General features: G+C 68.9%; 69 protein-coding genes (1 of these 69 running past the window's edge). 14 read left to right on the top strand and 55 right to left on the bottom strand.

Annotation, left to right across the window (positions count from 1 at the left end):
* Positions 1 to 535, bottom strand: partial view of a phosphoenolpyruvate carboxykinase (GTP) gene (locus ACSQ1L_RS00345; protein WP_435990832.1) — the start only. Its footprint begins 1,313 nt before the window's first position; only the first 535 of its 1,848 coding nucleotides appear in the window; it begins with the start codon at positions 533 to 535; its stop codon lies beyond the left edge, outside the window.
* A gap of 205 nt (positions 536 to 740) precedes the next feature.
* Here ACSQ1L_RS00345 and ACSQ1L_RS00340 point away from each other — a divergent pair, with 205 nt between their 5' ends.
* Both ACSQ1L_RS00340 and ACSQ1L_RS00335 read left to right on the top strand, forming a co-directional pair.
* Positions 741 to 1,376 carry a DUF938 domain-containing protein gene (locus tag ACSQ1L_RS00340; RefSeq protein ID WP_435990830.1) on the top strand — a complete coding sequence of 212 codons (636 nt, stop codon included), beginning with the start codon at positions 741 to 743 and terminating at the stop codon, positions 1,374 to 1,376.
* Positions 1,373 to 2,128 carry a pseudouridine synthase gene (locus tag ACSQ1L_RS00335; protein WP_435990828.1) on the top strand — a complete coding sequence of 252 codons (756 nt, stop codon included), beginning with the start codon at positions 1,373 to 1,375 and terminating at the stop codon, positions 2,126 to 2,128. The genes ACSQ1L_RS00340 and ACSQ1L_RS00335 overlap by 4 nt, the downstream gene beginning before the upstream one ends.
* A 305-nt stretch (positions 2,129 to 2,433) precedes the next feature.
* Here ACSQ1L_RS00335 and ACSQ1L_RS00330 read toward each other — a convergent pair whose 3' ends face one another.
* Together ACSQ1L_RS00330 and ACSQ1L_RS00325 are read right to left on the bottom strand one after the other, a co-directional pair.
* Positions 2,434 to 2,958: a dihydrofolate reductase family protein gene (locus ACSQ1L_RS00330; protein WP_435990826.1), complete on the bottom strand. Its 525-nt coding sequence runs from the start codon at positions 2,956 to 2,958 to the stop codon at positions 2,434 to 2,436.
* Between the two features lie 37 nt (positions 2,959 to 2,995).
* Positions 2,996 to 3,667: a glutathione S-transferase family protein gene (locus tag ACSQ1L_RS00325; protein WP_435990824.1), complete on the bottom strand. Its 672-nt coding sequence runs from the start codon at positions 3,665 to 3,667 to the stop codon at positions 2,996 to 2,998.
* 85 nt (positions 3,668 to 3,752) lie between these two features.
* Between ACSQ1L_RS00325 and ACSQ1L_RS00320 the strand changes: the two genes are divergently transcribed.
* Complete coding sequence (locus tag ACSQ1L_RS00320; protein WP_435990822.1) at positions 3,753 to 4,193, top strand: MarR family winged helix-turn-helix transcriptional regulator; 441 nt, start codon at positions 3,753 to 3,755, stop codon at positions 4,191 to 4,193.
* A gap of 33 nt (positions 4,194 to 4,226) precedes the next feature.
* On the opposite strand, the gene ACSQ1L_RS00315 is transcribed toward ACSQ1L_RS00320, so the two are convergent.
* Positions 4,227 to 4,685, bottom strand: coding sequence for a hypothetical protein (locus tag ACSQ1L_RS00315; protein ID WP_435990820.1), 459 nt, complete (start codon positions 4,683 to 4,685; stop codon positions 4,227 to 4,229).
* 91 nt (positions 4,686 to 4,776) lie between these two features.
* Positions 4,777 to 5,538: a MauE/DoxX family redox-associated membrane protein gene (locus ACSQ1L_RS00310; RefSeq protein ID WP_435990818.1), complete on the bottom strand. Its 762-nt coding sequence runs from the start codon at positions 5,536 to 5,538 to the stop codon at positions 4,777 to 4,779.
* A 73-nt stretch (positions 5,539 to 5,611) separates the two neighbouring features.
* On the opposite strand from ACSQ1L_RS00310, the gene ACSQ1L_RS00305 reads away from it, so the two are divergent.
* Positions 5,612 to 6,028, top strand: a complete 417-nt coding sequence (locus ACSQ1L_RS00305; protein WP_435990816.1) for a MerR family DNA-binding protein — start codon at positions 5,612 to 5,614, stop codon at positions 6,026 to 6,028.
* 4 nt (positions 6,029 to 6,032) lie between these two features.
* On the opposite strand, the gene ACSQ1L_RS00300 is transcribed toward ACSQ1L_RS00305, so the two are convergent.
* From ACSQ1L_RS00300 to crcB, 9 genes are all read right to left on the bottom strand, one after another.
* The gene (locus ACSQ1L_RS00300) at positions 6,033 to 6,689 is read right to left on the bottom strand and encodes a glutathione S-transferase family protein (protein WP_435990814.1); all 657 of its coding nucleotides are present in this window, start codon (positions 6,687 to 6,689) and stop codon (positions 6,033 to 6,035) included.
* Between the two features lie 104 nt (positions 6,690 to 6,793).
* Entirely contained in the window at positions 6,794 to 6,997 is a 204-nt protein-coding gene (locus ACSQ1L_RS00295; RefSeq protein ID WP_435990812.1) for a hypothetical protein, read from the bottom strand.
* 174 nt (positions 6,998 to 7,171) lie between these two features.
* Positions 7,172 to 8,704, bottom strand: coding sequence for an acyl-CoA carboxylase subunit beta (locus tag ACSQ1L_RS00290; RefSeq protein ID WP_435990810.1), 1,533 nt, complete (start codon positions 8,702 to 8,704; stop codon positions 7,172 to 7,174).
* Between the two features lie 91 nt (positions 8,705 to 8,795).
* The gene (locus ACSQ1L_RS00285) at positions 8,796 to 9,122 is read right to left on the bottom strand and encodes a transcriptional regulator (protein WP_435990808.1); all 327 of its coding nucleotides are present in this window, start codon (positions 9,120 to 9,122) and stop codon (positions 8,796 to 8,798) included.
* Positions 9,119 to 9,580, bottom strand: coding sequence for a hypothetical protein (locus ACSQ1L_RS00280; protein ID WP_435990806.1), 462 nt, complete (start codon positions 9,578 to 9,580; stop codon positions 9,119 to 9,121). Before ACSQ1L_RS00280 ends, ACSQ1L_RS00285 begins: the two co-directional genes overlap by 4 nt.
* A gap of 80 nt (positions 9,581 to 9,660) precedes the next feature.
* Positions 9,661 to 10,425, bottom strand: a complete 765-nt coding sequence (locus ACSQ1L_RS00275; protein ID WP_435990804.1) for an ATP12 family chaperone protein — start codon at positions 10,423 to 10,425, stop codon at positions 9,661 to 9,663.
* Between the two features lie 8 nt (positions 10,426 to 10,433).
* On the bottom strand, positions 10,434 to 11,108 hold the full coding sequence (locus tag ACSQ1L_RS00270; RefSeq protein WP_435990802.1) for an HAD-IA family hydrolase: 675 nt from the start codon (positions 11,106 to 11,108) through the stop codon (positions 10,434 to 10,436).
* Complete coding sequence (locus ACSQ1L_RS00265) at positions 11,105 to 12,136, bottom strand: RluA family pseudouridine synthase (protein WP_435990800.1); 1,032 nt, start codon at positions 12,134 to 12,136, stop codon at positions 11,105 to 11,107. The genes ACSQ1L_RS00270 and ACSQ1L_RS00265 overlap by 4 nt, the downstream gene beginning before the upstream one ends.
* Positions 12,133 to 12,528 (bottom strand): fluoride efflux transporter CrcB, encoded by a 396-nt coding sequence (crcB, locus tag ACSQ1L_RS00260; RefSeq protein ID WP_435990798.1) that lies wholly within the window; start codon positions 12,526 to 12,528, stop codon positions 12,133 to 12,135. The genes ACSQ1L_RS00265 and crcB overlap by 4 nt, the downstream gene beginning before the upstream one ends.
* Before the next feature lie 47 nt (positions 12,529 to 12,575).
* Between crcB and ACSQ1L_RS00255 the strand changes: the two genes are divergently transcribed.
* Entirely contained in the window at positions 12,576 to 13,016 is a 441-nt protein-coding gene (locus ACSQ1L_RS00255; protein WP_435990796.1) for a DUF2214 family protein, read from the top strand.
* A 142-nt stretch (positions 13,017 to 13,158) separates the two neighbouring features.
* Positions 13,159 to 14,385 carry a hypothetical protein gene (locus ACSQ1L_RS00250; RefSeq protein WP_435990794.1) on the top strand — a complete coding sequence of 409 codons (1,227 nt, stop codon included), beginning with the start codon at positions 13,159 to 13,161 and terminating at the stop codon, positions 14,383 to 14,385.
* Between the two features lie 3 nt (positions 14,386 to 14,388).
* On the opposite strand, the gene ACSQ1L_RS00245 is transcribed toward ACSQ1L_RS00250, so the two are convergent.
* From ACSQ1L_RS00245 to ACSQ1L_RS00225, 5 genes are all read right to left on the bottom strand, one after another.
* Positions 14,389 to 14,658: a DUF4242 domain-containing protein gene (locus ACSQ1L_RS00245; protein ID WP_435990792.1), complete on the bottom strand. Its 270-nt coding sequence runs from the start codon at positions 14,656 to 14,658 to the stop codon at positions 14,389 to 14,391.
* Between the two features lie 82 nt (positions 14,659 to 14,740).
* Positions 14,741 to 15,247: a CC0125/CC1285 family lipoprotein gene (locus ACSQ1L_RS00240; protein ID WP_435990790.1), complete on the bottom strand. Its 507-nt coding sequence runs from the start codon at positions 15,245 to 15,247 to the stop codon at positions 14,741 to 14,743.
* A gap of 63 nt (positions 15,248 to 15,310) precedes the next feature.
* Positions 15,311 to 16,036, bottom strand: a complete 726-nt coding sequence (locus ACSQ1L_RS00235; protein WP_435990788.1) for an RluA family pseudouridine synthase — start codon at positions 16,034 to 16,036, stop codon at positions 15,311 to 15,313.
* 39 nt (positions 16,037 to 16,075) lie between these two features.
* The gene (locus ACSQ1L_RS00230) at positions 16,076 to 16,534 is read right to left on the bottom strand and encodes a hypothetical protein (protein ID WP_435990786.1); all 459 of its coding nucleotides are present in this window, start codon (positions 16,532 to 16,534) and stop codon (positions 16,076 to 16,078) included.
* A 71-nt stretch (positions 16,535 to 16,605) separates the two neighbouring features.
* The gene (locus ACSQ1L_RS00225) at positions 16,606 to 17,922 is read right to left on the bottom strand and encodes a replication-associated recombination protein A (protein ID WP_435990784.1); all 1,317 of its coding nucleotides are present in this window, start codon (positions 17,920 to 17,922) and stop codon (positions 16,606 to 16,608) included.
* Between the two features lie 72 nt (positions 17,923 to 17,994).
* Here ACSQ1L_RS00225 and ACSQ1L_RS00220 point away from each other — a divergent pair, with 72 nt between their 5' ends.
* Positions 17,995 to 18,417: a VOC family protein gene (locus ACSQ1L_RS00220; RefSeq protein WP_435990782.1), complete on the top strand. Its 423-nt coding sequence runs from the start codon at positions 17,995 to 17,997 to the stop codon at positions 18,415 to 18,417.
* 1 nt (position 18,418) lies between these two features.
* The gene (locus tag ACSQ1L_RS00215; protein ID WP_435990780.1) at positions 18,419 to 18,841 is read left to right on the top strand and encodes a VOC family protein; all 423 of its coding nucleotides are present in this window, start codon (positions 18,419 to 18,421) and stop codon (positions 18,839 to 18,841) included.
* On the opposite strand, the gene ACSQ1L_RS00210 is transcribed toward ACSQ1L_RS00215, so the two are convergent.
* The 3 genes from ACSQ1L_RS00210 to ACSQ1L_RS00200 form a co-directional block, all read right to left on the bottom strand.
* Entirely contained in the window at positions 18,838 to 20,223 is a 1,386-nt protein-coding gene (locus ACSQ1L_RS00210) for a Do family serine endopeptidase (RefSeq protein WP_435992471.1), read from the bottom strand. The genes ACSQ1L_RS00215 and ACSQ1L_RS00210 overlap by 4 nt on opposite strands.
* A gap of 76 nt (positions 20,224 to 20,299) precedes the next feature.
* On the bottom strand, positions 20,300 to 21,544 hold the full coding sequence (locus ACSQ1L_RS00205) for a TCR/Tet family MFS transporter (protein WP_435990778.1): 1,245 nt from the start codon (positions 21,542 to 21,544) through the stop codon (positions 20,300 to 20,302).
* A 58-nt stretch (positions 21,545 to 21,602) separates the two neighbouring features.
* On the bottom strand, positions 21,603 to 22,826 hold the full coding sequence (locus ACSQ1L_RS00200; protein ID WP_435990776.1) for an ectonucleotide pyrophosphatase/phosphodiesterase: 1,224 nt from the start codon (positions 22,824 to 22,826) through the stop codon (positions 21,603 to 21,605).
* Between the two features lie 99 nt (positions 22,827 to 22,925).
* Between ACSQ1L_RS00200 and ACSQ1L_RS00195 the strand changes: the two genes are divergently transcribed.
* Positions 22,926 to 23,837, top strand: coding sequence for an ABC transporter ATP-binding protein (locus tag ACSQ1L_RS00195; RefSeq protein WP_435990774.1), 912 nt, complete (start codon positions 22,926 to 22,928; stop codon positions 23,835 to 23,837).
* Entirely contained in the window at positions 23,827 to 24,699 is an 873-nt protein-coding gene (locus ACSQ1L_RS00190) for an ABC transporter permease subunit (RefSeq protein WP_435990772.1), read from the top strand. The genes ACSQ1L_RS00195 and ACSQ1L_RS00190 overlap by 11 nt, the downstream gene beginning before the upstream one ends.
* Before the next feature lie 209 nt (positions 24,700 to 24,908).
* Here ACSQ1L_RS00190 and ACSQ1L_RS00185 read toward each other — a convergent pair whose 3' ends face one another.
* From ACSQ1L_RS00185 to rpsJ, 30 genes are all read right to left on the bottom strand, one after another.
* Positions 24,909 to 25,379 carry a GNAT family N-acetyltransferase gene (locus tag ACSQ1L_RS00185; protein ID WP_435990770.1) on the bottom strand — a complete coding sequence of 157 codons (471 nt, stop codon included), beginning with the start codon at positions 25,377 to 25,379 and terminating at the stop codon, positions 24,909 to 24,911.
* A gap of 182 nt (positions 25,380 to 25,561) precedes the next feature.
* Positions 25,562 to 27,955 carry a TonB-dependent receptor gene (locus ACSQ1L_RS00180; RefSeq protein WP_435990768.1) on the bottom strand — a complete coding sequence of 798 codons (2,394 nt, stop codon included), beginning with the start codon at positions 27,953 to 27,955 and terminating at the stop codon, positions 25,562 to 25,564.
* 194 nt (positions 27,956 to 28,149) lie between these two features.
* Positions 28,150 to 28,569, bottom strand: a complete 420-nt coding sequence (gene rplQ / locus ACSQ1L_RS00175; protein WP_435990766.1) for a 50S ribosomal protein L17 — start codon at positions 28,567 to 28,569, stop codon at positions 28,150 to 28,152.
* Positions 28,570 to 28,671: 102 nt separating this feature from the next.
* The gene (locus ACSQ1L_RS00170) at positions 28,672 to 29,691 is read right to left on the bottom strand and encodes a DNA-directed RNA polymerase subunit alpha (protein ID WP_435990764.1); all 1,020 of its coding nucleotides are present in this window, start codon (positions 29,689 to 29,691) and stop codon (positions 28,672 to 28,674) included.
* Positions 29,692 to 29,777: 86 nt separating this feature from the next.
* A complete protein-coding gene (rpsK, locus tag ACSQ1L_RS00165) occupies positions 29,778 to 30,167 on the bottom strand; it encodes a 30S ribosomal protein S11 (protein WP_122468702.1) in 390 nt (129 codons plus the stop codon).
* 9 nt (positions 30,168 to 30,176) lie between these two features.
* Positions 30,177 to 30,545: a 30S ribosomal protein S13 gene (gene rpsM / locus ACSQ1L_RS00160; protein ID WP_292096020.1), complete on the bottom strand. Its 369-nt coding sequence runs from the start codon at positions 30,543 to 30,545 to the stop codon at positions 30,177 to 30,179.
* A gap of 137 nt (positions 30,546 to 30,682) precedes the next feature.
* Positions 30,683 to 31,414, bottom strand: coding sequence for an energy transducer TonB (locus ACSQ1L_RS00155; protein ID WP_435990762.1), 732 nt, complete (start codon positions 31,412 to 31,414; stop codon positions 30,683 to 30,685).
* Positions 31,415 to 31,483: 69 nt separating this feature from the next.
* Positions 31,484 to 32,047, bottom strand: a complete 564-nt coding sequence (locus tag ACSQ1L_RS00150; RefSeq protein ID WP_435990760.1) for an adenylate kinase — start codon at positions 32,045 to 32,047, stop codon at positions 31,484 to 31,486.
* 21 nt (positions 32,048 to 32,068) lie between these two features.
* Entirely contained in the window at positions 32,069 to 33,457 is a 1,389-nt protein-coding gene (gene secY, locus ACSQ1L_RS00145; protein WP_435990758.1) for a preprotein translocase subunit SecY, read from the bottom strand.
* A 105-nt stretch (positions 33,458 to 33,562) separates the two neighbouring features.
* Positions 33,563 to 34,165, bottom strand: a complete 603-nt coding sequence (gene rplO / locus ACSQ1L_RS00140) for a 50S ribosomal protein L15 (protein ID WP_435990756.1) — start codon at positions 34,163 to 34,165, stop codon at positions 33,563 to 33,565.
* 141 nt (positions 34,166 to 34,306) lie between these two features.
* Positions 34,307 to 34,504, bottom strand: coding sequence for a 50S ribosomal protein L30 (gene rpmD / locus ACSQ1L_RS00135; RefSeq protein ID WP_168049138.1), 198 nt, complete (start codon positions 34,502 to 34,504; stop codon positions 34,307 to 34,309).
* Positions 34,505 to 34,507: 3 nt separating this feature from the next.
* Entirely contained in the window at positions 34,508 to 35,116 is a 609-nt protein-coding gene (rpsE, locus tag ACSQ1L_RS00130; protein ID WP_259552091.1) for a 30S ribosomal protein S5, read from the bottom strand.
* A gap of 12 nt (positions 35,117 to 35,128) precedes the next feature.
* Complete coding sequence (gene rplR, locus ACSQ1L_RS00125) at positions 35,129 to 35,491, bottom strand: 50S ribosomal protein L18 (RefSeq protein ID WP_435990754.1); 363 nt, start codon at positions 35,489 to 35,491, stop codon at positions 35,129 to 35,131.
* 3 nt (positions 35,492 to 35,494) lie between these two features.
* Complete coding sequence (rplF, locus tag ACSQ1L_RS00120) at positions 35,495 to 36,028, bottom strand: 50S ribosomal protein L6 (protein WP_435990752.1); 534 nt, start codon at positions 36,026 to 36,028, stop codon at positions 35,495 to 35,497.
* Position 36,029: 1 nt separating this feature from the next.
* On the bottom strand, positions 36,030 to 36,428 hold the full coding sequence (rpsH, locus tag ACSQ1L_RS00115; protein ID WP_168049145.1) for a 30S ribosomal protein S8: 399 nt from the start codon (positions 36,426 to 36,428) through the stop codon (positions 36,030 to 36,032).
* A 14-nt stretch (positions 36,429 to 36,442) separates the two neighbouring features.
* Positions 36,443 to 36,748, bottom strand: a complete 306-nt coding sequence (gene rpsN / locus ACSQ1L_RS00110) for a 30S ribosomal protein S14 (RefSeq protein WP_168049147.1) — start codon at positions 36,746 to 36,748, stop codon at positions 36,443 to 36,445.
* Between the two features lie 20 nt (positions 36,749 to 36,768).
* Positions 36,769 to 37,326: a 50S ribosomal protein L5 gene (gene rplE, locus ACSQ1L_RS00105; RefSeq protein WP_435990750.1), complete on the bottom strand. Its 558-nt coding sequence runs from the start codon at positions 37,324 to 37,326 to the stop codon at positions 36,769 to 36,771.
* On the bottom strand, positions 37,326 to 37,634 hold the full coding sequence (gene rplX, locus ACSQ1L_RS00100; protein WP_435990748.1) for a 50S ribosomal protein L24: 309 nt from the start codon (positions 37,632 to 37,634) through the stop codon (positions 37,326 to 37,328). The genes rplE and rplX overlap by 1 nt, the downstream gene beginning before the upstream one ends.
* 2 nt (positions 37,635 to 37,636) lie before the next feature.
* Positions 37,637 to 38,005: a 50S ribosomal protein L14 gene (rplN, locus tag ACSQ1L_RS00095; protein ID WP_055832151.1), complete on the bottom strand. Its 369-nt coding sequence runs from the start codon at positions 38,003 to 38,005 to the stop codon at positions 37,637 to 37,639.
* An 18-nt stretch (positions 38,006 to 38,023) separates the two neighbouring features.
* Complete coding sequence (rpsQ, locus tag ACSQ1L_RS00090) at positions 38,024 to 38,266, bottom strand: 30S ribosomal protein S17 (RefSeq protein WP_168049152.1); 243 nt, start codon at positions 38,264 to 38,266, stop codon at positions 38,024 to 38,026.
* Between the two features lie 10 nt (positions 38,267 to 38,276).
* Complete coding sequence (gene rpmC, locus ACSQ1L_RS00085) at positions 38,277 to 38,474, bottom strand: 50S ribosomal protein L29 (RefSeq protein WP_055832148.1); 198 nt, start codon at positions 38,472 to 38,474, stop codon at positions 38,277 to 38,279.
* Positions 38,471 to 38,914 carry a 50S ribosomal protein L16 gene (gene rplP, locus ACSQ1L_RS00080; protein WP_324811736.1) on the bottom strand — a complete coding sequence of 148 codons (444 nt, stop codon included), beginning with the start codon at positions 38,912 to 38,914 and terminating at the stop codon, positions 38,471 to 38,473. The genes rpmC and rplP overlap by 4 nt, the downstream gene beginning before the upstream one ends.
* Positions 38,915 to 38,917: 3 nt before the next feature.
* The gene (rpsC, locus tag ACSQ1L_RS00075; protein ID WP_435990746.1) at positions 38,918 to 39,670 is read right to left on the bottom strand and encodes a 30S ribosomal protein S3; all 753 of its coding nucleotides are present in this window, start codon (positions 39,668 to 39,670) and stop codon (positions 38,918 to 38,920) included.
* The gene (gene rplV, locus ACSQ1L_RS00070) at positions 39,670 to 40,050 is read right to left on the bottom strand and encodes a 50S ribosomal protein L22 (RefSeq protein WP_056450358.1); all 381 of its coding nucleotides are present in this window, start codon (positions 40,048 to 40,050) and stop codon (positions 39,670 to 39,672) included. The genes rpsC and rplV overlap by 1 nt, the downstream gene beginning before the upstream one ends.
* 3 nt (positions 40,051 to 40,053) lie before the next feature.
* Entirely contained in the window at positions 40,054 to 40,332 is a 279-nt protein-coding gene (gene rpsS, locus ACSQ1L_RS00065) for a 30S ribosomal protein S19 (protein WP_168049156.1), read from the bottom strand.
* Between the two features lie 2 nt (positions 40,333 to 40,334).
* Positions 40,335 to 41,168 carry a 50S ribosomal protein L2 gene (gene rplB / locus ACSQ1L_RS00060; protein ID WP_435990744.1) on the bottom strand — a complete coding sequence of 278 codons (834 nt, stop codon included), beginning with the start codon at positions 41,166 to 41,168 and terminating at the stop codon, positions 40,335 to 40,337.
* A gap of 4 nt (positions 41,169 to 41,172) precedes the next feature.
* Positions 41,173 to 41,478: a 50S ribosomal protein L23 gene (locus ACSQ1L_RS00055; RefSeq protein WP_435990742.1), complete on the bottom strand. Its 306-nt coding sequence runs from the start codon at positions 41,476 to 41,478 to the stop codon at positions 41,173 to 41,175.
* Positions 41,478 to 42,116, bottom strand: coding sequence for a 50S ribosomal protein L4 (gene rplD, locus ACSQ1L_RS00050; protein ID WP_332773309.1), 639 nt, complete (start codon positions 42,114 to 42,116; stop codon positions 41,478 to 41,480). Before rplD ends, ACSQ1L_RS00055 begins: the two co-directional genes overlap by 1 nt.
* Positions 42,116 to 42,874, bottom strand: a complete 759-nt coding sequence (gene rplC / locus ACSQ1L_RS00045; RefSeq protein ID WP_435990740.1) for a 50S ribosomal protein L3 — start codon at positions 42,872 to 42,874, stop codon at positions 42,116 to 42,118. The genes rplD and rplC overlap by 1 nt, the downstream gene beginning before the upstream one ends.
* 20 nt (positions 42,875 to 42,894) lie before the next feature.
* A complete protein-coding gene (gene rpsJ / locus ACSQ1L_RS00040; RefSeq protein WP_003164367.1) occupies positions 42,895 to 43,200 on the bottom strand; it encodes a 30S ribosomal protein S10 in 306 nt (101 codons plus the stop codon).
* A 553-nt stretch (positions 43,201 to 43,753) separates the two neighbouring features.
* On the opposite strand from rpsJ, the gene ACSQ1L_RS00035 reads away from it, so the two are divergent.
* On the top strand, positions 43,754 to 44,521 hold the full coding sequence (locus ACSQ1L_RS00035) for a porin (protein ID WP_435990738.1): 768 nt from the start codon (positions 43,754 to 43,756) through the stop codon (positions 44,519 to 44,521).
* A gap of 150 nt (positions 44,522 to 44,671) precedes the next feature.
* Here the strand turns inward: ACSQ1L_RS00035 and ACSQ1L_RS00030 are convergent, their stop codons facing one another.
* The 3 genes from ACSQ1L_RS00030 to ACSQ1L_RS00020 form a co-directional block, all read right to left on the bottom strand.
* Positions 44,672 to 45,562, bottom strand: coding sequence for a GIN domain-containing protein (locus tag ACSQ1L_RS00030; protein WP_435990736.1), 891 nt, complete (start codon positions 45,560 to 45,562; stop codon positions 44,672 to 44,674).
* Positions 45,563 to 45,661: 99 nt separating this feature from the next.
* Positions 45,662 to 46,603 (bottom strand): transcriptional regulator, encoded by a 942-nt coding sequence (locus ACSQ1L_RS00025; RefSeq protein WP_435990734.1) that lies wholly within the window; start codon positions 46,601 to 46,603, stop codon positions 45,662 to 45,664.
* The gene (locus ACSQ1L_RS00020) at positions 46,600 to 47,733 is read right to left on the bottom strand and encodes a GNAT family N-acetyltransferase (RefSeq protein ID WP_435990732.1); all 1,134 of its coding nucleotides are present in this window, start codon (positions 47,731 to 47,733) and stop codon (positions 46,600 to 46,602) included. Before ACSQ1L_RS00020 ends, ACSQ1L_RS00025 begins: the two co-directional genes overlap by 4 nt.
* Before the next feature lie 151 nt (positions 47,734 to 47,884).
* On the opposite strand from ACSQ1L_RS00020, the gene ACSQ1L_RS00015 reads away from it, so the two are divergent.
* The 3 genes from ACSQ1L_RS00015 (at position 47,885) to ACSQ1L_RS00005 (ending at position 49,936) form a co-directional block, all read left to right on the top strand.
* On the top strand, positions 47,885 to 48,064 hold the full coding sequence (locus tag ACSQ1L_RS00015) for a hypothetical protein (protein WP_435990730.1): 180 nt from the start codon (positions 47,885 to 47,887) through the stop codon (positions 48,062 to 48,064).
* Positions 48,061 to 48,828 carry an SGNH/GDSL hydrolase family protein gene (locus tag ACSQ1L_RS00010; RefSeq protein WP_435990728.1) on the top strand — a complete coding sequence of 256 codons (768 nt, stop codon included), beginning with the start codon at positions 48,061 to 48,063 and terminating at the stop codon, positions 48,826 to 48,828. The genes ACSQ1L_RS00015 and ACSQ1L_RS00010 overlap by 4 nt, the downstream gene beginning before the upstream one ends.
* A 61-nt stretch (positions 48,829 to 48,889) precedes the next feature.
* Entirely contained in the window at positions 48,890 to 49,936 is a 1,047-nt protein-coding gene (locus ACSQ1L_RS00005; protein ID WP_435990727.1) for a L,D-transpeptidase family protein, read from the top strand.
* Positions 49,937 to 50,093 lie beyond the last annotated feature (157 nt).

The following is a 50,093-nucleotide window of genomic DNA, read 5'->3' as shown; positions in this document are numbered from 1 at the left end:
CGGGGACGAAGACGCCGTCGTCGCCGAGCACGTCCAGCGCCGGTTTGCCCATGCGGGTCATGATGCCCATCGACACGGCGACGTAGCCGCTGTCGGTGATCTCGACGCCGAGGGCGCTGATCTTCGAGCCGAGCGGCCCCATCGAGAACGGCACGACATACATGGTGCGGCCGGCCATGCAGCCGTCGAACAGGCCGTTCAGGCGGGCGCGCATCTCGGCCGGATCGGCCCAGTTGTTGGTGGGGCCTGCGTCGATCTCCTTCTCGGGGCAGATGAAGGTGCGGCTCTCAACGCGGGCGACGTCCTTGGGATCGGAAGCGGCGTAGTAGCAGCCGGGGCGCTTCGTCTGATCCAGTTCCTTCAGCGTGCCCCGGGCGATAAGGTCGGCGGCGATGGCCTTCTTTTCGGCCTCGGAGCCGTCGCACCAGTGGACGCGGGCGGGCTTCGTCAGGGCGGCGATCTGCTCGACCCAGGCGACGAGGCCGGCGTGGCTGGTCGGGGCCGGGTGAAGGCCGGGGATGGCGGATGCGGTCACGCGAACTCTCCTGAACGTCTGCCCGGCGATCTGACGCCGCCGTGGCGCTCCCTTGCGTGAGATCACGCAATGTTTCAGCCGGAATGGCATTGAAGCGGACGCGAGGTCAACCGCTGCAAGTTTCAACCTCCCGCGAGCGACGGGCGTCGTCTCGCCTGCATAATTCCGGTCGCCGCGGGCGGCGTCGCGGGGTATCGGGACCGCCATGCAGACCATGGATCCGATCGGGGCGACCCCGGGAAGCGCCCTCGCCTCGCCCGCCGCGGCGCGAAACCGGGAGCCGATCCTGCAGGTGCTGAAGGCGCACCTGCCGGCGCGGGGGCGGGTGCTGGAGATCGCCGCCGGATCGGGCGAGCACGCCGTGGCCTTCGCCGGGGCCTTGCCGGGGCTGGAGTGGACGCCGAGCGATCCGTCCGCGGAAGCGCGGGCCAGTATCGCCGCCTGGGCCGGGGCCGCCGGCCTGGCCAATCTGCGCGACCCGCTGGCGCTGGACATGCTGGACGAGGCGACGTGGGCTCAAGGGCCGTTCGGGGCGGTGGTGTGCATCAACATGATCCACATCAGCCCATGGGCCGCGACGGAGGGGCTGATGCGGCTGGCGGGCCGGCTGCTGCCGGTCGGCGGACTGCTAGCGACCTATGGGCCGTATCGCGAGGCGGAGGTCCCGCTGGCCCCGTCGAACGCGGCCTTCGACGAGAGCCTGAAAGACCGCAATCCCGCCTGGGGGCTGCGCGACCGCGACGAAGTGGCGGCGGCGGCGAAGGCCGAAGGGCTGGCGCTGACGCGGCGGGTGGAGATGCCGGCCAATAATCTGATGCTGCTGTTCCGGCGGGTGCGATGAGCCTTTCCAGGATCTATGACGGCGCGGAGCCGGTGCGGCTGAACAAGTTCATGGGCCAATCCGGAATCTGTTCGCGGCGCGAAGCCGACGCCCTGATCGCCGAGGGGCTGGTTTCGGTCGACGGCGAGGTGGTCATCGACGCGGGCCGCAAGCTGGCGCCGGGGCAGACCCTGACCCTGAACGAGCGGGCCACGGCGGCGCTGGCCGAGGGCGTGACCATCGTGATGCACAAGCCGATGGGCTATGTCTCGGGCCAGCCGGAGCCGGGCAAGGTTCCGGCGGTGCGCCTGCTGACCGAGGCCAATCGCGTCGGCGCAGGGGCGGTCCCGGCGGCGGACGCCTCCCTGCCCCCGATCGGGCGGCTGGACGAGGATTCGCGCGGGCTGCTGCTGCTGTCGTCCGACGGGGTGGTGGCCAAGGCGGTGATCGGGCCGGAGTCGGACCTCGACAAGGAATACCTGGTCCGGGTGACGGGCGACATCACCGAGAAGAAGCTGAAGATCCTGCGCCACGGCCTGATGCTGGACGGACGTCAGCTGCGACCCGCGTACGTGAGCCGGATGGAGTCCTTCCGGCTCAAATTCATCCTGCGCGAGGGCCGCAACCGGCAGATCCGGCGGATGTGCGAGATGGTCGATCTGGAGGTCGTCGACCTGATCCGGGTGCGCATCGGGCCGCTGAAGCTGGACAATCTGCCGGAGGGCAAATGGCGGATGCTGACGGCGGAGGAACGGGCGGCGCTGGTCGGCTGAGTCCGGCCGCCCCGGGTGACCGGGTTGGCAGGGTTCCTTACTGAAAAATCGCGGCCGGCCATTCTGAACATTCGCGCCCATGCCGTGAGCGGGGGGAGCGTCCCGCCTGGACGGCGCGACGGCGGGGTTCGGTGCTGTCAAAGACCAGGCCCGGCGGGCATTCAGCCATTATGCACGGCCGTGCGTCAAAGGCGGACGCAGGCCCCGGCGTGGGCCGCCCGACCATGACCGGGAGTGTCGGAATGACCCGCGAAGTGTCGGGATGACAGGGTACGGGATGACAGGGTTTTTGGGGCGCAGGACCGTCAGGCCGGCACATAGGTGAGTTCGATGGCCTCGCCGCCGATCCGACGGTGCGTGACGAGGCGGAGCGGCGGTCGGGGGCCGGCGAAGAACGGATCGCCACCCCCCAGCACGACGGGATGGAGGCAGAGACGGTACTCATCGATCAGGCCGGTCAGGGCGTGCGCCAGCACCGGCCCGCCAACATAGAGCTCGCCCTCGAGCTCCTGCTTCAGACGTTGGACCGTCCCCTCCGCGTCGTCCGCGACAAGCGTGGCGTTGGGACCGACCGAGGTCAGCGTGCGCGAAACGACCCATTTGGGTTCGGCGCGCCACGCCGCCGCGAACTCCCGAAGGTCCGGGGTCCAGTCAGGATCGTCCTGCTCCCAGTAGCGCATGATCTCGTAAAGGCGGCGGCCGTACACGCTGCCGGCCGAACCGCCCACCTGCTCGATGAAGTGGCGGAAGAGCACGGCGTCCGGCCCGAATTTGTCGTAATCGACGTAGCCGTCGAGCGATACGTTCATTCCAAAGACGAGCCGCGCCATGCCGCAATCTCCAGTCCCGCGCTTGTGACGGTGTGACCTAACCCGCGACCAGTTCCGGCCGAGCCGCTTCCGCCGCGCGGAACGGCTTCAGCTGGTCCGCCAGGGCGCGCTGGAAGGCGGGGCGGGCCTCGGCGCGGGCGACGTAGTCGGCGAGGGCGGGGTAGCCGGCGAGGATGTCGGTGTGGCGCAGGTCGCGCAGCACGTGGGTCATCAGGATGTCGGCGGCGCTGAAGCGGTCGCCGGCGAACCATTTGCGGTCGCCGAGCGCCGTCTGGAGGTCGGCCAGCCGGGTGCGCAGCTGCGCCTCGACCTGCGGCCGGCGCTCCGTCGTCCAGGCCTCGCCCGCATGGAAGATGTCGATGCCGGCCAGCTGGCCGACGTACGGCTCGATGCTGTTCATGGCGGCGAACAGCCAGGTCATGACCATGGCCCGGCCGCACTCGTCGGCGGGCATCAGGGCGTCAGAATGCTGGGCGATCCACAGGACGATGGCGCCGCTCTCGAACATCTCGACCTTGCCGTCGCGATAGGCCGGCACCTGGCCGAACGGCTGCAGGGCGCGATACTCCGGGGCCAGCCGGTCCTCGTGTGCGATCAGGTGGTCGTCGTAGCCGAGGCCCGCCTCCTCCAGAGCCCAGCGGACGCGGATGTCGCGCACCGAGCCCTGGGCGAAGGGCGGCACCCATTTGAAGGCGGTGACCTGGATCATGGGAGGCTCCTGTGAAGCGTTTCCGGCGCGCCTTGCGACGGCGCATCCTGTTGACAGATGAGTTGATATCAACCTACTTAAGGTGATGTCAACCGCCGCCGTTCCCTACGGGACTACCGTCCACGTCCGTGATCACTGTCTGTGCCTGCACACCCAGCGGGCGGCGCGGACCCTGTCTCGCCGCTTCGACGAGGCCTTCCGTCCGCTGGGGCTGACCAGCGGACAATTCTCGCTGCTGATGTCGCTGAACCGGCCGGAGCCGCCGACCATCGGGCAGGTCGCCGAGGTGCTGGCCATGGACCGGTCGACCGTGACGGCCAACCTCAAGCCGCTGGAGCGGATGGGCGCTGTGACAGTGACGGTCGACGCGAAGGACCGGCGCGGTCGGCGGGCGGCGCTGACCGAGGCCGGGCAGGGCCTGCTGGCGCGGGCGACGCCGGTGTGGGTCGAGGAGCACGCCGCTGTGGAGGCGGAGCTGAACGGCGGGGCGGACGCGTTGCGCAAGGGGCTGCGCGGGGTCGGCTGACCAGCGGAACGAACGGGACGCCCCGGTGCGGTCTCACCCTCTCGGCGGCTCCAGGTCGCGCATCTCGGCCTCGGGGTCGCCGCCGAAGCGCGCGTCGAGGCGTTCGGACCAGGTCAGGGGCCAGGCCTGGTGCACGGTCCCGCCCTCGCCCACCATCCCCTCCATGTAGAGGGTCCAGGTCTCGCCTTCGACCGGCAGGGGCAGGACCCGCGGGCATTCGGTGCGCTCCTCGTGCTCCAGCCGGTATCGACCTGTCTGGGGAAAGCCCTCGACCACGCGGGTGACCTCGGCCACGGCGGTCCATGAGCGGTTGGGGCGTTCAGCGGACCGCGACCGGACCTCGACGATGGTGGCGACGGCCACAGTGGAATAGCGGTTATCCATCCATTCGCCGGGCCCGTCGATCGGGCGCATGCAGGCGTGGGCGACGCCGGCCGCGCCGAGGGCGAGGGTCAGGGCGGCGATCGGCGCGATCAGGGCGGCGCGGGTCATGGCCGGGTCTCCGGGGCGTGTCCTTCGGGGCGGAAGGAGAGCACGGGACCCAGGCCGGCGCAGCCCCCGCGCCGCCGATCGTCAGGCTTCGTCAGTGCCCCAGGCCCAGCGGCGGAGCGCCCAGCATCCATACGGCCATGGCGATCATCATCAGGTTCTCGGTCAGGGAGACGAAGCCCAGCGGCACGTTGGAGGAACCGCCGACGCAGGCGCATTTCAGCTCGCGCTTGTCCACGTAAACGGCCTTGAACACCGAGACCGCGCCGATGCCGCCGATGAACAGGGCGACGGGAGCCGACAGCCAGGTCAGGGCGCCGGCCAGCATCAGCACGCCCGCGCCGAGCTCGGCGAAGGGGTAGATGTAGCCGTACGGGACCCAGCGGCGGGCCAGCAGGTCGTAGTTGAGGAACATGGTCGAGAACCGCTCGACGTCCTGCAGCTTGAGCATGGCCAGCAGACTCATGGCCGTGGCGATGAAGGTGGGCAGGACCGAGACGTCGACCGGCGTGCCGAAACGCAGGTAGGCGACCGCCAGGGCGATCAGGGCGGCGACGGCGAAGACCACCAGCACCGGGGTGTAGCTGGTCGCGCCGGGCTCGGGGACCTTCTGGCCGAAGTAGCGGCGCAGGTCGTCGTAGCCGCCGATGCGGACCCCGTCGATGAAGGTCTGGGGCGTGGTCGGGACGCCGTGCTCGGCCTTGAAGGCGTCGGTCTCGGCGCGGGTCTTGAGGTGGTGGTCCTCGATCTCGTAGCCCCTGCGGCGCAGCAGCCAGCGGGCCTTCTGGCCCGACGGACAGAGGTGGTCGGGCATGACCATGCGGTAGAGGACGGCGGTCTTCTGCGGTGCGGACATGGGGGCTTTCTCCTGCTTGCCGATAACGGTCCGCGCCCCATGTAGGGTCCGGACCATGGTACGGAGTCAAGAGATGGGCGAAGCTTCGGGCGGCATGACCATCGCGCGGCTGGCGAAGGCTGGCGGCGTGGGCGTGGAGACGGTGCGCTACTACCAGCGGCGCGGCCTGCTGGAGACGCCGGCGCGGCCGGACGGCCCGGGGTCGGGCGGCGGGGTGCGGCGCTATGGGGCGGAGGACGCCCGGCGGCTGAGGTTCATCCGCTCGGCGCAGGCGGCGGGGTTCACCCTCGAGCAGATCGGCGAACTGCTGGCGCTGGACGCGGGGGAGGACCGCGGGCGGGCGCTGGCGCTGGCGCAGGGCCGGCTGGTCGAGCTGGACGCGCGGATCGCGGACCTTGAGGCGGCGCGGACGGCGCTGCGGCGGCTGGCCGGGGCGTGCGCGGGTGGCGGCAAGGGACCGTGCCCGATCCTGGAGGCGTTCGAGGGGTGAGGCGCTATTCGATCTTCGACCGGTCGGCGCCCAGCCGTTCGGCGTAGAGGTCGAGGGTGCGTTTCCACGCCGGCCGGGCCATGGCGCGGTCGTAGAAGGCCTTCACATTCGGATAGCCGTCCATCAGGTCGGTGTGGCGCAGCTGGCGCAGGACCGAGGCCAGCAGCAGGTCGGCGATGGTGAATTCCTCGGCGGCGATCCAGTCGCGGCCCTCGAGCCTGCGGTTGACGCCGTCGAGCACGCGGCGGGTCCAGCCGGTCAGGAAGGCGCGCACGTCGCCGGGTTCGCCCATGGCCCCCATGTCCATCAGCTTGAGCGGCTGGATCGGGCCCTCGACCGTGGACAGGGCGGCGAGGGTCCACTGGATGACATGGGCGCGGGCCTGCGGGTCGGAGGGGATGAGCTTGCCGGACGTCTCCGCGAGGTAAATCAGGATGGCGGCGGATTCAGACAGGACCAGATCGCCGTCGGTCAGGATGGGGATCTGGTGGAAGGGGCTGAGAGCGGAGAACTCCGGGCCCGCGGTTTCGCCCCCGGTGTGGTCCCAGCCGCGCACCGTATAGGGCAGCCCCATCTCCTCCAGCGCCCACTGGACGCGCAGGTCGCGGGTCAGGCCGTGGGTTACAGGATGGACGCTTCCGAAGGCGTGGAGGGTGATCATGGGGGCAAGCCTATGCCTTCTCCCCTTGGGGGAGAAGGTGGCCCGGAGGGTCGGATGAGGGGGATGGTTGCGTCAAGCTGGCCGCCGGCCGGTCCGGAGCCGCCCTACCCCTCATCCGGACGGCTCCGCCGCCCACCTTCTCCCCCAAGGGGAGAAGGAAGATGTCGCGCGACCGTCTTCTCCAGCGACGCCACCAGCTCCGGCTGCATGAAGTCGTAGTCGTCGGGGATGTCGAGGCAGATGACGCGCTTGCCCTTCAGGTGTTTGCCGAAGCGGCGCTGGAGTTTGGCGCGGTGGGCGCGCTCCATGACGAAGATCAGGTCGGCCCAGGCGAGGTGGTCGGGCGTGACCGGCTCCTCCGCATCGGGCGCCAGGCCGGCGGAGGCGGTCTCGACGCCGGGACGGGAGGCGAAGACCCGCTCGGCCGTGGGGGAGCGGAGGCGGTTGCGGGCGCAGAGGAAGAGGAGGTTGGTCAGGTGAACCTACAGCGGAATATTATCGTGCTTCTTCCACGGGTTCTCCTGCACCTTGTTCTTCAGCGTCCGTAGCGCCCGGATCAGCCGGCGCCGCGTCCCGTGGGGCATGATCACGTCGTCGATGTAGCCCAGGCCCGCCGCCACGAACGGATTGGCGAACCGTTCCTTGTACTCCGCCTCCCGCGCCGCCAGCGCCTCGGGGTCGCCGGCTTCCTTGCGGAAGATGATCTCGACCGCGCCCTTGGCCCCCATCACCGCGATCTCGGCTGAGGGCCAGGCGTAGTTGACGTCGCCGCGCAAGTGTTTGGAGCTCATCACGTCATAGGCGCCGCCATAGGCCTTGCGGGTGATCACCGTCAGCTTGGGCACGGTGGCCTCGGCGTAGGCGAACAGCAGCTTGGCGCCATGCTTGATCAGGCCGCCGTACTCCTGACGGGTGCCGGGCATGAAGCCGGGCACGTCGACGAAGGTGACCAGCGGGATGTCGAAGGCATCGCAGAAGCGCACGAAGCGGGCGGCCTTGCGGCTGGAATCGATGTCGAGGACGCCGGCCAACACCTGCGGCTGGTTGGCGACGACGCCCACCGTCTGGCCGTCGAGGCGGCCGAAGCCGGTGACGATGTTCTTCGCATAGTCCGGGGCGATCTCGAAGAATTCGGCCTCGTCGATCGTCTTCAGGATCAGCTCCTTGATGTCATAGGGCTGGTTCGGATTGGCCGGGACCAGGGTGTCGAGGCTGGGCTCGTCGCGCTCCGGGTCGTCGTAGGAGTCGCGGACCGGGGGCTTCTCGCGGTTCGACAGGGGCAGGAAGCCGATCAGGCGGCGGACCTCCGACAAGGCCTCCAGGTCGTTCTCGAAGGCGCCGTCGGCGACGCCCGACTTGCCGGCGTGGACGCGGGCCCCGCCCAGCTCCTCGTGGGTGACCACCTCGTTGGTGACGGTCTTCACCACGTCCGGGCCGGTGACGTACATGTAGGAGGTGTCCTTCACCATGAAGATGAAGTCGGTCAGGGCCGGGCTGTAGACGTCGCCACCGGCGCAGGGGCCCATGATGACGCTGATCTGGGGGATGACGCCGCTGGCCAGTGTGTTCTGCAGGAAGATGTCGGCATAGCCGGCGAGGCTCTCGACCCCCTCCTGGATGCGGGCGCCGCCGGCGTCGAAGATGCCGATGATCGGGGCCCCGTTGGTCAGGGCCATCTTCTGGATCTTGACGATCTTGGCCGCGTGGGCGCCCGACAGCGAGCCGCCGAAGACGGTGAAATCCTTGGAGAAGACATAGACCAGCCGCCCGCCGATCGTGCCGCGGCCGGTGACCACGCCGTCGCCGGGGATGCGCTGATCCTGCATGCCGAAGTCGTGCGAGCGGTGCTCCACGAACATGTCGGTCTCTTCGAACGAGCCCTCGTCGAGCAGCACCTCGATCCGCTCGCGCGCGGTCAGCTTGCCCTTGGCGTGCTGGCTGGCGATGCGTTTCTCGCCGCCGCCGAGGCGGGCCGCGGCGCGGCGCTGTTCGAGCTGGTCGAGGATGTCTTGCATGGGGGCGTCTCCTTGAGCGCTGGCTTAAGGACGGGCGGGGGCGGAGGCAAGCGCCCCCTCCGCCGCCTTCGGCGCCCCCCTCCCCTGCGGGCTAGCCCGAGAAGCCCTCGCCCAGCGGCGCGGGTGCGATCGTGGCGGCCAGCCGCTGGAGCTCGGCGACATGGGCGGCGAAGGCGGCGCGGCCGGCGGTGGTCAGGGACAGCCAGGTGCGCTGGCGGCCGGCGTGGGCCTGTTTGCGCAGGCGGACGTAGCCCGCTTCCTCCAGTTGCTTGAGATGTTTGGACAGGACCGAGTCGGACACGGCGATGGCGTCGCGGACCATGGCGAATTCGGCCTCGTCCGCCGCCGACAGGATGGCGCAGATCTGAAGCCGGCCGGGCGCGTGGATGACCGGGTCGAACTGCGGCGCCCGGTTCATTCGCCCGCTCCCATCTCCGCCCGGTAGACGCGGCGCCAGACCCGCGAGCCGATCAGGGCGACGGCGAAGGTCAGGACCATGACGGCGAACACGGCGGGGATCAGGGGGAAGTCCGCCGGGGTCAGGTAGCGCAAGGCGACCATGCCCATCATCGCCGCCCCCATGAGCAGGCCCATGCCGATCGCCACCCAACGGGCCCGGCGCGGCGACACGCCGGTGACCCGGACCCCTGTGCGCCGCGTCTCGCGCTGGAAGATCACCGCCAGTCCGGCCACGCCGAGAGCGACGCCGACCATGCTGAACGGCTGGTCGAGCGACTGGGCGCCGACCATGCCGGCGACGAGGCCGGCGTAGGTCAGGTCGTAGCGCCAGCCGTTGCCGGCGACGCGGTCGCGGACGTTGCGGCGCGCCTCGGCGATGGCGGCCAGGGCTTCGGCGGGATCAGGCTGGGGGGTCATGGCGGGCTTCCTCACTTTCCGATGTGGAAAATGATACAAGCTTTCCGTCTTGGCAAGTCAAAACTTTCCGCTTTGGAAAGTTAGCCCTGCAGCGCCCGGAACCACCGGTCGATCAGCACCGCCTCGGCCCGCCGGGCGGCGGTGCGTTCGGCGGCCTCGGCGTCGACGCCCCACTGGCGTTCCTGGAAGGCCTCGTCGAGACGGCTGAGCTCGAAGGCCTCGGCGCCGGAAAGGAGGCCGCGCTGAAGGGCCATGGCGAGGACGGCCGAGCCCAGCAGGGGCGTGGCCATGGCCAGGCCGGTCAGGACAAAGTCGTCGAGGCGCAGGGCCAGTTCGCGGACCCGGGCGATGGCGGCGCGGTCCTGGGCCCGGTGGATGACGCCCTCGACCGGCTGGAGCACCACGCCGAGCTCCAGCGCGGCCCAGTCGCGCCACGGGGTCCATTCACGCGCCTGTTCCTCGGCCAGCGAGGCCGGGTGCTCGGCGAGATAGCAGACGAGGTCCGAACCGGCGAAGGCGGCGATCTCGTCGGCCACCGGCTCGCGGACCTGGCTGACGCGGTCGATGGCGGTCGAGGCCAGGCGGGTCGCCGGCATGGTCGCCGGGTCGAGGAACTCGCCCTGGGCCGCCCATTCGTCAGCGACGAGGCGGGCGGCGGCCTCCGTTGGCAGGACCAGTTGGGCGTGGGCCGGGGTCTTCGGCGTGCGGCCGTCGAGGGTGACGCTCCAGCCCCCCTTCCCCTCAACGACGTCGACGGCCGTCCAGAAGCGCTTGAGGCGCTCCTCGGACTCGCGAAAGCCCTTGCGGGCGGCGACGTTGGGATCAAGGGGCGGGATGTGGCTCATGGCGGGACTCAGGCGGCGCGGGTCATGTCGGCGAAACCGTCCAGCACGACGGTCAATTCGTTGAAGCTCCGGGCCACGTGGCGGGCGCCGGCGGCGAGCTGTTCCTCGACGGTGTGGAACCCCCAGGCGACGCCGAGCGGCAGGACGCCGGCGTTGATCGCCATCTGGATATCGTGGGCGGTGTCGCCGATCATCACGGTCATGGCCGGATCGGCGTCGCAGGCGGCCATGGCGGCGTGGAGCATGGCGGGGTCGGGCTTGCCGGGACCGTCTTCGGCGCAGTGGGATGAAATGAACAGGTCGGCCCAGCCCTCGCGGGCCAGGTTGCGAGCCACGCCGCGGCGGTTCTGGCCCGTGGCGAGGGCGAGACGCCAGCCGTCGCGGTGCAGGCGGCGCAGGGCGGTCATGGCCTCGGGATAGAGCGGCTCCTCGTGGCCCTCGGCGTACATGCGGCTGAAGCTGGCGCGGAAGCCGGCGATGAAGCGGGCGAGGTCGGCGGGGCTCAGGCCCGGCTCAAGCACCGCCATCCCGTGCTCCAGCGTCAGGCCGACGATCTGGCGGACGCGGTCGTAGTCGGGCTCGGGCAGGCCGATGTCGCGCGCGGCCTCGCAGGCGGCGCGGTGGATCGAGGCGCGGCTGTCGACGAGGGTGCCGTCGATGTCGAAAACTGCGAGGGGCCTCACCGTTGCCGCCTCACGCCCTCGAACGGGTCGCTCTCGTTCCCCTCCGCCTCTTCGAAGCCGAAATGGGCGAAGCCGGCCTTCATCTCGGGGCTGAGCGGGGCCTCGACGATCAGCTTGCCGCCGGACGGGTGGTCCAGTTCGATGCGGCGGGCGTGGAGCTGGAGCTTCAGAACGCCGGACAGCTCGCGGGATTTGTCGTCGCCGTACTTCGGATCGCCGAGGATCGGGTGGCCGATGCCGGCCATGTGGGCGCGCAGCTGGTGGGTGCGGCCGGTGAAGGGGCGCAGGGCCATCCAGGAGGCGCGGTGGGCGGCGCGGCTGATGGTGGCGAAGGCGGTCTCGGCCGGTTCGGCGCGGGGGTCCTTGCGGTCGGCCGGACGCATCATCTCGAAGTCGTTGATGCCGGTCTTCTTCAGCGGCATGTCGATCTGGCCGGCGGCGGGCTTGGGGTTGCCTATGACGATGGCCCAGTAGGTCTTCTTCGCCTGGCGCCGGGCGAAGGCGCCGGCCAGCCGCTTGGCCGCCTCGGGCCCCTTGCCGAGCAGCAGGACGCCGGAGGTGTCGCGGTCGAGCCGGTGGACGAGGCGCGGCCGCTCCATCCCCTCGCCCCAGGCCGACAGCAGGCGGTCGACGTGCCGGCTGGTCTTGGTGCCGCCCTGCACCGCCAGGCCGTGGGGCTTGTTGATGGCGATGACCATGTCGTCCTCGTAGAGCACGAGGGATTTGGCGAACTTGATGTCCTGGGGGCTGAGGGTGTGGGCGTCGCCGGCCTGACGCGAGGTGTCGTCGGGGATGGGCGGCACGCGCACGGCGGCCCCGGCGGTCAGACGGCCCTCGGGCTTGATGCGGGCGCCGTCGACGCGGATCTGGCCCGAGCGGGCCATCTTCTGCACCTGGATGTTGGACAGGTGCGGCCAGCGGCGGCGGAACCAGCGGTCCAGCCGGATGCCGTCCTCGGCCTCGGCGACGTAGAGGGTCTGGACCTCGCGCTTGGGAGCGTCGGCGGTCGGCGGGGTCTCGTCGGTCAAAGGGCGGCTCCGAAGGCGCGGCGGGCGACCATCAGGCCGATGAACAGGGCGGCGACCGAAAGGACCACCGAGAGGGCGGCATAGCCCCCGGCCATGGCGAATTGGCGGCGCTCGATCATCAGCGCCGTCTCCAGCGAGAAGGCCGAGAAGGTGGTGAACCCGCCCAGCACGCCGACGGCGGCGAACAGGCGGATCGACTCGCCGTGCGCGCCGCCCCGGAAGGCCAGCCAGCCGGCCAGAAGGCCCATCAGCAGGCCGCCGAGGACGTTCACGGCGAGCGTGCCCCACGGCCAGGTCGAGGCGGGGAACAGGCGGAAAGCCGCGACGCCGACGCCGTAGCGGGCCATGGCCCCGAGGGCCCCTCCGGCCGCGACGATGAGAAGACGTGTCATGATGCGGCGCTTATACTGGACTCGGCGGCAAAACGAAGGAGTCGCGCATGACTGACCTCATCCTCGCTATTCTTCACCACGTCGCCGTGTTCGCCCTCGTCGCCACCCTGGCGATGGAGGGGGTGATGCTCAGGGCCCCCAGCGTCGACGTCGGGCGGCTGGCGCGGCTGGACGCGCGGTTCGGCATGACGGCGATGCTGGTGATCGTCATCGGCGTCAGCCGGGTGATCTGGGGCGGCAAGGGCTGGGCCTTCTATGCGGAGAACCCGTTCTTCTGGGGCAAGATGGCGTGTTTCGTCGCCATCGGCCTGTTGTCGATCGGCCCGACCGTGATGTTCCTCAAGTGGCGCAAGGCGGCGGCCGCCGACGCCGGCTTCGCGCCTCCGGCGGACCAGCTGAAGCGGGCGCGGCTGCTGGTCGGCTTCCAGGCCCTGCTGCTCGTCCCGCTGCTGGCCTTCGCGGCGGCCATGGCGCGCTGGCCGTTCTGACCGAAACTTCACTTGCCGGGCCCTACGGTTAACAGCGATATCTGGAGCCGACGGCGCGGCTTCGCGTCGTGAGAGAACGGCGTCGGTCCGGCGGAGCGATCTGCTAGGCTGGCGGCCGATCACAAGGACCGCCGGACGCGCCATGTCGCACGACGAACTCAGCCACGCCGCCCACCACGCTTCCGCGGACGCGCCGCACGACGGCGGCCACGGCGGCCGGGGCCATGACGCCCGCGTCGGCGATCCGTTGAGCTCGGGGGCCAATCCGCCGCCGCCGGGCGCGGCCGACCACGCCGACCGGGCCCCGCCCCCGGCCGGACCGCCGCGCGGGCTGGGGCCGTCGCGCTCGGACGAGGGCATCACCCGGCCGATCGGCGACAGCGACTATTTCTCGACCGACCCGGCGGTGGTGGCCAATATCTCGGCGCATATCGACGAGTATTTCAACCAGCCGCTGGACATCTTCCCCTTCTGGGAGACCGAGGGGAAACCCGACCGTTTCCACGTGCTGTTCGCGCGCCAGATCGAAGAGCGGTTCCCGGCCGAACAGGACATCCGCAGCCGCATCCACGCCTATGGGCGCGGGGTGTTCAGGGCGCTGTGCGTGCACGTCGCGGTCAAGCGGCTGAACCAGGCGCTGGCGCTGGCCGGGCTGCTGCTGCTGGCCACCTTCGGCCCGACCCTGTTCGCGCAATGGACCGGAACCGACGCCATGGGGCTGGCGCTGGCCGGCGGCGGCATGCTGCTGGTGCTGGGGGCGTTCTGGGGGCTGAACGCCATCCTGTTCATCCAGTACCGCTTCCAGCTGGAGAACGACTCCTACGAGCTGTCGCGCGAGATCGTGCAGCGGACGCGCGAGATCCAGAACCTGTTCACCAACGCCCGCGCCCTGTCGGACCAGGCCGAGACCCAGTTCCAGCAGGACGGCAAGGGCTGGGGCCAGAGAGCCATGTTCCTGACCCGGCTGACCATGTGGCTGGGCGCGCGCATGGAATACCTCGAAAAGCACGTGCAGATGGAGCTGTGGCGGGTGCGGCGCGAGCGCTACTGGATGCGCTGGTTCTCCCGGCTGGTGACGCCGCTGGTGCTGCTGGTCTGGCTCGCGGTGTTCGCGCTGGAGCCCGCGCCGGAGGGGCGAGAGGCGGCGTTCCGGGGGCTGCAGGCCGGGGCCGTGCTGATCGGCCTGTTGGTGACCTGGCTGTCGTATTTCCGCTGGCAGACGCCGGTGACGGCGATCCAGGACAAGCTCGGCGTCGACGGCTGGGTCCGCTACGCCTCGCTGGACGTCGACAACGCGGTCGGAGAGCAGGTGCGGCGCGACAAGGAGCGGCTGGTCGAATACCGGGCCCTGACGCGCGGCGGGCGGTAGGCCCTACTCGGCCGTGGTCGGGTCGATGGTGGCCCGGACGACCGAGATGCTGTTGGCGGGGAAGCCCGCGATCTCGGCGTGGCGCCGGATCAGGTCCTCATTCGGGGCCCGATAGACGCAGTAGATCTTGTCGTCGGTGACGTAGCTGTGGACCCACTGCACTTCCGGCAGGTCGCGCAGGACGTTGCAGGACCCCTGGGACGCGCCCTTGAGGTCGGCGGGGGTCAAGCGGCCGACGCCGGGCATGTCCCGTTCGATCACGAACTGCGGCATGGTCTTTTACTCCCATCCTGTTCACGAAACAGTGCTCGCTCACGGGAGAGGAGTCCAGTCGCCGGTTGGAGGAGCGGCCGCTCTACGCCCGCCAGCCCAGGCTGTCCCGCACGTCGCTGGCGTCATAGGCGTTGGGCCGGTCGGGGCGCTCGCCGTTCCCCATCACCACCTCGAGCGTGGTCGAGGTCGGCGACGGGCCGCTGAAGTTGAGGCCGACGCCCACGCCGACGCCCGAGCTGCGATAGCCGCCATAGCGGCCGCCGTAGCTGCTGGAGCCGTAGCCGACGCCGACGCTGGGGCGCACGCCGCCGGCGCTGTCGGGGCGGCCGTCAGTCCAGCGCTGGGTCACCTCGAACCAGTCGTAGCCTTGGGCGAGGGTCAGCTCGGCGGCCCGCAGCAGGGCGTAGTCGGCGACGGGACCGGGATGGCCGACGCCGTTGTAGGTGACGCGGAAGCGGTTGGATTCGATCCGCTGCTCGACATAGCCCTGCCCGCCCGCTCCCACCTGCGGCCCGTAGGGGGCGAGGCTGGCGCAGGCCGACAACGCCAGGCCGGCGGCGGCGATCAGGGGCAGGGTCAGGCGGTTCATGGCGGGGCTCCGGTAGTTCCGAACAAAAAGCGCGTCATGGGCGCCGTTCGTTCCGTTTTCCGATCAGAGCCCTGCGGCCGCCTTCAGCGCCTCGAAATCCTCGGGCGGCGGCGCCTCGACCGTGCGGTCGCCGCCTTCGGGGTGGGGGAAGGTCAGTTTGGCGGCGTGCAGCATCAGGCGCGGCGCGGCGCGGCCGGCGAAGGTCAGGGCGCCGCCGTAGCGGGGATCGCCGACGAGGGGGCGGCGGATGTGCGCCATGTGGACGCGCAGCTGGTGCATCCGCCCGGTCAGCGGCTCCAGCTCGACCAGGGCCCCGTCCTCTGACGCCGACAGGGTGCGGTAGCGGCTCTGCGAGCCCTGCGCGCCGGGCGCGTCGAAGGCGCAGACACGCATGTAGCTCTCGCGGCCGATCTCCTGACGGACCAGCGGGGCGTCGATCGTGCCCGAAGGGGGCTCCGGCGCGGCGGAGACGAGGGCCAGATAGGTCTTGCGGAAACGGCGCATCTGCAGCGCCTTGCCGAGGAAGCCGGCGGCCGGCTTGGTCTTGGCGGCGAGGATGACGCCCGAGGTGTCGCGGTCGAGCCGGTGCACCAGCTCCGGCCGCTTGCCGTTGGAGCGCATGAAGGCCCACAGCAGGTCGTCGAGGGTGTGCGCCTTGATCCGCCCGCCCTGGCTGGACAGGCCGGCCGGCTTGTTGAGGACGAGCACGTGCGGGTCCTCGTGGATGACCCACGAGCGGACGGCGGCGATCTCTTCGTCGGAGAGGGATACGGGGGAGCGGTCGGTCACCGCGCGTGCTTACGCGAACCGCCCTCCCCCGTCAGCCCATCAGCGCAGAACGCCCTTTTTCGCCATGGTCCAGGCATACCAGAGCAGGAAGACGGCGACCGCCGTGATCACCCACGGCATGTATGTCATCATCGCCATCTCAGCCGGCAGAGCCGGCATCGGATTGACGAACTGGCCGTAAATCAGGCTGACCACGGCCCCGATCAGCGACAGACCGAAGGCCCAGACGGCAAGGCGATTGCGCAGCAGCAACAGGATCGAGCCCGCCACCGCGCCCCACACGCCCAAGGTCCAAGGCACATACATCCAGCCAGGCATGGCGTTGAAGTAATCGATCATCGCCTGATCGAAACCCGAGGCGCGGAAGTAGGCTTCGCCCTGCGTGGTCGTCATGATGAAGTCGTAACCGCCGTAGCCGCTCCACAGCAGGCTCAGCACGCCAACCGCCCACAGGTGCCAGGGCGTGGCGGTGGTCATTCTCGTGGTGGTGTCAGTCATTGAAACCCCTCCCAAGGTCCATCAACGACGGAAGCTTGGCGGGGAATCGGTCGCGGAACAATGATCAGCGATCAGTCAGCCCCGCCCTCGCCCTGCATCCCCGCCCGCAGCGCCGCCCAACGCTCGAGCCGCTCCCTGACCTTCGCCTCGTGGCCCTCACCCTTCGGCGCGTAGAAGGTCCGGCGCTCCATGCCGTCGGGGAAGAAGTTCGCGCCGGAGAAGCCTTCGGGCGTCGACGGATCGTACTGGTAGCCCTTGCCGTAGCCGAGCGACTTCATCAGCTTGGTCGGGGCGTTGCGGATGTGGGCGGGGGGCATGAGCGAGCCGGTCTCGGCCGCCGCTCGCTTCGCCGCCTTGAAGGCTTCGTAGACGGCGACGGACTTGGGCGCGGTGGCGAGGTGGACCACCGCCTGGGCCAGGGCCAGTTCTCCCTCGGGAGAGCCCAGGAAGTCGTAGGTGTCCTTCGCCGCATTGGCCACGAGGATCGACAGGGGATCGGCCTCGCCGATGTCCTCGACCGCCATGCGCACGATGCGGCGCGCCAGATAGAGCGGATCCTCGCCGCCGTTCAGCATGCGGGCCAGCCAGTAGAGGGCCGCATCCGGATCAGAGCCGCGAACCGATTTATGCAGCGCAGATATGAGGTTATAGTGTTCTTCTCTGCTCTTGTCGTAAGCGGGCGCGCGCTTCTGCAGGATGCCGGCGAGGGCCTGGACGTCGAGCGGTTCCGTCGCGGTCAGGTCGAACAGCACCTCGGACATGGTCAGCAGATAACGGCCGTCGCCATCGGCCAGGGCGAGCATGGCGTCACGCGCTTCCGGGGTCAGCGGCAGGGTCTTGCCCTCCTGCGCCTCGGCCCGGATCAATAGTTGATTCAACGCCTCGTCATCGAGCCGTTTCAGCACATAGACCTGGGCCCGGGACAGCAGGGCGCCGTTCAATTCGAACGACGGGTTCTCCGTGGTGGCCCCGACGAGGGTGACGACGCCCTCCTCGACGAAGGGCAGGAAGCCGTCCTGCTGGGCGCGGTTGAAGCGATGAATCTCGTCGACGAACAGCAGGGTCGACTGGCCGGCGGCGCGGCGCATCCGGGCCGCCTCGAAGGCCTTCTTGAGGTCGGCGACGCCGGAGAAGACGGCGCTGATCTGCTGGAACTGGTAGCCGGCGGCCTGGGCCAGCAGGCGGGCGATGGTGGTCTTGCCGGTGCCGGGCGGCCCCCACAGGATCATCGAGCCGAGCCGTCCGGCCTCGACCATGCGCCGGATCGGTCCGCCCTCGCCGAGCAGATGATCCTGTCCCACCACCTCGTCGAGCGTGCGCGGCCGCAGCCGGTCGGCCAGCGGGGCGTCGGGGGGATGGATGCCGGAGGCTTCGAACAGGTCGGTCATGCGGGGCCAGAGATAGGCGTTACCGTCGCCGTTTTCACGCGTTACTATGACCCGCTCAACGGAGACCGCGCCATGGCCGACGATCACAACGCCCAGGGACCGACCACGGGCGTCGCGCCGCACCTGACCATTCCGTCGCGCGGCGGACAGGCGGCGATCGAATTCTACACCAAGGCCTTCGGGGCCGAAGAGCTGATCCGCCACATGGCGGAGGACGGCGAACGGCTGATGCACGCCCACCTGCGCATCAACGGCGGCAGTGTGCTGCTCAACGACGAGTTCCCGGAATACGGCGGCGAGCAGGACATCGCGCCCAAGGGCGTGACCTTGCATCTGCAGGTCGACGACGCTGACGAATGGTGGAACCGCGCCATGCTGGCGGGGGCGGTGCCCGTATTCCCGCTGGCCGACCAGTTCTGGGGCGACCGCTATGGCCAGTTGAAGGATCCCTTCGGCCACAGCTGGTCGATCGGGAGCCCGATCAAGACGAAATAGCATGGCCTATGTCCCGCCCGACCCGCCGGTCACGCCTTATCTGATGGTGGGCAACGGGCACCGGGCCCTGGACTGGTATGTCCGGGCCTTCGGGGCCCGCGAGGTCGACCGCTACGACATGGAGGACGGCCGCCTGGGGCACGCCATGCTGACCCTGGCCAACGGCGGCTCGATCTATGTCGCCGACGAGTTTCCCGAGATGATCGAAACGATCGGAACCCTGGCCCCGGACAGCCTGGGCGGCACGACGGTCACGGTGGCGCTCGCGGTTCCCGATGTCGACGCCTGGATGGCGCGGGCGCGGGCCGAGGGGGCGGTGGCGATTCGCGAGGCGGTGGACGAATTCTACGGCCGGCACGCCAAGCTGCGCGACCCGTTCGGCCACGTCTGGTCGCTGACCGGGCCGAAGCGGGATGAGGGTTAGCGGATCACCCCGGCGATGCGCCGCCCGCGCCGTTCGATGACCACCTCGGAGCCGCGGCCCACGTCCGCCAACTGTTGTGCCGCGGTCACCGCGCGGCCGTTGACCGACAGGATGATGTCCCCGCCCTGCAACCCGGCCCGGCTGGCGTAGCTGCCGCGCTGGACCCGTCCAACGATGACGCCCGTCGCGAAGGGATCGCCGCCGAGGCTGTCGGCCAGCGCCGGATTGAGCGCCAGCACCTGGGCGCCCGACAGGACGCCGGCCCGGACAACGGTGGCCTTGTCCACATCCGCGTCGCCCGGAAGCGGCTGCACCCGCGCGTTGAGCGTCTCCGGCCGGCCGTCGCGCAGCACGCCGACCTGCACCGTGTCGTTCGGCTCACGCGTGCCGACGCGGAAATTGAGCCCGCCCTGATCGTTCACCTCGGCCCCGTCGATGGCGGTGATGACGTCGCCCTGTCGCACGCCGGCGCGGGCGGCGGGGCCGCCCGGATAAACGTCGGTGACCACCAGCCCCTGCGGCCGGTCGAGGCCGAGGCTGCGGGCGATATCGGCGCTGACCGTCTCGCCTTTCACGCCCAACCACGGCCGGACCACGGCGGTGGCGCCGCCGACGGCGGACTCGACCACGCGCCGGACCATGGTCGCCGGCACCGCGAAGCCCACGCCGGACGACGAGCCCGAGCGCGAGAAGATCGCCGTGTTGATGCCGATCAGGTCGCCGTCCATGTCGACCAGCGCCCCGCCCGAATTGCCGGGATTGATGGGCGCGTCGGTCTGGATGAAGGAGCCGCTGTCGGAGATGCCGGTCTCGGTGCGGTTCAGGGCCGAGATGATGCCGTTGGTCACCGTCTGGCCGACCCCGAACGGGTTGCCGATGGCCAGCACCAGATCGCCGACCTGCTGTTCCTCCTGATCGTCGATGTTCAGGGTCGGCAGGCGCTCCTGCACCCCTTCCAGCTGCAGCACGGCGATGTCGGAGCGCGGGTCGGCCAGCACCACCCGGGCCGAGAATTCCCGCCGGTCGTTCAGGGTGACGCGGATCTGCTGCATGCCCTCGATGACATGGTTGTTGGTCACAACCACCCCGTCGGGCCGCACGATGACGCCCGAGCCGACCGAGCCGACCCGCTGGGTCTGGGGGCCGAAGCCGAACCTCGAGAAGAACGGGTCCTGCACCCGCTGGACCCCGACGGCCGAGATGTTGACCACGGCGGGGGCCGTCTCGCGGACCACGGGCGCGAAGCTGGCCTTCATGGTCATGACGTCGGTGGGCGTCACCCGGTTGTCGGCGAAGACGCCGTCCTGGGCGCGGGTGTCGTTCGGCTGGCCACAGGCGGCGAGAGCGAGGGCGGCGGCGATCGCGAGCGTGCTGGTTCTCATCATGATCCGGCTGACGTGAAGGTCCTGTGCGCCGATTTCGCCCGGTCTTTTGGACGTGATCAAGGCGCTCGCCGGATCAAACGGCTACGTTTTCCTCCCGTTCCGCGCGCCGGCCGACCCACCAGCCGATCAGCGCCGCCAGCAACAGCACGACGGCGGCGAGAAAGAAAGCCAGCCCGGGATGCGGCACGGGCGCCCCCTCCCCGGCCGAAATCGAATAGACCCAGCCGAAGAACAGCGGCGACATGACGCCGGCGATGGAGGCGACGCTCATGTTGGCGCCCTGCAGCTGGCCCTGCTCGTCCTCGCCGACGCGGCGGGTCATCAGCGACTGCAGCGTCGGCATGGCCAGGCCCCACAGGGCGTTGGGCAGCATGGCGAGGATGAACCAGAGACCGCTGGGGGCCCAGCCCATCGCCGCGATGCCGACGGTGCCGCCGAACAGGCCGAAGACCATGGTCGCCCGGTCGCCCAGGCGCTTGACCACGGGGCCGACCAGCACGCCCTGCACCAGCATGTCGAGCACGCCGACCAGGGCCAGCAGCAGGCCGACCTCGACCGGGCCCCAGCCGTAGCGCAGCGCCGCATAGAGCACGAACACGGCCGAGAAGACGTGGTGGGCGAAATAGAGCAGGAAGTTCACGACGGCGAGGCCGCTGAGTTCGGTGTGCCGGCGCAGCAGGATCAGGGCGCCGACGGGGTTGGCCCGGGCCCAGCTGAACTTCATCCGCTTCTCGACCGGCAGGCTCTCGGGCAGGACCAGCAGGCCGTAGAGGAAGGCGACGCCCGACAGGCCGGCGGCGAACCAGAACGGCACGCGCGGTCCGAACTCGCCGAGGAAGCCGCCCAGCACCGGGCCCAGCACGAAGCCGCCGGAGAAGGCCGCGCCGATCAGGCCATAGGCCCGGGCGCGCTTCTCGGGCGCGGTGATGTCGGCCATGTAGGCGTAGATGGTGGTGAAGCTGGACGAGGTGATCCCGGCGATGATCCGCCCCAGCGCCAGCCACCACAGGTCGGGCGCCAGCGCCATCAGCACATAGTCGATCGACAGTCCGGCGCAGCTGATCAGGATGACCGGGCGGCGGCCGTACTGGTCGGACAGGGAGCCGATGATCGGCGAGCAGACGAACTGCATTCCGGCCCAGAGGGCGATGAACAGCCCGTTGATCACCCCGGCGCGGGCGTTGGATCCGACGAAGTCCTCGATCAGGCCGGGCAGCACCGGAATGATGATGCCCATGGCCACGATGTCGAGGACCGCGGTCACGAAGATGAAGCCGAGCGCGGCGCGATGGGTGCGGAAGCGGTGAAGCGCGGACATGGCGGGAGCCTTTCGGGCCGGGCCTTCTAGCGGACCCGGACGGCGAGGTCAGCCCCTGTCAGTCGAGGACTGGGGCCGTGTCCCCTGCGCGGCCATCGCCCGGCGGGACGGCGATGCCCAGCAGCCGGCCCAGCAGCGGCTGGACGTCGACGCTGTCCAGCTCCGTCAGGCTGACGCCGCGCGCGACGCCCGGCCCGTGGGCGATGAACACGGCGGCCATCTCGGGGGCCAGGTTGTCATAGCCGTGGGCCCCGCCCGCGCGGGTGACCGGCCGCGCCCGGGTGGCGATCAGCCAGCCGACCTCGGCGCTGCAGACGATCCGGGACACGCGAGGATTGGAGCCGAGCACGAACCGCGCCGGAATCTCCGCCTTGCGCCAGCATTCCATGTGCGGGCGGGGCTGGAGCAGGGCGGCCTCGACCTCGGCCTCGCGGCCCGCGGCGGGGTTCAGAAAGGCCACCGCGCCGGAATAGACGATGTCGACCGCCGCGACGTCGACCAGATCGTCGAGATAGATCGCCCGCTCCGGCGCGGTGGCGGCCATGCCGTGGTCCGAGACGATGACCAGCACCGTGCGCTCGTACAGGCCGCGCGCCTTCAGCCCCTCGACCAGCCGGGCGATGGAGGCGTCGACCGAGGCGACGGCGTCGCGGGTTTCGGGGGCGTCGGGACCGTGGCGATGGCCGATCGTGTCGACGATGTCGAAATACACGCTGGCGAAGTCCGGCCGGGAGGCCTCGGGCAGGTCCATCCAGGCCAGGACCTGGTCGACACGGGCGTCGCCGGCCATCGACTGGTCGAAACGGGTCCAGTGGGTCGGTCGCACGCCGCGAATATCGGCCTCGGACCCCGGCCAGAACATGGTGCCGGTCACCAGGCCGGCGTTCTCGGCCGTGACCCAGATCGGCTCGCCCTGGTCCCACCAGCGGCGGTCGGTCACGGCGGCGGCGTCGCCCAGACGGAACCGGCCCAGTTCGGCGTCGACCATGCTGTTGCCCACGATGCCGTGGTGGTCGGGGTGCAGGCCCGTGACCAGCGTATAGTGGTTGGGGAAGGTCACGCTCGGGAACGAGGGCCGCATCGGGCCGCTGGCGCCCTCCGCCGCCAGCCCGGCAAGGGTGGGCGCGGCGCCGCCGTTCAGATAGTCGGCCCGGAATCCATCGATCGACACCAGCACGACCAGCGGCCGCGCCGCTGGGGTCGCTTCGCCAACCGGCGGGGCCAGGCCGGCGCAGGCCGACAGGGTCAGGACCAGGAACAGGCTCAGCAGGCGGGATATCATCGGCGGCTCCGAAGGGTTGTCGCGACATTGCCTAAGCTTAATCCACGACAGGCTCGCGACGGCTTGTCCGATGCGGCGGCGCGGGCCAAGCTTCACCACATGACCGCTGTTATCGAAACGCGTGGGCTGACCAAGACCTACGGATCCGTGCGCGCCCTCGACGGGCTGGACCTGTCGATCCCGCGCGGCGGGGTCTATGGCGTGCTGGGGCCGAACGGGGCCGGCAAGTCGACGCTGTTCCGCATTCTGCTGGGCCTGATCCGGGCCACGGACGGGTCGGCGACGGTGATGGGCGGCGGCGTCGGCGACGTGGCCGCCATGCGCCGCATGGGCTCGATGATCGAGACGCCGCGCTTTCCGCCCTACCTGACCGCGCGGCAGGTGCTGCGCTGGCTGGCGCTGGAGCACGGCGTGGGCGGCGAGACCGATATTCCCCACTGGCTGCAGCGGGTCGGCCTGACCGAGGCGGCGGACCGCAAGGTGCGCGGCTTTTCCGTGGGCATGATGCAGCGGCTGGGCGTCGCCGCGGCGCTGATGAGCCGGCCGGAGCTGGTCATCCTCGACGAGCCGACCAGCGGCATGGACCCGCCCGGCATCCAGGAGATGCGGGCCCTGATCCGCTCGCTGGCCACGGACGACGGCGTCACCGTGGTGCTGGCCAGCCACCAGCTGCTCGAGGTCCAGCGCGTCTGCGACCGGGTGGCGATCCTCAACAAGGGCAAGCTGGTGCGCGAGGGCGTGGTCAGCGACCTGACGGCCGTCGGCGAGCGGCTGCGCCTCTCCGTCAGCCCGGTGGCCCAGGTGCTCGAGGCGCTGGGCTCCAAGGGCGTGGTCGAGGGCGACGCCGTGCTGGTCGATATCAAGCGCGCCGAAGGGCCGGCGCTGATCCGCGCCCTGGCCGGCGCCGGGGTGGACATCCACGAGGCGCGCTGGGTCGGCACCGACCTGGAGAGCATCTTCTTCACCGAGACGGGCGCGGTGCAGGCGCCGGAGGCCGATCATGCTGGCTGACGCCGTTCGCGCCGAGGGCTATCGCCTGTCGAAGAACCGCACCGCCCTGTTCTGGAGCGTGGTGTTCGTGCCGATCATCGCCGTGGCGATCGGCGCCCTGACCAATCTCGTCCTCAAGGGCAGCGAGACCAAGCTGCTGGGCGACGAGAAGGCTCCGCCCGAACTGCGGGAGATGCTGGTGAGCAGTCCGCTGGACCTCGGCGGGGCCATGGTCTCCGCTGCCGCCGATCTGGCCAATCCGTTGATCCTGGCCTTCATCCTGATCGGCGCAGCCACCCTCTACGCCGGCGACTACCGCTGGGAGAGCTGGCGCCTGATCAGCGCCCGGAACAGCCGCCCCAACCTGCTGCTGGGCAAGCTGGTGGTGGTGGCGATCATGTCGCTGGCGGCGATGCTGCTAATGCTCGTCGCCGGCCTGATCGAGAACCTGATCAAGGCGGCGGTGTTCGAGCGTCAGCTGACCTTCGCCGTGACCGGCGAGATGGCGGGCCAGTTCCTCGGCCAGTTCGCCCTGTCGTGGCTGCGCATCGTCCAGTTCACCATGATGGCCATGCTGGCGGCGGTGGTGACCCGGTCCCTGTTGGCGGCGCTGTTCGTGCCGTTGGTGGTCGGCGTGGCCCAGTTCTTCTCGCCCAACATGCTGATGCCGATGGGCGTCATGCCAGACGCCTGGGTGGCCATGCTGATCAATCCGGGCTCGGCGGTCGATACGGTGAGCGCCCTGATCACCGGCGGCGCGGAGGCGGCCGCCCTACCCGACGGCCTGCCCCTCAAGGCCGGGATCAGCCTGGCGCTGTGGACCCTCGTCCCGCTGGCGGCCTCGATCGCCTGGTTCAAACGGCAGGACCTGTCGAAGGAGTAGAGTCGCTCCACCGCGCCGTCTGTGACTTCAGCTCACAAGGCGGCGCGGTTTAATCGATTTCCCGCGCGCGCCGGATCGGCTTCAAGCTGGCCGATGCCGCCATCCGACAAACCTCCGCCCCCGCCGCGCCGCTCCCTGTGGGACCGGATCGCCTACCCGCTGTGCGTCGTCCTGATCTGGGCCGCCGTGCTGTACGAAGCGTTCGGCCGCTAGAGCCGCTTCTCCATCCAGACGTCGCAGCGGGCGTAGGGCGTGGGTTGCGGCGGCAGGTCGACGAAGCCGAAGCGGCGGTACAGGGCGATGGCGTGCGTCTGGGCCTCGTTGGTCTCGAGATACAGGCGCGGCGCTCCGGCGGCCCGGGCTTCCCCTTCGCAGGCTTCGAGCAGACGCCAACCGAGGTTGAGGCCGCGCGCCGCCCCGGCCACCGCCATCTTGCCGACTTCGTAGCCGCCATCGGCCATGGCCATCAGCGAGCAACAGCCGACCGGCTCGCCGCCCCGTTCGGCGATGAAGATGAAGCCGCCCTTGTCGAGGATCGCTCCCCGCGGATCGCCCAGCACCAACTGGTCCTTGGCTTCCAGCGCATAGCCGCCGGCGATCAGCCACTCTTCGTTCAGGGACCGCCAGGCGCCCGCATGATCCGGACGATAATGTTCGATGGTGACGTCGGCTGCAGACATGGAAGCCCCCCTCTCGATCTCATCTGGGTAGTGGGGCGCGCGGGCGGAAGACCCTCCCGGCCCTGCCGCGGCGCACAACATGACCGGCCGCCCGCCGGGAGGGTTCCTCACGGTCGCCGCGACAAGAAAAAGGGCGGCCGGATCGCTCCAGCCGCCCACAATATTGCGATGACATTCGCGCGTCAGAAGGCCTTGCGCACGGTCATGCCGAAGATGCGGGGCTGGCCGACGGTATAGCCGAGCCGCGCCCGCCCCCCGCGCTCGCGGTCGAACGAGAGCAGTGGATTCTCATCGAGCACGTTGTTCACATACACCACGAAGTCGAGGCCGCTATCCAGTTCGACGCCGGCGCTGAGATTGAGAATCTCATAGCTGGGCAGTTCAAGATCCAGAACCGTGGCTTCGGCGCCCGTCGCTCCTCCGAACGGCAGGCCGGAAACGAAGCTCCGGGGATTGTTCTCCTGGTCGCTGGCCTGGGTGAAACGGCTGCCGACATGCTGGAAGGAGGCCGTGATGTAACCGTTCGCGTTCGGGCGGATCTGGCGCGAATAGGTGGCGTTCAGCGCGATCTGGAACTCCGGAACCGACGGCAGGCGGTTGCCCTCGCGGATGCCGCCGATGACGTTCCCGACGCCGTCGCGCACGGTGGAATCGAACTCCGCCTCCACGACGCTGCCCGAGATGCCGATTTCGAAACCGGGCGCGATCTCGCCCGAGAACTCCGCCTCCAGGCCCATGGTGTGCGCCTCGGGCACGTTGAACACCACGCGCGAGGAGCACGAGCCCGCGTCCAGCGTCGTCTGAAGGTTTTCGATGTCGGTGTAGAAGGCGGCGGCGTTGAGCGTCACGCCCCCGAAGCGGGATTTGACCCCCGCCTCGTAGTTCCACAGCGTTTCGTCCTCGTAGGACTGGAAGCCCCCAAAGATGGCGGCGTCCTGCGGGGTGCAGAGCGGCAGGTTGAGGGGGTCGTTGACGCCGCCCAGGCGGAAGCCTTGGGCGGCCTGGGCGTTGAACGTGACCGAGTCCGTCGCCTCATAGCTGAGCAGGACCCGCGGGGTGAAGCCGTTGGACGACGTCTCGTCGGTCTGGTCGTCGCCATTCGCGAACAGCCCCCCGGAGGTGAACCGGCGCTCCTCGGAAAAGTCGTAGAAGCGGCCGCCGCCGGTGATGGTCCACCGGCCAATGTTGTAACTGGCCTCCCCGAACACGGCCATCTGCTCGATGTCATACGGAAGATCGGCGTTGTAGGGCGAGTTCGGCCCGAAGCCGTTGGCGACGGCTGCCGAGGTGCCGGCGCCGAACTGGGCGTCGGTGAAGGCGTCGTAACCCGGTGTCGGCAGGCGCTGGCTATAGCGACGATCCACCTGTGAGTAGAACGCCCCCACCAGCCACTGGAAGGGGCCGTCTCCGTTGGAGCTGAGCCGCATTTCCTGTGTGAACTGCTGAAGATCGGTCGTGTCGACCAGCGTTGACGGCAGGGTCACCGCCGCATCGGGAAATCCAAGGTCGACCGAAACGCTGCCGCTCAACGTGCTCGCGTCACGATTCAGGGCGATGTTGCGATCGATGTAGCTGGTGACCGAGTCGATCGAAACCGGGCCCAGATCGAACGACGCCGTGACGTCGGCCAGCATGGTGTCATCGGCGAAGCTCTCGTCGAGCAACAGATACTGTTCGCGCTCACCCAGCGTGATGGCGGGTCGCGTTGTGGTGAAGGGGTTGGCGAAGAGATTGAACTCGTCCTGGCGGTTGAAGCCGTTGGCGCGAATCTCCTGGTAAACGATCCGCGGGGTGATGCTCACCATGTCGTTGGGCTGGAAGAGCAACGCGATCCGGCCGCCGGACCGATGGCCTCCGTTGACGTTGTCCTTCCGGCCTCCGCCCTCCTGCAAGGCGTCGATGTAGCCTCCATAGACCGTGTGGTAGGCGACGGCTCGCATGGCCATCATGTCGTTGAGCGGCGCATTGAGGGCCGCCTTGAGATGTCCACCCGTCGAGTCGCCGTCGACCAGGTTGATGTTGCCTTCCAGCAGGCCGCCCGTCTGGTTCAGCCGGGGCTGGTTGGTGATATAGCGGATGGTGCCGCCGACCGAGCCGGAGCCGAACAGCGTTCCCTGCGGCCCGCGCAGGGTTTCCACGCGATTCAGGTCGAACAGGTCGAAGTCCGGCGTGAACAGGGAGAGCGAGATCACCGACTCGTCGAGATAGACGCCGACCTGCTCCTTTACGCCTGGCTGGTCCCGCACGACCTGGCCGGCGGAAACCCCGCGCACGGAAACCTGGCTTTGACCCGGCCCGAGGTTCTGGATCGTCAGTCCGGCGACATTGCGGGACAGGTCCTCCAGGTTGGCCGCGCCGGCCCGCTGGATGTCCTCTTGCGTCTGTGCGTTGATCGAGAAGGGAACGTCCTGAACCGTCGATGCGCGCCGGCTGCCGGTGACGATCACTTCCTCTATTTCGGTGACCGGCTGCTCTTGCGCCGCCACGATCGAAGGGAGGCCGATGAGCGCCGTCAGCGAGGTCGCTGCAAGAAGCGTGGACCGTCGAAAGCCGTTGAACCGAGCCAGATGGCGCATGAATCCCTCCATAAACACCCCGAACGGGGAATCTAGATCACGGAGACGGCCAAAATGCCCTCGATATTTTCAGTCTCAGCTGTTTGCGGATGACGCCCGTCACAAGAATGACACAATCCGGACCGGCCCTTCATAAGCAAAAAGGGGCGGCCGGATCGCTCCAGCCGCCCCTTCGAAGCCCCAACGAATGAAGCCTAGGCTTCCTCGTCGCCCTCGATGGCGTAGACCGGACCCGAGTCCAGGCCCTTGGCGTCGACGTCGCGGTCGACGAACTCGATGACGGCCATGGCGGCGTTGTCGCCGTGGCGATAGCCGGCCTTCATGATGCGGATATAGCCGCCGTTACGGTCGGCGTAGCGCGGGCCGATCGTCTCGAACAGCTTGCCCACCTGCGGCACGTCGCGGACGTGGCTGATGGCCTGACGGCGCGCGTGCAGGTCGCCCTTCTTGGCGAGCGTGACCAGCTTCTCGACGAAGGGGCGCAGTTCCTTCGCCTTGGGCAGGGTCGTGGTGATCTGCTCGTGCTTGATCAACGAGGCCGCCATATTGGCGAACATCGCGGTCCGGTGGCTGGCCGTGCGGCCGAGCTTGCGATAGGCGGCGCCGTGGCGCATCGGGGTCTCTCCTACTCACCCTGGTTTCCACGAAAGCGGACCTGGGGTTTTCTCATTCTAACCGCTCCGTCAGCCATGAGGGCCTGGGGCGGAGGGTTGAAACTAGATCTGGTCGTCGAACTTCTTGGCCAGGTCTTCGATGTTTTCCGGCGGCCAGTTCGGCACGTCCATGCCGAGGCTGAGCCCCATGGTCGCCAGCACTTCCTTGATCTCGTTCAGCGACTTGCGGCCGAAGTTCGGGGTGCGAAGCATTTCGCCCTCGGTCTTCTGGATCAGGTCGCCGATGTAGACGATGTTGTCGTTCTTCAGGCAGTTGGCCGAACGAACCGACAGCTCGAGTTCGTCGACCTTCTTGAGCAGGGCCGGGTTGAACGGCAGGTCGGGCTTGCCGTCCGCCGCTTCCACGGCCTTCTTGGGCTCGTCGAAGGTGATGAAGATCTGCAGCTGGTCCTGCAGGATGCGCGAGGCGTAGGCCACCGCGTCAACCGGCGAGACGGCGCCGTTGGTTTCGACTTCCAGCACCAGCTTGTCGTAGTCCAGCGACTGGCCCTGGCGGGTCGGCTCGACGCGATAGGCGACGCGCTTGACCGGCGAGTACAGGGCGTCGACCGCGATCAGGCCGATCGGGGCGTCTTCCGGACGGTTGAACTCGGACGCGACGTAGCCCTTGCCGTTCTGGACGGTCAGCTCCATGCGCACCGAAGCGCCGTCGTCCAGCGTGCAGATCACGTGGTCCGGGTTCAGCACCTCGATGTCCGCGGGAACGTCGATCTGGCCGGCGGTCACCGGACCGGGGCCGGTGGCGCGCAGGGTCATGCGCTTGGGGCCTTCGGCGTGCATGCGCAGGGCCAGCTGCTTGATGTTCAGCACGATGTCGACGACGTCTTCCCGCACGCCTTCCAGCGAGGAGAATTCGTGGACGACGCCGTCGATCTGGATGGCCGTCACCGCCGCGCCTTGCAGCGACGACAGGAGAACGCGGCGCAGGGCGTTGCCGAGCGTCACGCCGAAACCGCGTTCGAGGGGCTCGGCGACCAGGCGCGCCTTGCGCAGCGGGTCGGAGCCGGCCTCGATCTGCGGCTTCTCGGGACGGATCAGCTCTTGCCAGTTACGTTCGATCATGGATGTCCCTCGAAAACGGAGTTCGCCGGTCCCTCGCTCCTCGTCAGGGGCGGCAGGACCGGCGGAGATATAGTCGGTCGGTTCGCTTAGACGCGGCGGCGCTTGGGCGGACGGCAACCGTTGTGCGGCATCGGCGTGACGTCGCGGATGGTGGTGATGGTCATGCCGGCGGCCTGCAGCGCGCGCAGGGCCGACTCACGGCCGGAGCCGGGACCGGAAACGTTGACTTCCAGCGTCTTCACGCCGTGTTCGCCGGCCTTCTTGGCGGCGTCCTCGGCGGCCATCTGGGCGGCGTACGGGGTCGACTTGCGCGAACCCTTGAAGCCCATGTGGCCGGCCGACGACCAGGAGATGGCGTTCCCCTGCGCGTCGGTGATGGTCACCATGGTGTTGTTGAAGGACGCATTCACGTGGGCGACGCCCGAGGTGATGTTCTTGCGCTCGCGCTTCTTTACGCGACCCGGTTCCTTGGCCATGTGTCTGTCTTACTTCTTCTTGCCGGCGATCGGCTTGGCGGGACCCTTGCGGGTGCGGGCGTTGGTGTGCGTGCGCTGGCCGCGGACCGGCAGGCCCTTGCGGTGACGCAGGCCGCGGTAGCAGGCCAGGTCCATCAGGCGCTTGATGTTCATCGACGTCTCGCGGCGCAGGTCGCCCTCGACGGTGTGGTCGCGGTCGATGGTCTCACGGATCTGCAGCACTTCGGCGTCGGTCAGCTGGTTGACGCGGCGGGCCGGCTCGATCCCGACCTTGGCCGTGATGTCCTTCGCCGCATGCGCGCCGATGCCATGGATGTACTGAAGCGCGATTTCGACGCGCTTGTTGGTCGGGATGTTGACGCCAGCGATACGGGCCACGAAGCTCTCCAGATACGCGTGTGCGGACGCAACAAACGCTCCGGTCAACAGACCAGGAGCGTCGACGCCCTTCGCGGAAGCGCGCCTTATACAGGGGATTCCCGGCGCGTCAACGGTTTGCGCGTGGATTAGCCCTGCTAGCGCCGCCGGCCGAACTCGAGAACGAGCGTCACCGTGACCGAGTCGTCATAGGCGCCGTCAAGCGTCGCCGGTTGGAACCGGTAGAGGTCGCGGGCGACGGCGAGGCCGGCCTGCTCGAAGCCCTGCCCCGCCGGCGTGGCGCTGACGACGTCGCACCCCTCGAGGCGCGTGTCGGGCCGGATGCGGCAGCGAACGGTGACGACGCCCGACACCCCGGCGCTGAGGGCCTGGCGCGGGTGATAGTTCCGCAGGTCGCTCAGGCCGGGCCGCCTCAGGTTGCGGGGGCCCGTGCGGACGCCCCGACCCGGCCCGTCCCCCGCGCCGACGCCCGCGCCGGTTCCGGTCCCCTGCCCGCCCTGGCCCAGGCCGGGCGTCGGGGACGATATGGGCGACACGCCGACGACCACCTCGGGCTCGGGAGCCTGCTGGCGGGGCGCTGGAACCTCCGTCGGCACGGGCTCGCGGGGCGGCGGCGGCACATGGATGCGCGAGGGCGCGGCCGGCGCGCCGCCGCCCGTGCGCTCAGAGGGCGCCTTGGGAGGCGGCGGCGGGGGGGGGGGCGGCGGGAGCTGGAACAGCTGGACGTCGAACGCCGGCGTGACCGGCAGGGGTTGGACCCCGTCGCTGCGCGCCATCAGGGCGAACACCCCGACATGGGCCGCCAGCACGACGGCGAAGGCGCCGAGCTTGCGCGCCCGGTCGGGTGTAAGGAGCGATCCAGTTTCCACGCGCGGTATGTGCCACATACGGCATGAACGCGCCGGGACCGGAAGAGGTCAGACCCCGTTCAGCGGCGGTCAGGCGTCGAGAGCGGCGTCGATGGCGGTCGAGACGGCCTCGATCGAGCCCATGCCGTCGATCTCGGTCAGCAGATCCTTGTCGGCGTAGTAGGGCAGCAGGGGCGCGGTCTGGCGGTTGTAGACGGCCAGGCGGTCCTTGAAGGTCTCGGGATTGTCGTCCGGACGGGCCTGTTCGGCGAACCGCCTGGAGATGCGGGCGGTCAGGGCGGCGTCATCGACCCTGAGCCGGATGACACGGTCGATCTTCGCCCCGCGCCGGGCCAGCATGGAGTCCAGCGCCTCGGCCTGGGCCACGGTGCGGGGAAAGCCGTCGAAGATGGCTCCCCCGGCGGCCTCGGCCTCGGGCAGGCGAGCCTCGATCAGGGCGATGACGATCTCGTCGGTGACCAGATCGCCGCGGGCCAGCACGTCCTTGACCTTCAGGCCCAGGTCGGAGCCCGAGGCGATCGCCGCACGCAGCATGTCGCCGGTCGACAGCTGGACCATGCCGCGGGTCTCGACCAGCCGCTTGGCCTGCGTGCCCTTGCCGGCCGCGGGCGGCCCGAACAGGATCAGGTTCATCGCCGCCCCTCCCCGGGCCGCTTAGCGCCGTGCCGGGGCGGTGACGCCCTTGCCGCGGCTCTGGCCGCGCCCGCGCAGCTTGGCCTTCTTGATCAGGCCTTCGTACTGGTGCGCCAGCAGTTGGGACTGGATCTGGGCCACCGTGTCCATGGTCACCGAGACCACGATCAGGATGGACGTGCCGCCGAACAGCAGGCCTCCGCCGAGCTGGGCCCCGATGAACTCGGGCAGCAGGCAGACCGCGGTGATGTAGATGGCGCCGATGGTGGTCAGGCGGGTCAGCACATAGTCCAGGTACTCGGCCGTGCGCTTGCCCGGACGGATGCCCGGCAGGAAGCCGCCATACTTGCGCAGGTTCTCGGCCGTGTCCTCGGGATTGAAGGTGATCGAGGTGTAGAAGAAGGTGAAGAAGATGATCAGCGCGCCGTAGAACACCATGAAGATCGGCTGGCCGTGCTGCATCTGGGCGGTGAACGTCGGCAGCCAGTCCAGCCAGGTCGGCAGGTCGGCGGTCGCGGTCATCTGCGCCACCGTGGTCGGCAGCATCAGCAGGGACGAGGCGAAGATCGGCGGGATGACCCCGGCGGTGTTGACCTTCAGCGGCAGGAACGAACGCTCGCCGCCGGCCATCCGGTTGCCTTCCTGGCGCTTCGGATACTGAATCAGCAGCCGGCGCTGGGCGCGCTCCATAAAGACGATGAACACCACCACGCCGATCGCGAGGCCGGCGACCAGCAGAAGGGTGAACGGCGACATCAGGCCTTGCTGGGCCATGCCGAACATGCGGGCGAGCGTGCCCGGCAGCACGGCGACGATGCCGGCCATGATGATCAGCGAGATGCCGTTGCCGATGCCGCGGGCCGTGATCTGCTCGCCCAGCCACATCAGGAACATGGTGCCGCCGGTCAGGACGGTCACGGTCGAGACGATGAAGAAGATGCCGGGCTGGTCGATCAGCCCCGGCTGGGCATTCAGGCCGATGGCGATGCCGGTTGACTGGAACAGGGCCAGCACCACGGTCAGGTAGCGGGTGTACTGGTTCAGCTGCTTGCGGCCGCTCTCGCCGCCTTCCTTGCGCAGCTTCTCCCACGGCGGATACACCGCGCCCATCAGCTGGACGATGATCGACGCCGAAATGTAGGGCATGACGTTCAGGGCGAACACGGCCATGCGCTCGACGGCGCCGCCCGAGAACATGTTGAACATGTCGAGGATGCCGCGCTGGCCTTCCGGATTCTGGAAGAACTGAAGGAAGGCCTCGGAGTTGATCCCCGGGATCGGCACATAGGTGCCTACGCGGTAGACCAGCAGGGCCCCCAGCGTGAACAGCAGACGCTTGTGCAGCTCGGTCGCCTTGGCGAACGAGCCCATGTTCATGTTTGCTGCGAGTTGTTCGGCGGCCGAAGCCATGTGGTGTCACCCCGACTGATCAGAACGCGGCGTCGGACGTGGAATCCGGCGCACAGGGTCCAGATAGGCGAAGGGCGCCCTCTTAGCGAGAGCGCCCCCCGAGCTTTATTTCGCGGCGGTGCGAGCCGCGGTGCGGGTCGTACGGGCCGAGATCTTGTTGGCGTCGCCGCGCGGCGCCTTGGGAGCCGGGGCCTTGCCCTTGGCGGCGTTGCGCTTCTCGACGCGCGCGGCGGCCTTGGCTTCGGCCTCGATACGCTGCTGCTCCACCTTGCCGCCGGCGGCCTCGATGGCCTTGATGGCGCCCGAGGTGGCCGACCAGACGACCAGGTTCAGCTTGCCCTTGATCTCGCCGGTGCCCAGCAGGCGGACGCCGTCCTTGACGCGACGGATCACGCCGGCGGCGACCAGCGCCTCGCCGTTGATCTCGGCCTTGGCGTCCAGCTTCTTGGCGTCGATCGCCTCCTGCAGGCGCCACAGGTTCACTTCGGCCAGCTTCAGGGCGTTCGGATTGTTGAAGCCGCGCTTGGGCATCCGCATGTACAGCGGCATCTGGCCGCCTTCGAAGCCGCCGATGGCGACGCCCGAGCGGGACTTCTGACCCTTGACGCCGCGGCCGGCGGTCTTGCCCTTGCCCGAGCCCGGGCCACGGCCGACGCGCATGCGCTTCTTGTGGGCGCCTTCGTTGTCGCGGATTTCGTTCAGTTTCATGTGCCTGATCCTTTCGGGTGCTAGCGCCCGCTCGGGGAGCGGACTCGGCCTGGAAAAATTGAAGGGCCGCTTCTAGGCGGCCCGTCGGGTATTCGCAAGAAGCGGAACGCCCTCCCCCGGTTCGGGAGAGGGCGATACGGCTTACTTTTCGACCACTTCGATCATGTGGGCGACCTTGGCGATCATGCCGCGGACGGAAGGCGTGTCCTCCAGGGTCGATTCACGACCCATGCGGTTGAGGCCCAGGCCGGCCAGGGTGGCCCGCTGGTCCGACTTGCGGCGGATCGGGCTGCCGGTCTGGCGGATGGTGACGGTGGCTTTGGATTCAGTCTTGGCCATCTATCAGCCCTCCACAGCTTCGGGCGCCGAGGCGCCGTCGTTGCGGCGGCCCATCAGGTCGGCGACCTTCTTGCCGCGCTTCGAGGCCACCATGCGGGGCGACGACTGGACCTTCAGAGCTTCGAAGGTGGCGCGGATCATGTTGTAGGGGTTCGACGAACCGGTCGACTTGCCGACGACGTCCTGGACGCCGAGGGTTTCGAGCACGGCGCGCATCGGACCCCCCGCGATGACGCCCGTTCCCGGAGGAGCGGCGCGCATCATGATCTTGCCGGCGCCCCAACGGCCAGCGCCGTCGTGGTGCAGGGTGCGGTTCTCGCGCAGCGGAACCTTGATCATGGTCTTCTTGGCTTCCTCGGTCGCCTTGCGGATGGCTTCCGGCACTTCGCGCGCCTTGCCATGACCGAAGCCGACGCGGCCCTTGCCGTCGCCGACGACCATCAGGGCCGCGAACGAGAACCGGCGGCCGCCTTTGACCGTGGCCGCGACGCGGTTGATGTGCACCAGCTTCTCGACGATGTCCGAATCCGGACCGTCGACGGCGGGAGCGTTGCGGTTGTCACGACGGTTGCGATCGTTGCCGCCGCCGCCGCGTTGGGGTTGTTGCGCCATCTGTCGCGTCCCTTAGAAGTTCAGGCCGGCTTCACGCGCGGCTTCCGCCAGCGCCTTCACCCGTCCGTGATAGATGTAGCCGCCGCGGTCGAACACGACGTCCTTGACGCCCTTCTCGATGGCGCGTTCGGCGATCAGCTTGCCGATGATGGCGGCCGCCGCGACGTCCGAACCCTTGACCTTCTTACCCTTCTCGCCTTCCAGCGAGGAGGCGGAGGCCACCGTGACGCCCTGGGCGTCGTCGATGATCTGGGCCGAGATGTTCTTGTCCGAGCGGTGGACCGACAGGCGCAGGCGACCGTTGGCCACGGCCTTCAGGCGGCGGCGGGTGCGCTCGGCGCGACGCTTGGCTTGTTGTTGCAGAGAAAGAGCCATGACTTACTTCTTCTTGCCTTCCTTGCGCCGGACCTTTTCGCCCGTGTAGCGCACGCCCTTGCCCTTGTAGGGTTCCGGCGGACGCAGCTTGCGGATGACGGCGGCGATCTGACCGACGGCCTGCTTGTCAGCCCCCGAGATCTTGATTTCCGTCTGCTTGGGCACCGCGAAGGTGACACCGGCCGGCGGCTGGATGTCGACGTCGTGCGAGAAGCCGAGCTGCAGCGACAGGGCGTTGCCCTTCATCGCGGCGCGATAGCCGACGCCGACCAGGTCCAGGCTCTTTTCAAAGCCCGTGGTGACGCCGACGACCATGTTGTCGACCAGGGTGCGCGACAGACCCCACATGGCGCGGCCACGCTGGGTGTCGGCGCGCAGGCCGAGGTTGATGCCCTCGTCGTTCTGCGAGACTTCGATCTCTTCGGCGACGGTCCAGGAGCGTTCGCCCTTGGGACCCTTCACCGACACGGTCTGGCCGTCGAGCGTGACAGTCACGCCCTTCGGAACAGCGATGGTGCGTTTGCCGATACGGGACATATCAGTAGACCCTGCAGAGGACTTCGCCGCCCACCTTGGCTTCGCGAGCCGCGGTGTCCGACATGACGCCCTTGGACGTGGAGAGGATCGAGATGCCGAGGCCGTTCTTGATCGGCTTCAGGTCGCTGATCGCCGAATAGACGCGGCGGCCCGGCTTGGACACGCGGGCGATCTCGGCGATGACCGGCTGGCCGTCGAAGTACTTCAGCTCGATCTCGAACTGCGGGAACTCGCCGGGGTTCTGAACCAGCGAATAGCCGCGGATGTAGCCTTCGTCCTGCAGCACGTCGAGGACGCGCTGGCGCAGGCGGGAAGCCGGGGTGAGCACCTTGGAACGCTTCCGCATGGCGGCGTTCCGGATGCGGGCGATCATGTCGCTCAGGGGATCGTTGATCATCATATCTGTCGCTCCCCTTACCAGCTGGACTTCGTCAGGCCCGGGATCTGACCCAGGTTGCCGAGTTCACGCAGGGCGATCCGGCTCATCTTGAGCTTGCGGTAATAGGCGCGCGGACGGCCCGTCACCTCGCAGCGGTTGCGAATCCGGTTGGCGGCCGAGTTGCGCGGCAGCTCCGCCAGCTTCAGGCGCGCTTCGAAACGCTCCTCGAGCGGCAGGGATTCGTTGTTGGCGGTCGCCTTCAGGGCGGCCCGCTTGTCGGCGTATTTCGCGACGAGGGCTTTCACCATCTCGTTGCGGTTCACGGCGCTCTTCTTAGCCATTGTGCTCTATCCCTTCCCGCTCAGTTCACGAACGGGAACTTGAACTCGGTGAGGAGAGCCTTGGCCTCCTCATCGGTCTTGGCCGTGGTGCAGACGATGATGTCCATGCCCCACATCTGGTCGATCTGGTCGTAGTTGATCTCCGGGAACACGATGTGCTCCTTCAGACCGGTGGCGTAGTTGCCGCGACCATCGAATGAGGTGCCCTTCAGGCCCCGGAAGTCCTTCACCCGCGGCAGCGCGATGGTGATCAGACGGTCCAGGAACTCGTACATCTGGTCGCCGCGCAGCGTAACCTTGCCGCCGATGACCATGCCCTCGCGCAGCTTGAAGCCGGCGATGGAGTTGCGAGCCTTGGTCGGCACGGGCTTCTGGCCGGCGATGGCGGCGAGATCCTTGAGGGCGGCGGTCGCCTTCTTGGTGTCAGCCACGGCTTCGCCGATGCCCATGTTGAGGACGATCTTGTCCAGCTTGGGCACCTGCATCGGGTTGGTGTAGCCGAACTTCTCGGTCATCACCGCGCGGATGCGGGCCTGGTACTCGTCCTTCAGACGAGGCGTGTACTTGGTGTCGGCCATCAGATGACGTCTCCCGTCGTCTTGGCGAAGCGCACTTTCTTGTCGCCTTCCACGCGGAAGCCGACGCGGGTGGCCTTGCCGTTGGCGTCGGCGATCGCGACGTTCGACAGGTGAAGCGACGCTTCCTTGTTCTTGATGCCGCCTTGCGGGTCAGCCTGGGTCGGGCGCGTGTGGCGCTGAACCATGTTGACGCCTTGCACGACGACGCGATTTTCGGTCGGCAGGACCTTGGTGACGGAGCCGGTGCGGCCCTTGTCCTTGCCGGTGAGGACGACGACGCGGTCGCCCTTCTTGATCTTGGCGGCCATGACTACAGGACCTCCGGAGCCAGCGAGATGATCTTCATGTGGTTCTTGGCGCGCAGTTCACGGGGAACCGGGCCGAAGATCCGCGTGCCGACGGGCTCGTTCTGCTTGTTGACGATGACGGCGGCCGACTTGTCGAAGCGAATGACAGAGCCGTCCTTGCGCATGATGTCCTTGGCGGTGCGCACGACGATGGCGCGCACGACGTCGCCCTTCTTCACGCGGCCGCGGGGAATGGCTTCCTTGACGGAAGCGACGATCGTGTCGCCCACCGAGGCGTAGCGGCGCTTGGAGCCGCCCAACACCTTGATGCACATGACCCGGCGAGCGCCCGAATTGTCGGCCACCTCCAGGTTAGTTTGCATCTGGATCATGGGATCCGATCCTTCTGGTTACGAGGCCGAGGCGGTGGAAAGGACTTCCCAACGCTTCAGCTTGGACTTCGGGGCGCACTCAACGATACGGGCCAGGTCACCGACCTTGAGGGCGTTCGCTTCGTCGTGAGCGTGATACTTCTTGGACAGACGGACGGTCTTTTTGAGGACGGGGTGCAGCAGGGTGCGCTCCACCTTCACCACGACGGTCTTGTCGCCCTTGTCGGAGACGACCACGCCTTCGAGAATACGTTTCGGCATCGGTGCTTCCTTAACCCGCCGCGCGGTTCGCACGCAGAAGCGTGGAAATACGGGCGATGTCCTTGCGCACTTCCGAGACCCGATGGGTCTTTTCCATCTGGCCGGTGGCGGCCTGGAAGCGCAGGTTGAACTGTTCCTTCTTGAGCTTCAGCAGCTCGTCGGACAGCTGGTCGGGCGTCTGGGCCCGCAGATCGGCGATCTTGGTCATGCTCCGACGTGCTCCACGTGCGAGACACCGGCGTCGAGGCGGGTGACCACCTTCGTACGGACCGGCAGCTTGGCGGCGCCGAGACGCAGGGCCTCGCGGGCGATGTCGTCCGGCACGCCGTCGATTTCAAACAGGATCCGGCCCGGGTGGCAGCGCGCCGCCCAGTGGTCCACGGCGCCCTTGCCCTTGCCCATCCGGACTTCGGCCGGCTTGCCCGTGACGGGCAGGTCGGGGAAGACGCGGATCCAGACGCGGCCCTGACGCTTCATCTGGCGGGTGATCGCGCGGCGGGCCGCCTCGATCTGACGCGCCGTGATGCGCTCCGGCTCGACCGTCTTCAGCCCGTACGAGCCGAAGTTCAGCGAGAAGCCGCCCTTGGCGGAGCCGTGGATACGGCCCTTGAAGGCCTTGCGGTACTTGGTCTTTTTGGGTTGCAGCATGACCTAGCTCTCACGTCCCCGGTCACGGCGCGGGCCGCGGTCGCCGCGGGGTCCACGTTCACGACCTTCGTTGGAAGACGGGCCGGCAGCTTCCTGGGCCCAGCGCTTGTCCTGCGCCATCGGGTCGTGCTCCAGCACCTCGCCCTTGAAGACCCACACTTTGACACCGATGATGCCGTAGGTCGTCTTGGCCTGGATGAAGCCGTAGTCGATGTCGGCGCGCAGGGTGTGCAGCGGCACGCGGCCTTCGCGGTACCATTCCATCCGCGCGATTTCCGCGCCGCCGAGGCGGCCCGAAACGTTGATGCGGACGCCCTTGGCGCCGAGGCGCATGGCGGACTGCATCGCGCGCTTCATAGCGCGGCGGAAGGCGATACGGCGTTCCAGCTGCTGCGCGATGTTCTCGGCGATCAGCTGGGCGTCGGTCTCGGGCTTGCGCACTTCGACGATGTTCAGGTGAACCTCGCCCTCGGTCTGGGCCGAGATGTCCTTGCGCAGCTTCTCGATGTCCGCGCCCTTCTTGCCGATCACGACACCCGGACGGGCGGCGTAGATCGTCACGCGGCACTTCTTGTGCGGACGCTCGATGATGATGCGCGACACGCCGGCGGCGTTGAGGCGTTCCTTCAGCCACGTGCGCAGCTTCAGGTCCTGGTGCAGCAGCTTGGCGTAGTCGGCGCCGCCGGCGAACCAGCGGCTGTCCCACGTACGGTTGACGCCAAGGCGCAGACCGATCGGATTTACTTTCTGACCCATCAGGCGGCCTCACCGGCTTCGCGGACCACGATGGTGATCTCCGCGAAAGGTTTCAGGATGCGCGACGAGCGGCCACGAGCGCGGCTCGCGAAACGCTTCATCACCAGGTTCTTGCCCACGAAGGCCTCGGCGACGACCAGGTTGTCGATGTCGAGGTTGTGGTTGTTCTCGGCGTTGGAAACGGCCGAATACAGGACCTTGCGAACGTCGGTGGCGATGCGCTTGCGGCTGAATTCCAGCTCGTTCAGCGCCTTCTGCACCGGCAGGCCGCGGATCGACTGGGCGACCAGGTTCAGCTTCTGGGGGCTGATCCGGACATTCACCAGCTTGGCGCGGGCTTCGGTCGGGGCGACCCGACGGGGGTTCTTGGTCTGGGCCATGGACTACTTCCTCTTGGCCTTCTTGTCCGCCGCGTGGCCCGGGAAGTTCCGGGTCGGGGCGAACTCGCCGAGCTTCATGCCGACCATTTCTTCGGAGACCGACACCGGCACATGCTTCTGGCCGTTGTGGACGCCGAACGTCAGGCCGACGAACTGCGGCAGGATGGTGGAGCGGCGCGACCACGTCTTGATCACGTCCTTGCGGCCCGACGTCGAGACGGCGTCGGCCTTCTTGAGCAGATACCCGTCGACGAACGGGCCTTTCCAGGAGGAGCGGGCCATCTTTAGCGAGCCTTCTTAACGTGGCGGGTACGGATGATGAACTTGTCCGTAGCCTTGTTCTTGCGGGTGCGGGTGCCCTTGGTGTCCTTGCCCCACGGCGTAACCGGGGTGCGACCGCCAGAGGTCCGGCCTTCACCACCACCGTGCGGGTGGTCGATCGGGTTCATGGCGACGCCGCGAACGTGCGGACGCCAGCCCATGTGACGAACGCGGCCGGCCTTGCCGAGGTTCTGGTTCATGTGGTCGGGGTTCGAAACCGCGCCCACCGTGGCCATGCAGCCGTCCAGCACCATGCGAAGCTCGCCCGAGCCGAGACGGATCTGGGCGTAGCCCTGATCGCGGCCGACCAGTTGGGCGTAGGCGCCGGCCGAACGGGCCAGCTGGGCGCCCTTGCCCGGCTTCATCTCGATGTTGTGGATGATCGTACCCACGGGCATCGAGCGCAGCGGCATGGCGTTGCCCGGCTTCACGTCGACCTTTTCGCCGGCCACCACCGTGTCGCCCGCCTTCAGGCGTTGCGGCGCGATGATGTAGGCCTTCTCGCCGTCCTCATAGGTGATGAGGGCGATGAAGGCGGTCCGGTTCGGATCGTACTCGAGGCGCTCGACCGTCGCGGTCGCGAACTTGCGGCGCTTGAAGTCGATCTTGCGGTACAGCGTCTTGGCGCCGCCGCCGCGGAAGCGGACAGCGATACGACCGCCCTGACCGCGTCCGCCCGACTTGGTCAGGCCTTCGGTCAGCGACTTTTCCGGGCGCCCCTTGTGGAGCTCCGAACGGTCGATCAGCACCAGGGCGCGGCGGCCCGGCGACGTCGGATTGTAATGCTTCAGAGCCATCTGATCAGAGCCCCGTGGTGACGTCGATCGACTGGCCTTCAGCCAGCGTCACGATCGCTTTTTTGATGTCGACCCGACGGCCCATGATGCCGCGGAAACGCTTGGTCTTGCCCTTCTGGACGAGGGTGTTGACCTTCAGCACGTTGACCTTGAACAGGGCCTCGACCGCCGCGGCGATCTCGTCCTTGGTCGAGGTCCCCGAAACGCGGAAGACGACTTTGTTCTGTTCCGACAGGATCGTGGCCTTCTCGGTGATCACCGGAGCCAGGATGGTGTCGTAGTGCTTGGCGGTGGGTTGAGCGCCGGCCATTACGCGGCCTCCTTCTCAGAGAAGCGCGCCTCGATGGCCTCGACGGCCGCCTTGGTCAGCACCAGCTTGTCGGCCCGCAGGATGTCATAGACGTTCAGGCCGGCGTTCGGCAGCACGTCGATGTGCGGGATGTTGCGAGCGGCCAGGCCGAAGTTCGTGTCGACTTCCGGACCGCCGATGATCAGGGCCTTGTTCCAGCCCAGCTTGCCCAGGGTGACGCGCAGACCGGCGGTCTTGGCGTCCTTCAGGGCGATGCTGTCGACCACGATCAGGTCGCCGGCCTTGGCCTTCGACGAGAGCGCGTGACGTAGGGCCAGGGCGCGGACCTTCTTCGGCAGCGAGAAGCCGTGATCGCGGACGATCGGGCCGAAGGCGCGCGAGCCGCCGACGAACTGCGGCGCACGGCGCGAACCGTGACGGGCGCCGCCGGTGCCCTTCTGCTTGTACATCTTCTTGCCGGTGCGAGAGTTCTCGTTCCGGGTCTGGACCTTGTGGGTGCCGGCGCGGCGCTTGGCCAGCTGCCAGTTGACGTAACGGGCCAGCAGGTCGCCGCGAATGTCGGTGATGCCGAAGACGGCGTCCGACAGTTCAACGTCGCCCGAGGCCTTGCCGTCGAGTTTGATGACCGAGAGTTTCATTACGCTTCACCGCCTTCGGTGGTCTCGACAGCCGGGGCTTCCTCGGCCGGCGTTTCGGCCGGTTCAGCAGCAGCGGCGGTCTTCGACGACTTCACGCCGCCCGGGAAGGGGGCTTCAGCCGGACGGGCCTTCTTCACGGCGTCGCGGATCTTGACCCACGTGCCTTCGTGACCCGGGACAGCGCCCTTGATCATGATCAGGCCGCGGTCGGCGTCGACGCGGAAGACGGTCAGGTTCTGGGTGGTGACGACTTCCTGGCCGAGGTGGCCGGCCATCTTCTTGCCCGGGAATGTGCGGCCCGGGTCCTGACGGTTACCCGTGGAGCCGTGCGAGCGGTGCGAGACCGAGACGCCGTGGGTGGCGCGCAGGCCGCCGAAGTTCCAGCGCTTCATGGCGCCGGCGAAGCCCTTGCCGATGGTCTCGGCCTGGACGTCGACCTTCTGGCCGGCGACGAAGTGATCGGCCGAGAACTCGGCGCCCACATCCATCATTGCGTCCGCATCGATGCGGAACTCGGTGACATAGGCCTTCGGCTCCACTTCCAGCTTCGCGAAAGCTTCGCGTTGAGCCTTGTTGGTCTTCTTGGCCTTCTTGGCGCCGGCACCCAGCTGCAGGGCGACGTAGCCGTCCCGCTCTTGAGTACGTTGGCCCACGACCTGGCAGCCATCCAGCTGCAAGACCGTGACTGGAACATGCGCGCCGTCTTCAGCGAAGACACGCGTCATACCCAGTTTCTTGGCGATCACGCCCGTGCGCATCGGATCCCGCCTCTTTCTACTTAAATCTTGATCTCGACGTCCACGCCGGCGGACAGGTCGAGCTTCATGAGCGCGTCCACGGTCTGCGGGGTGGGGTCGACGATGTCGAGGACACGCTTGTGCGTGCGGATTTCAAACTGCTCGCGCGACTTCTTGTCGACGTGCGGCGAGCGGTTCACGGTGAACTTTTCGATCAGGGTCGGCAGCGGGATCGGACCGCGAACGGTCGCGCCCGTGCGCTTGGCGGTGTTGACGATCTCGCGCGTCGAAAAGTCGAGGACGCGGTGATCGAAGGCCTTGAGCCTGATGCGGATGCTTTGATCCATATCGGTAGCTATTCCCAAGCAGGCGAACCTGCGTCCCTGTGAACCATTTCAAAGACCGGAGTCTTCAGGCGCGAAGCCTTCAGAGTACGCACGTCCGCAAAAACGATCGGCCCACGCAGTCACCCGCGAAGGCCGTTGAAGTCCTGGGTCACTGCAAAGAACAGGGTCTCAGGTCGTTCCTGCGGACCGCGTCTGCACCCCATACTAAAAGCGAGGTGCACAGCCGGTCCAACAAGAGTGGGGGCTTATGCAGATCGATTCCGCTTCCGTCAAGCGGCGAAAGCGTGGCGGAGCCCGATGAGCGCGACATTCGGCCGGTTCGACGGCGGTCGCGACCGGGCCGTAAAGCGGCGCTTGTGACGCGCAGTTGAGAATGCGCCGTTATGCCTCCGCCAAGTTGTCACCGAGCGGCCACAATGCGTGGCGGCGTCGCCACAGCGGACCTCCCCCCGCCGTTCGTGACGGGTTTGTAATGGCTACGCTCGCGCCTTCCTTGATAGCGCAGCCGCCCGCCACGGCGAATCCGGCCGCGGCCTGCAACGGAAAAACAAAAATGAAGTCTCTCTTCCTCGCCACCGCCGCCGTCGCCGCCTTCGCCGCGGCCCCCGCCCTGGCCCAGGACGGCGTCGGCTCGATCGGCGTCGTCTACTCGAACAGCGACGTCGATGTCGCCGGTTCCGAGGCCGAACTCGAAAGCGCCACGGTTGACGCCGCCTTCGCCGTGCCGGTCACCGCCGACTGGACGGTCACCCTCGACGGCGCCTTCAACTACGGGCTGGACGACCTGGCGGACGACAACACCAACGTCAACGGCCGCATCCACGCCACGACCCTGGTCAGCGGCGTCCGCGTCGGCGCCTTCGCGGGCGGCTCGGAAGTCTATGGCGAACAGCTGTGGAGCTTCGGCGCCGAGGCCCAGACCTACCTCGACAAGGTCACCCTGACCGGCTCGCTGGCCTATGAGACGCTGGAAGGCTCCGACGCCGAGGCCTGGACCGTGGCCGGCGACGCGTCCTACTTCATCAACCCGAACTTCCGCGTCAACGGCGGCGCCGGCTGGACGACCGTGGAAGCGGGCGGCCTGGACGTCGACGGCTGGCAGGCCAACGTCGGCGGCGAGTACCGCATCCCCGGCACCGGCATGGGCGTGGTCGCCGGCTTCACCCACGCCGAGCTGGAAGACGTCGACGTGTCGATCGACACCCTGAGCATCGGCCTGCGCTTCTCGTTCGGCGGCGACCTGCAGTCGCGCGAACGCGCGGGTGCTGACCTCGGCCGCACCGCCGCCGGCATCGGCGGCATGGCCGGCTCGCTCCTGTAAGCGAGACGGCTCAAGACCGGGTCCGTCCGGTCCCGAAACGACCGAGCCCCGGCGGAGCGATCCGCCGGGCTTTTCGTTGGGCGGCGGACAGGAAAAAGGCCCGGGGGGTTCCACGCTCCCGGGCCTTCCTTCCGCATCGGCGCCGGGGGCTCAGCGGCCGATGTGGATGTCTCCCGAGCCGACGATGCTACGGCTGACGCTGCCGGTCGCCTCGGCGATGCGGATGTCGCCGGAGCCGGCGATGGAGACGCTGACGTCTCCGGCGGTACCGCCGAAGTCGATGTCGCCCGAACCGGCGATGGAGATGTCGAGGTTCGGAGACCGGCCACGGCGGACGGCGACCTCGCCGGACCCTGCGATCGAGATATCCGTGTCGCCGTTCACTTCGGCGATGGCCGCGCCGCCGGACCCCGCCAGGCTCAGGTCGAGGGCGCCGGTCGCGCCGGCCGTCAGGTCGCCGGAACCGGCCAGGCTGACCTCCAGAGACCGCGTGGTTCCCACCATGACATCGCCGGATCCGCCCACGGAGGCGTCGACCGGTCCGTCGGTGTTGGCGATCACCCAGTCGCCGCAGCCGCCGTTGCCCATATCGACCGAGGTCGCGCCGCGGCCGATCGAGCCGTAGACGGCTCCGCCGGCGTCGATATTGACGTTGCGGGGCGAGCGGATGACGATCAGCGGGGCGTCCTCGAGATTGACCCGGCCGATGTCGCGCACCTCGACCGAGGCGCCCTGCCCCGGTCGCGTGCGGTCCGGGCCGGAGCGGCAGTCGCGGATGCTGTCGCCGACGCTGAGGCCGGCGATGCGACGGCCCAGGCCGCCGTCGATGCGCACTTCGTCGCCGCGCCGCTCGACCCGAAGCGGGGGCAGGCGCGACGAGCCCTGCTCGATCTCCACCCCGATATCGGCGCGGTCCTCGACGATGACAACGACGCGGGCGACGGCGTGTTCGATCTCGACCTGGGGCGATTGGGCCAGCACGGGGCCGGCGGCGGCGATCGTCGCGGCGGCGGCGGCGGCGGACAGCAGGATGGTCTTCATGGCGGGGGCTCCCTCTCCGGAATGTGCGGGAAAGGTGCGGCCGGTCCGTCGCCGAGTCACTTTAAATCGAGGTCATGACCTCGTTGTAAGGATGGCTGGTCAGCGCATCGCCAGCGGCGAGATCAGGCCCTTGTCCGCCGCCGGCGGTTCGTCGCCCAGTTCGAAGGCGCGCTCGTAGGACTCCAGCCGGGTCCTGACCAGCCCCAGGCGGCGCAGGCCCAGCGAGGCGCTCCACAGGGCGGCCCGGGCCGCCATGGGGGCCCGGTCGGCCGGCAGCACCGGCGCGCCCCAGCGGCGCAGCACGCCGTTCGTATAGTGCGCCCCGTTGGTCATCCGCGACCGCCAGGTCTGGTAGTCGCACGACAGCGAGACGTTGAAACTGCCCTGGTTCTCGATCCGGTGCGGCGCGTGCAGCGGCCAGGCGACGGCCATGCCGGGCTTCAGGTCGAACACCTCGGCGGCCGCGTCCATCTCGCGCCGGTACGGCAGGTCCTCGGTCTGCTGCTCCAGCACGATGTTCTCCATCGACCGGCTCGGCATATGGGTTTCGTCGACCGGATAGATCCAGATGCGCTTCTCGCCGCGCAGGTGGAACAGCGTCACCCCGGGCGGGTCGGCGTGGAACGGCACCTTGGCCGAAGGGGCCGACAGGATCAGCTGGCCGGTCACCTGCACCGGGTTGAAGCCCGGCACGTGGTCCGACAGGTCGGCGAAGGTTCGCCGCATCACCGCGACCAGTTCGGGCCAGTGGTCCTGGATGCGGCGCATCTGGATCCACATCCGCCCGGCCTTGGCCGCCTCCAGCAGGGCCGCCCCGCCGCGCCGGCCCTTGGTCCCGGTCTGCAGCATGGCCTGGTCGTCGGGGCCGTAGTGAAAGATGTTGATGTCGAATAGCTCGGCCGGGTGGCGCTCCAGCTGGCGGGCCAGCGCCTCGTCCTCGAACAGTCCGGTCTCCAGCAGCCGGTGGGCGTAGGTGACCGGCGTCCGGCCGAAGGCGTCGCGCCGGGCGGCGTCGAACGCGGGGATCAGGCGATCGCTCATGCGGAGGCTCCCAGGCTCTTGCGCGCCGCGGCGGCGGCGGCCCCGGCGGCGCCTGCCCACCAGTGGGCGGCGCGGGTCTCGCAGGCGTTGATGATGTCGAACCGGCGGCTCAGGCTCAGCTCGAACCGGCGCAGCGGGGCCGGGCCGCCGGCCAGCAGCCGCCCCGCCCGCCACGCCAGGTCGGGGCGCGGCCCCTCGACCACGCCCTCGAACACCGCCCCGGAGGGCTCGGCGAGCGCCGTCTTGTAGCCCTCGTCCCCGGCCCCGAAGTCGACCAGCCGGTAGCCGAGGTCGGCCGCCTGCTCCATTTCAAGCCGGGTCAGCAGGGTCCCGACCCCATGGCGCGCGAAGGCTGGATCGTAGGTCGGAAACCACAGGTGCAGGGTGCGGCCGTCGTCCAGCGAGGCCTCGGCCGCGACCAGCTCGCCCGCCGCCGTGCGCAGGCTCGACACGCGCAGGCCGAAATCAGCGGTCCGGGTCTCCAGCAGGGTGTGCAGAAGGTCCGCCGTCCAGCCGCAGGCGAACACGTCGTGGCGCCGCGAGCGCCGGTACTGGTCTCGCTTGTGGGCGATGATCCAGTCCAGCACCGCCGGGTCGCGCTCGTCCCAGGTGAAGACCGGCTCGCCGTACTCGCGCTCGAAGCCGCGCCGCAGCCGGCGCATGTTCTTGAAGAAGCGGTGGCTGCGGTCCTCGAGCCGGGCCGACAGGGCGTCTCGCCCGCCGGTCACGTCGGTCGCCATGCGCGTGCGGACGATGAAGCCGGGAACCGCCGCCGACGGCGACATCCAGCCGCCGACGCGCAGCACGCCGCCCAGGCGCCGCGCCACCGTGGCCGGATCGAGGCCCTCGCCGGCGGCGGCGATGACGCCGTGATAGTCGGTCAGGGGCGCGCCCAGCGGCTGGATCAGCCGTCCGCGCCGCTGGAAGGGAAAGAAGCCGACGGCCGCGCCGCCGCGCCGGAACACCGCCAGCGCCGCCCCGGGAATCGTCGCCGCCGCGAGTGCGTAACGGGGATCCAGATAGGGATGGTCCAGCCCGGGCTCGGTGGCGCGCAGGGCGTCCCAGGCCGCGCGGTCGTCCGGCCGCAGCGCGTCCGGCCGGATGATCTCGATGTCCGAAGTCTGGCCCATCTTTCGCCCGTCCGCCCCCTGTTCGTTCGTGAACCATGCCCCGGCCGCCGTTGCGGTACGGTTTAGAGGCTTGGTGAACGAGATGCTGCGGAGCCGCCCGCGCACGCGGGCGTTGCCTTTCGGTCCATCCCGTTCTTCAGTGGAGCTTCGCATGACCGCCTTCCCCGAAACCGGCCGCAAGCCCGGCCGCCAGAACGAGTACGAGCAGGAGCGCCGCCCGCCCCGCGAGGGCGAGCCGCCGCGACCCGCCCAGGAGCCGCCGGGTTCCGAAGGCAGCAGCAACAGCGGCGAGACCGCCACCGATCCCGCCACCGGAGAGCCGAATCCTTGAAATCCGCCGTCGCCGTCGCCGTCGCCCTCCTCGCCGGCGCACCCGCCGCCTTCGCCCAATCCGCCCCGAGCTGGGCTACGCTCCCGGCCGCGCCGCCGGCATGCCCCGTCTCCGCGGACCACGTCGTCGCCAACGCTGGTCTCGAACAGAGCCGCCGGGCCGTCGCCTCGGGGCGGCTGACCATTCTCGCCATGGGCTCCTCCTCGATTCAGGGCCACGGGGCCAGCCGGCCCGAACTGAGCTTCGTCCCCCTGCTCGAGGCCGGGCTGGAACGGCGCCTGCCGGGCGTCGAGGTCACCGTGGTCAACAAGGGCATCGGCGGCGAGACGGCGAAGGAGACCGCCGACCGGCTGGCCCGGGAAATCGAGGCGGCGGATCCGCACCTGGTGATCTGGCAGCTGGGCACCAACGACATGCTGCGCGACCGGCCGATGGACGCGGTGTTCGCCGACTTCCGCCGCGGCGAGGCGGTGCTCGACCGGGCCGGGGTCGACGTCCTTCTGGTCGATCCGCAGCGCCTGCCGGAGGGGACGACCAATCCGTCCTTCCAGGGCCGCAATCCGGCGCTCGGCGAGATGGCGCGACTGATCGACCTCGAGGGCGGCCGGGTCGGCTACGCCGTGCTGCACCGCTTCGCCGCCATGGCGGACTGGACCGGCCTCGAGCGCGGCGGCGTCGGCCCCGACGACCTGCACCTGAACGACCCGGGTTATGCCTGCTGGGCCGAGGTCACCGCCGAAGGCCTCGCCGCCGCCCTGCGCTGACCGGACGGGAACGCCGCGGCCCGGGAGGGATTGAGTCCGGACCCCAACTGTCCGGAATCCCATGTCCTTTCGCCTGATCGCCGCCGCCCACGCCGTCCTCATCCTCGGCCTCGCGCCCGCCGCCTGCGGCGCCCCCGAACCCGGCGAACCGCCGTCGCAATCCGCCCCGCCGGCCGCCCCGGGCGCCCGGCTCACCGTCGAACAGATCGAGGCGGGCGTGCCGCGGCCGCCCGCCCCGCCCCCGGCTGAAGGCCTGGCGCCCGCCGCCTACGCCCCCGACCCGGGGCTGGTCCGGCTGCAGATCCTGCTCGACCGTTCGCCCTTCTCTCCGGGCGTGATCGACGGCCTCGCCGGCGACAACACCCGCCAGGCCATCGCCGCCTGGCGCAAGGCCGCGGGCCTCGGCGAGGGCGACGCCGCCGACGCGGCCCTGCTCGAGCGGCTGGCCGCCGCCGACACGGCCCGGGTCATGACCGCCTACGTCCTGACCGCCGTCGATGTCGCCGGGCCGTTCAGCCCGCCGCCCGGCGACCTCGCCGCCCAGGCCGCCCGGGGCGTGCACTACAGCTCCGCCCGCGAGCGGCTGGCCGAGCGTTTCCATGTCACCGAGGCCCTGCTGCAGGCGTTGAACCCCGGCGTCGACTTCCGCCGCGCCGGCCAGAGCCTCGTCGTCCCCGCCGTGGGCGACCGCCCCCTCGGCGAGGTCGCCCGCATCGTCGTCGACAAGACCGAGCGCTCGGCCCGCGCCTTCGACGCCTCGGGCCGGCTGCTGGCCTTCTACCCCGCCACCATCGGCTCCAGCGAACGCCCCGCCCCCTCGGGAACCCTGCGCGTGGTCGGCGTCGCCAACGAGCCGGACTACACCTACGACCCGGCCAAGCTCAGCTACGACCGCGGCGACCGGAAGGTCGTCGTCCCAGCCGGCCCCAACAATCCGGTCGGCTCGGTGTGGATCGAGCTGTCGCGCGACAGCTACGGCATCCACGGCACGCCCGACCCGTCGAAGATCGCCAAGACCGCCTCCAACGGCTGCATCCGGATGACCAACTGGGACGCCGAACAGCTGGCCGCCTCGGTCAAGCCGGGGGTGGAGGTGCGGTTCATCTAGCGCTTCCCCCCGCATAGAAAACGGCCCCGGAGTTTCCTCCGGGGCCGTTCTGTCTTTTGCTCAGCCTATGCTCGCCTCGCGGAGGCTCGCGGCTTGAGGCCCGAAGGCGCGCTCAGGCAGCGAGCGACCGTGTCGCGAGCGTTAGCGCCCCGACTAT

Origin of the sequence: Brevundimonas sp. LjRoot202 (assembly GCF_964253355.1) — a bacterium.
Taxonomy (GTDB): Bacteria; Pseudomonadota; Alphaproteobacteria; order Caulobacterales; family Caulobacteraceae; genus Brevundimonas.
This window is presented reverse-complemented; position numbering and strand designations above follow the sequence as displayed.

What these genes read in the sequence shown, in the direction of transcription:
- ACSQ1L_RS00340 (WP_435990830.1), top strand. Translation starts at nt 741, where the DNA reads ATGCAGACCATGGATCCGATCGGGGCGACCCCGGGAAGCGCCCTCGCC.
- ACSQ1L_RS00335 (WP_435990828.1), top strand. Translation starts at nt 1,373, where the DNA reads ATGAGCCTTTCCAGGATCTATGACGGCGCGGAGCCGGTGCGGCTGAAC.
- ACSQ1L_RS00330 (WP_435990826.1), bottom strand. Translation starts at nt 2,958, where the DNA reads ATGGCGCGGCTCGTCTTTGGAATGAACGTATCGCTCGACGGCTACGTC.
- ACSQ1L_RS00325 (WP_435990824.1), bottom strand. Translation starts at nt 3,667, where the DNA reads ATGATCCAGGTCACCGCCTTCAAATGGGTGCCGCCCTTCGCCCAGGGC.
- ACSQ1L_RS00320 (WP_435990822.1), top strand. Translation starts at nt 3,753, where the DNA reads ATGTCAACCGCCGCCGTTCCCTACGGGACTACCGTCCACGTCCGTGAT.
- ACSQ1L_RS00315 (WP_435990820.1), bottom strand. Translation starts at nt 4,685, where the DNA reads ATGACCCGCGCCGCCCTGATCGCGCCGATCGCCGCCCTGACCCTCGCC.
- ACSQ1L_RS00310 (WP_435990818.1), bottom strand. Translation starts at nt 5,538, where the DNA reads ATGTCCGCACCGCAGAAGACCGCCGTCCTCTACCGCATGGTCATGCCC.
- ACSQ1L_RS00305 (WP_435990816.1), top strand. Translation starts at nt 5,612, where the DNA reads ATGGGCGAAGCTTCGGGCGGCATGACCATCGCGCGGCTGGCGAAGGCT.
- ACSQ1L_RS00300 (WP_435990814.1), bottom strand. Translation starts at nt 6,689, where the DNA reads ATGATCACCCTCCACGCCTTCGGAAGCGTCCATCCTGTAACCCACGGC.
- ACSQ1L_RS00295 (WP_435990812.1), bottom strand. Translation starts at nt 6,997, where the DNA reads ATGGAGCGCGCCCACCGCGCCAAACTCCAGCGCCGCTTCGGCAAACAC.
- ACSQ1L_RS00290 (WP_435990810.1), bottom strand. Translation starts at nt 8,704, where the DNA reads ATGCAAGACATCCTCGACCAGCTCGAACAGCGCCGCGCCGCGGCCCGC.
- ACSQ1L_RS00285 (WP_435990808.1), bottom strand. Translation starts at nt 9,122, where the DNA reads ATGAACCGGGCGCCGCAGTTCGACCCGGTCATCCACGCGCCCGGCCGG.
- ACSQ1L_RS00280 (WP_435990806.1), bottom strand. Translation starts at nt 9,580, where the DNA reads ATGACCCCCCAGCCTGATCCCGCCGAAGCCCTGGCCGCCATCGCCGAG.
- ACSQ1L_RS00275 (WP_435990804.1), bottom strand. Translation starts at nt 10,425, where the DNA reads ATGAGCCACATCCCGCCCCTTGATCCCAACGTCGCCGCCCGCAAGGGC.
- crcB (WP_435990798.1), bottom strand. Translation starts at nt 12,528, where the DNA reads ATGACACGTCTTCTCATCGTCGCGGCCGGAGGGGCCCTCGGGGCCATG.
- ACSQ1L_RS00255 (WP_435990796.1), top strand. Translation starts at nt 12,576, where the DNA reads ATGACTGACCTCATCCTCGCTATTCTTCACCACGTCGCCGTGTTCGCC.
- ACSQ1L_RS00250 (WP_435990794.1), top strand. Translation starts at nt 13,159, where the DNA reads ATGTCGCACGACGAACTCAGCCACGCCGCCCACCACGCTTCCGCGGAC.
- ACSQ1L_RS00245 (WP_435990792.1), bottom strand. Translation starts at nt 14,658, where the DNA reads ATGCCGCAGTTCGTGATCGAACGGGACATGCCCGGCGTCGGCCGCTTG.
- ACSQ1L_RS00240 (WP_435990790.1), bottom strand. Translation starts at nt 15,247, where the DNA reads ATGAACCGCCTGACCCTGCCCCTGATCGCCGCCGCCGGCCTGGCGTTG.
- ACSQ1L_RS00230 (WP_435990786.1), bottom strand. Translation starts at nt 16,534, where the DNA reads ATGACTGACACCACCACGAGAATGACCACCGCCACGCCCTGGCACCTG.
- ACSQ1L_RS00225 (WP_435990784.1), bottom strand. Translation starts at nt 17,922, where the DNA reads ATGACCGACCTGTTCGAAGCCTCCGGCATCCATCCCCCCGACGCCCCG.
- ACSQ1L_RS00220 (WP_435990782.1), top strand. Translation starts at nt 17,995, where the DNA reads ATGGCCGACGATCACAACGCCCAGGGACCGACCACGGGCGTCGCGCCG.
- ACSQ1L_RS00215 (WP_435990780.1), top strand. Translation starts at nt 18,419, where the DNA reads ATGGCCTATGTCCCGCCCGACCCGCCGGTCACGCCTTATCTGATGGTG.
- ACSQ1L_RS00210 (WP_435992471.1), bottom strand. Translation starts at nt 20,223, where the DNA reads ATGAGAACCAGCACGCTCGCGATCGCCGCCGCCCTCGCTCTCGCCGCC.
- ACSQ1L_RS00205 (WP_435990778.1), bottom strand. Translation starts at nt 21,544, where the DNA reads ATGTCCGCGCTTCACCGCTTCCGCACCCATCGCGCCGCGCTCGGCTTC.
- ACSQ1L_RS00200 (WP_435990776.1), bottom strand. Translation starts at nt 22,826, where the DNA reads ATGATATCCCGCCTGCTGAGCCTGTTCCTGGTCCTGACCCTGTCGGCC.
- ACSQ1L_RS00195 (WP_435990774.1), top strand. Translation starts at nt 22,926, where the DNA reads ATGACCGCTGTTATCGAAACGCGTGGGCTGACCAAGACCTACGGATCC.
- ACSQ1L_RS00190 (WP_435990772.1), top strand. Translation starts at nt 23,827, where the DNA reads ATGCTGGCTGACGCCGTTCGCGCCGAGGGCTATCGCCTGTCGAAGAAC.
- ACSQ1L_RS00185 (WP_435990770.1), bottom strand. Translation starts at nt 25,379, where the DNA reads ATGTCTGCAGCCGACGTCACCATCGAACATTATCGTCCGGATCATGCG.
- ACSQ1L_RS00180 (WP_435990768.1), bottom strand. Translation starts at nt 27,955, where the DNA reads ATGCGCCATCTGGCTCGGTTCAACGGCTTTCGACGGTCCACGCTTCTT.
- rplQ (WP_435990766.1), bottom strand. Translation starts at nt 28,569, where the DNA reads ATGCGCCACGGCGCCGCCTATCGCAAGCTCGGCCGCACGGCCAGCCAC.
- ACSQ1L_RS00170 (WP_435990764.1), bottom strand. Translation starts at nt 29,691, where the DNA reads ATGATCGAACGTAACTGGCAAGAGCTGATCCGTCCCGAGAAGCCGCAG.
- rpsK (WP_122468702.1), bottom strand. Translation starts at nt 30,167, where the DNA reads ATGGCCAAGGAACCGGGTCGCGTAAAGAAGCGCGAGCGCAAGAACATC.
- ACSQ1L_RS00150 (WP_435990760.1), bottom strand. Translation starts at nt 32,047, where the DNA reads ATGAACCTGATCCTGTTCGGGCCGCCCGCGGCCGGCAAGGGCACGCAG.
- secY (WP_435990758.1), bottom strand. Translation starts at nt 33,457, where the DNA reads ATGGCTTCGGCCGCCGAACAACTCGCAGCAAACATGAACATGGGCTCG.
- rplO (WP_435990756.1), bottom strand. Translation starts at nt 34,165, where the DNA reads ATGAAACTGAACGAAATCCGCGACAACGAAGGCGCCCACAAGAAGCGC.
- rpmD (WP_168049138.1), bottom strand. Translation starts at nt 34,504, where the DNA reads ATGGCCAAGACTGAATCCAAAGCCACCGTCACCATCCGCCAGACCGGC.
- rpsE (WP_259552091.1), bottom strand. Translation starts at nt 35,116, where the DNA reads ATGGCGCAACAACCCCAACGCGGCGGCGGCGGCAACGATCGCAACCGT.
- rplR (WP_435990754.1), bottom strand. Translation starts at nt 35,491, where the DNA reads ATGGCTCTTTCTCTGCAACAACAAGCCAAGCGTCGCGCCGAGCGCACC.
- rplF (WP_435990752.1), bottom strand. Translation starts at nt 36,028, where the DNA reads ATGTCCCGTATCGGCAAACGCACCATCGCTGTTCCGAAGGGCGTGACT.
- rpsH (WP_168049145.1), bottom strand. Translation starts at nt 36,428, where the DNA reads ATGATGATCAACGATCCCCTGAGCGACATGATCGCCCGCATCCGGAAC.
- rpsN (WP_168049147.1), bottom strand. Translation starts at nt 36,748, where the DNA reads ATGGCTAAGAAGAGCGCCGTGAACCGCAACGAGATGGTGAAAGCCCTC.
- rplE (WP_435990750.1), bottom strand. Translation starts at nt 37,326, where the DNA reads ATGGCCGACACCAAGTACACGCCTCGTCTGAAGGACGAGTACCAGGCC.
- rplX (WP_435990748.1), bottom strand. Translation starts at nt 37,634, where the DNA reads ATGGCCGCCAAGATCAAGAAGGGCGACCGCGTCGTCGTCCTCACCGGC.
- rplN (WP_055832151.1), bottom strand. Translation starts at nt 38,005, where the DNA reads ATGATCCAGATGCAAACTAACCTGGAGGTGGCCGACAATTCGGGCGCT.
- rpsQ (WP_168049152.1), bottom strand. Translation starts at nt 38,266, where the DNA reads ATGCCGAAACGTATTCTCGAAGGCGTGGTCGTCTCCGACAAGGGCGAC.
- rpmC (WP_055832148.1), bottom strand. Translation starts at nt 38,474, where the DNA reads ATGACCAAGATCGCCGATCTGCGGGCCCAGACGCCCGACCAGCTGTCC.
- rplP (WP_324811736.1), bottom strand. Translation starts at nt 38,914, where the DNA reads ATGCTGCAACCCAAAAAGACCAAGTACCGCAAGGCCTTCAAGGGCCGT.
- rpsC (WP_435990746.1), bottom strand. Translation starts at nt 39,670, where the DNA reads ATGGGTCAGAAAGTAAATCCGATCGGTCTGCGCCTTGGCGTCAACCGT.
- rplV (WP_056450358.1), bottom strand. Translation starts at nt 40,050, where the DNA reads ATGGCCCAGACCAAGAACCCCCGTCGGGTCGCCCCGACCGAAGCCCGC.
- rpsS (WP_168049156.1), bottom strand. Translation starts at nt 40,332, where the DNA reads ATGGCCCGCTCCTCCTGGAAAGGCCCGTTCGTCGACGGGTATCTGCTC.
- rplB (WP_435990744.1), bottom strand. Translation starts at nt 41,168, where the DNA reads ATGGCTCTGAAGCATTACAATCCGACGTCGCCGGGCCGCCGCGCCCTG.
- ACSQ1L_RS00055 (WP_435990742.1), bottom strand. Translation starts at nt 41,478, where the DNA reads ATGGCCGGCGCTCAACCCACCGCCAAGCACTACGACACCATCCTGGCT.
- rplD (WP_332773309.1), bottom strand. Translation starts at nt 42,116, where the DNA reads ATGAAACTCTCGGTCATCAAACTCGACGGCAAGGCCTCGGGCGACGTT.
- rplC (WP_435990740.1), bottom strand. Translation starts at nt 42,874, where the DNA reads ATGCGCACGGGCGTGATCGCCAAGAAACTGGGTATGACGCGTGTCTTC.
- rpsJ (WP_003164367.1), bottom strand. Translation starts at nt 43,200, where the DNA reads ATGGATCAAAGCATCCGCATCAGGCTCAAGGCCTTCGATCACCGCGTC.
- ACSQ1L_RS00035 (WP_435990738.1), top strand. Translation starts at nt 43,754, where the DNA reads ATGAAGTCTCTCTTCCTCGCCACCGCCGCCGTCGCCGCCTTCGCCGCG.
- ACSQ1L_RS00030 (WP_435990736.1), bottom strand. Translation starts at nt 45,562, where the DNA reads ATGAAGACCATCCTGCTGTCCGCCGCCGCCGCCGCCGCGACGATCGCC.
- ACSQ1L_RS00025 (WP_435990734.1), bottom strand. Translation starts at nt 46,603, where the DNA reads ATGAGCGATCGCCTGATCCCCGCGTTCGACGCCGCCCGGCGCGACGCC.
- ACSQ1L_RS00020 (WP_435990732.1), bottom strand. Translation starts at nt 47,733, where the DNA reads ATGGGCCAGACTTCGGACATCGAGATCATCCGGCCGGACGCGCTGCGG.
- ACSQ1L_RS00015 (WP_435990730.1), top strand. Translation starts at nt 47,885, where the DNA reads ATGACCGCCTTCCCCGAAACCGGCCGCAAGCCCGGCCGCCAGAACGAG.
- ACSQ1L_RS00005 (WP_435990727.1), top strand. Translation starts at nt 48,890, where the DNA reads ATGTCCTTTCGCCTGATCGCCGCCGCCCACGCCGTCCTCATCCTCGGC.